At 55.4% G+C, this 56,706-nt stretch carries 56 protein-coding genes and 1 pseudogene (1 of these 57 only partly in view); 18 read left to right on the top strand and 39 right to left on the bottom strand.

All coding sequences use genetic code 11. The annotated features are described in order from the left end of the window. Positions 1–72: 72 nt before the first annotated feature. The 9 genes from tuf to fkpA all read right to left on the bottom strand — a co-directional run bounded on the left by tuf (position 73) and on the right by fkpA (position 7,404). A complete protein-coding gene (gene tuf / locus JGC47_RS01250) occupies positions 73–1,257 on the bottom strand; it encodes an elongation factor Tu (protein WP_004160596.1) in 1,185 nt (394 codons plus the stop codon). A gap of 72 nt (positions 1,258–1,329) precedes the next feature. Beyond that, the gene (gene fusA, locus JGC47_RS01245) at positions 1,330–3,438 is read right to left on the bottom strand and encodes an elongation factor G (RefSeq protein ID WP_004160597.1); all 2,109 of its coding nucleotides are present in this window, start codon (positions 3,436–3,438) and stop codon (positions 1,330–1,332) included. A gap of 94 nt (positions 3,439–3,532) precedes the next feature. Continuing rightward, complete coding sequence (rpsG, locus tag JGC47_RS01240; protein ID WP_004160604.1) at positions 3,533–4,003, bottom strand: 30S ribosomal protein S7; 471 nt, start codon at positions 4,001–4,003, stop codon at positions 3,533–3,535. Between the two features lie 96 nt (positions 4,004–4,099). After that, positions 4,100–4,474, bottom strand: coding sequence for a 30S ribosomal protein S12 (rpsL, locus tag JGC47_RS01235; RefSeq protein ID WP_003852912.1), 375 nt, complete (start codon positions 4,472–4,474; stop codon positions 4,100–4,102). Between the two features lie 126 nt (positions 4,475–4,600). Then, positions 4,601–4,888 carry a sulfurtransferase complex subunit TusB gene (gene tusB, locus JGC47_RS01230; protein ID WP_004160605.1) on the bottom strand — a complete coding sequence of 96 codons (288 nt, stop codon included), beginning with the start codon at positions 4,886–4,888 and terminating at the stop codon, positions 4,601–4,603. A 7-nt stretch (positions 4,889–4,895) separates the two neighbouring features. Beyond that, entirely contained in the window at positions 4,896–5,255 is a 360-nt protein-coding gene (gene tusC, locus JGC47_RS01225) for a sulfurtransferase complex subunit TusC (protein ID WP_004160606.1), read from the bottom strand. Continuing rightward, a complete protein-coding gene (gene tusD / locus JGC47_RS01220) occupies positions 5,255–5,641 on the bottom strand; it encodes a sulfurtransferase complex subunit TusD (RefSeq protein ID WP_004160608.1) in 387 nt (128 codons plus the stop codon). Before tusD ends, tusC begins: the two co-directional genes overlap by 1 nt. Further along, positions 5,641–6,363: a helix-turn-helix transcriptional regulator gene (locus JGC47_RS01215; protein WP_004160615.1), complete on the bottom strand. Its 723-nt coding sequence runs from the start codon at positions 6,361–6,363 to the stop codon at positions 5,641–5,643. Before JGC47_RS01215 ends, tusD begins: the two co-directional genes overlap by 1 nt. 204 nt (positions 6,364–6,567) lie before the next feature. Continuing rightward, a complete protein-coding gene (fkpA, locus tag JGC47_RS01210; RefSeq protein ID WP_004160616.1) occupies positions 6,568–7,404 on the bottom strand; it encodes an FKBP-type peptidyl-prolyl cis-trans isomerase in 837 nt (278 codons plus the stop codon). A 290-nt stretch (positions 7,405–7,694) separates the two neighbouring features. On the opposite strand from fkpA, the gene JGC47_RS01205 reads away from it, so the two are divergent. Further along, positions 7,695–7,913 (top strand): protein SlyX, encoded by a 219-nt coding sequence (locus tag JGC47_RS01205; RefSeq protein WP_004160618.1) that lies wholly within the window; start codon positions 7,695–7,697, stop codon positions 7,911–7,913. 138 nt (positions 7,914–8,051) lie between these two features. Here the strand turns inward: JGC47_RS01205 and slyD are convergent, their stop codons facing one another. The 4 genes from slyD to kefG form a co-directional block, all read right to left on the bottom strand. Continuing rightward, entirely contained in the window at positions 8,052–8,594 is a 543-nt protein-coding gene (gene slyD / locus JGC47_RS01200; RefSeq protein WP_004160627.1) for a peptidylprolyl isomerase, read from the bottom strand. Positions 8,595–8,732: 138 nt separating this feature from the next. Beyond that, positions 8,733–8,927: a YheV family putative zinc ribbon protein gene (locus tag JGC47_RS01195; RefSeq protein WP_004160629.1), complete on the bottom strand. Its 195-nt coding sequence runs from the start codon at positions 8,925–8,927 to the stop codon at positions 8,733–8,735. Between the two features lie 56 nt (positions 8,928–8,983). Next, positions 8,984–10,789 (bottom strand): glutathione-regulated potassium-efflux system protein KefB, encoded by a 1,806-nt coding sequence (gene kefB / locus JGC47_RS01190; RefSeq protein WP_004160631.1) that lies wholly within the window; start codon positions 10,787–10,789, stop codon positions 8,984–8,986. After that, positions 10,790–11,341 (bottom strand): glutathione-regulated potassium-efflux system ancillary protein KefG, encoded by a 552-nt coding sequence (kefG, locus tag JGC47_RS01185; RefSeq protein ID WP_004160632.1) that lies wholly within the window; start codon positions 11,339–11,341, stop codon positions 10,790–10,792. A gap of 126 nt (positions 11,342–11,467) precedes the next feature. On the opposite strand from kefG, the gene JGC47_RS01180 reads away from it, so the two are divergent. Next, on the top strand, positions 11,468–13,369 hold the full coding sequence (locus JGC47_RS01180) for an ABC transporter ATP-binding protein (RefSeq protein ID WP_004160634.1): 1,902 nt from the start codon (positions 11,468–11,470) through the stop codon (positions 13,367–13,369). Positions 13,370–13,728: 359 nt separating this feature from the next. On the opposite strand, the gene JGC47_RS01175 is transcribed toward JGC47_RS01180, so the two are convergent. The 6 genes from JGC47_RS01175 to JGC47_RS01150 form a co-directional block, all read right to left on the bottom strand. Beyond that, on the bottom strand, positions 13,729–15,477 hold the full coding sequence (locus tag JGC47_RS01175; RefSeq protein WP_004160638.1) for a hypothetical protein: 1,749 nt from the start codon (positions 15,475–15,477) through the stop codon (positions 13,729–13,731). Between the two features lie 588 nt (positions 15,478–16,065). Then, positions 16,066–16,905 (bottom strand): taurine dioxygenase, encoded by an 840-nt coding sequence (gene tauD, locus JGC47_RS01170; protein WP_004160640.1) that lies wholly within the window; start codon positions 16,903–16,905, stop codon positions 16,066–16,068. Next, complete coding sequence (gene tauC, locus JGC47_RS01165; protein WP_004160642.1) at positions 16,902–17,729, bottom strand: taurine ABC transporter permease TauC; 828 nt, start codon at positions 17,727–17,729, stop codon at positions 16,902–16,904. The genes tauD and tauC overlap by 4 nt, the downstream gene beginning before the upstream one ends. Further along, positions 17,726–18,493 (bottom strand): taurine ABC transporter ATP-binding subunit, encoded by a 768-nt coding sequence (gene tauB, locus JGC47_RS01160; RefSeq protein WP_004160644.1) that lies wholly within the window; start codon positions 18,491–18,493, stop codon positions 17,726–17,728. The genes tauC and tauB overlap by 4 nt, the downstream gene beginning before the upstream one ends. 15 nt (positions 18,494–18,508) lie before the next feature. Then, positions 18,509–19,486 carry a taurine ABC transporter substrate-binding protein gene (gene tauA, locus JGC47_RS01155; protein ID WP_004160646.1) on the bottom strand — a complete coding sequence of 326 codons (978 nt, stop codon included), beginning with the start codon at positions 19,484–19,486 and terminating at the stop codon, positions 18,509–18,511. 203 nt (positions 19,487–19,689) lie between these two features. Continuing rightward, positions 19,690–20,292: a LysE family translocator gene (locus JGC47_RS01150; protein WP_004160649.1), complete on the bottom strand. Its 603-nt coding sequence runs from the start codon at positions 20,290–20,292 to the stop codon at positions 19,690–19,692. A 60-nt stretch (positions 20,293–20,352) separates the two neighbouring features. Between JGC47_RS01150 and JGC47_RS01145 the strand changes: the two genes are divergently transcribed. The 3 genes from JGC47_RS01145 to JGC47_RS01135 all read left to right on the top strand — a co-directional run bounded on the left by JGC47_RS01145 (position 20,353) and on the right by JGC47_RS01135 (position 22,547). Further along, positions 20,353–21,351, top strand: coding sequence for a hydrolase (locus JGC47_RS01145; RefSeq protein ID WP_004160656.1), 999 nt, complete (start codon positions 20,353–20,355; stop codon positions 21,349–21,351). Then, positions 21,351–21,569 carry a YheU family protein gene (locus tag JGC47_RS01140; protein ID WP_013036283.1) on the top strand — a complete coding sequence of 73 codons (219 nt, stop codon included), beginning with the start codon at positions 21,351–21,353 and terminating at the stop codon, positions 21,567–21,569. Before JGC47_RS01145 ends, JGC47_RS01140 begins: the two co-directional genes overlap by 1 nt. 108 nt (positions 21,570–21,677) lie before the next feature. Continuing rightward, positions 21,678–22,547: a phosphoribulokinase gene (locus JGC47_RS01135; RefSeq protein WP_004160658.1), complete on the top strand. Its 870-nt coding sequence runs from the start codon at positions 21,678–21,680 to the stop codon at positions 22,545–22,547. A gap of 36 nt (positions 22,548–22,583) precedes the next feature. Here the strand turns inward: JGC47_RS01135 and JGC47_RS01130 are convergent, their stop codons facing one another. Continuing rightward, entirely contained in the window at positions 22,584–22,991 is a 408-nt protein-coding gene (locus JGC47_RS01130) for an OsmC family protein (protein ID WP_004160659.1), read from the bottom strand. Positions 22,992–23,355: 364 nt separating this feature from the next. Between JGC47_RS01130 and crp the strand changes: the two genes are divergently transcribed. Beyond that, on the top strand, positions 23,356–23,988 hold the full coding sequence (gene crp / locus JGC47_RS01125) for a cAMP-activated global transcriptional regulator CRP (protein ID WP_004160660.1): 633 nt from the start codon (positions 23,356–23,358) through the stop codon (positions 23,986–23,988). 60 nt (positions 23,989–24,048) lie between these two features. After that, complete coding sequence (locus JGC47_RS01120) at positions 24,049–26,160, top strand: YccS/YhfK family putative transporter (RefSeq protein ID WP_004160661.1); 2,112 nt, start codon at positions 24,049–24,051, stop codon at positions 26,158–26,160. Positions 26,161–26,168: 8 nt separating this feature from the next. On the opposite strand, the gene argD is transcribed toward JGC47_RS01120, so the two are convergent. From argD to ppiA, 3 genes are all read right to left on the bottom strand, one after another. Then, entirely contained in the window at positions 26,169–27,386 is a 1,218-nt protein-coding gene (argD, locus tag JGC47_RS01115; protein WP_004163439.1) for a bifunctional acetylornithine/succinyldiaminopimelate transaminase, read from the bottom strand. Positions 27,387–27,472: 86 nt separating this feature from the next. After that, positions 27,473–28,051: an aminodeoxychorismate synthase component II gene (locus JGC47_RS01110; RefSeq protein ID WP_004160665.1), complete on the bottom strand. Its 579-nt coding sequence runs from the start codon at positions 28,049–28,051 to the stop codon at positions 27,473–27,475. Between the two features lie 58 nt (positions 28,052–28,109). Continuing rightward, positions 28,110–28,682 carry a peptidylprolyl isomerase A gene (ppiA, locus tag JGC47_RS01105; RefSeq protein ID WP_004160667.1) on the bottom strand — a complete coding sequence of 191 codons (573 nt, stop codon included), beginning with the start codon at positions 28,680–28,682 and terminating at the stop codon, positions 28,110–28,112. 275 nt (positions 28,683–28,957) lie between these two features. Between ppiA and tsgA the strand changes: the two genes are divergently transcribed. After that, on the top strand, positions 28,958–30,142 hold the full coding sequence (gene tsgA, locus JGC47_RS01100; RefSeq protein ID WP_004160676.1) for an MFS transporter TsgA: 1,185 nt from the start codon (positions 28,958–28,960) through the stop codon (positions 30,140–30,142). Between the two features lie 62 nt (positions 30,143–30,204). Here tsgA and JGC47_RS17450 read toward each other — a convergent pair. After that, positions 30,205–31,155: pseudogene (locus JGC47_RS17450) on the bottom strand (amidohydrolase family protein). On the opposite strand from JGC47_RS17450, the gene JGC47_RS01085 reads away from it, so the two are divergent. Both JGC47_RS01085 and JGC47_RS01080 read left to right on the top strand, forming a co-directional pair. Further along, on the top strand, positions 31,036–31,350 hold the full coding sequence (locus JGC47_RS01085) for a hypothetical protein (protein WP_004160682.1): 315 nt from the start codon (positions 31,036–31,038) through the stop codon (positions 31,348–31,350). The pseudogene JGC47_RS17450 and the gene JGC47_RS01085 sit on opposite strands and share 120 nt — an antisense overlap. A gap of 30 nt (positions 31,351–31,380) precedes the next feature. Further along, a complete protein-coding gene (locus JGC47_RS01080) occupies positions 31,381–31,848 on the top strand; it encodes a hypothetical protein (protein WP_004160684.1) in 468 nt (155 codons plus the stop codon). 52 nt (positions 31,849–31,900) lie between these two features. Here the strand turns inward: JGC47_RS01080 and trpS are convergent, their stop codons facing one another. The 12 genes from trpS to pilM all read right to left on the bottom strand — a co-directional run bounded on the left by trpS (position 31,901) and on the right by pilM (position 41,778). Then, a complete protein-coding gene (gene trpS, locus JGC47_RS01075) occupies positions 31,901–32,905 on the bottom strand; it encodes a tryptophan--tRNA ligase (RefSeq protein WP_004160686.1) in 1,005 nt (334 codons plus the stop codon). Further along, positions 32,898–33,599 (bottom strand): phosphoglycolate phosphatase, encoded by a 702-nt coding sequence (locus JGC47_RS01070; protein WP_004160687.1) that lies wholly within the window; start codon positions 33,597–33,599, stop codon positions 32,898–32,900. The genes trpS and JGC47_RS01070 overlap by 8 nt, the downstream gene beginning before the upstream one ends. Continuing rightward, positions 33,583–34,269, bottom strand: coding sequence for a ribulose-phosphate 3-epimerase (gene rpe / locus JGC47_RS01065; protein ID WP_004160688.1), 687 nt, complete (start codon positions 34,267–34,269; stop codon positions 33,583–33,585). The genes JGC47_RS01070 and rpe overlap by 17 nt, the downstream gene beginning before the upstream one ends. 37 nt (positions 34,270–34,306) lie before the next feature. After that, on the bottom strand, positions 34,307–35,128 hold the full coding sequence (dam, locus tag JGC47_RS01060; RefSeq protein ID WP_004160689.1) for an adenine-specific DNA-methyltransferase: 822 nt from the start codon (positions 35,126–35,128) through the stop codon (positions 34,307–34,309). A 119-nt stretch (positions 35,129–35,247) separates the two neighbouring features. After that, positions 35,248–36,204, bottom strand: a complete 957-nt coding sequence (locus JGC47_RS01055; protein ID WP_004160690.1) for an SPOR domain-containing protein — start codon at positions 36,202–36,204, stop codon at positions 35,248–35,250. Between the two features lie 91 nt (positions 36,205–36,295). Beyond that, positions 36,296–37,384: a 3-dehydroquinate synthase gene (aroB, locus tag JGC47_RS01050; RefSeq protein ID WP_004160691.1), complete on the bottom strand. Its 1,089-nt coding sequence runs from the start codon at positions 37,382–37,384 to the stop codon at positions 36,296–36,298. Between the two features lie 53 nt (positions 37,385–37,437). After that, positions 37,438–37,959 carry a shikimate kinase AroK gene (gene aroK, locus JGC47_RS01045; protein ID WP_004160692.1) on the bottom strand — a complete coding sequence of 174 codons (522 nt, stop codon included), beginning with the start codon at positions 37,957–37,959 and terminating at the stop codon, positions 37,438–37,440. A gap of 391 nt (positions 37,960–38,350) precedes the next feature. Then, complete coding sequence (gene hofQ, locus JGC47_RS01040; RefSeq protein WP_004160693.1) at positions 38,351–39,595, bottom strand: DNA uptake porin HofQ; 1,245 nt, start codon at positions 39,593–39,595, stop codon at positions 38,351–38,353. Continuing rightward, the gene (locus JGC47_RS01035; protein ID WP_004160694.1) at positions 39,558–39,920 is read right to left on the bottom strand and encodes a HofP DNA utilization family protein; all 363 of its coding nucleotides are present in this window, start codon (positions 39,918–39,920) and stop codon (positions 39,558–39,560) included. Before JGC47_RS01035 ends, hofQ begins: the two co-directional genes overlap by 38 nt. Next, positions 39,910–40,410, bottom strand: a complete 501-nt coding sequence (locus JGC47_RS01030; protein WP_004160697.1) for a HofO family protein — start codon at positions 40,408–40,410, stop codon at positions 39,910–39,912. The genes JGC47_RS01035 and JGC47_RS01030 overlap by 11 nt, the downstream gene beginning before the upstream one ends. Beyond that, on the bottom strand, positions 40,403–40,951 hold the full coding sequence (locus tag JGC47_RS01025; RefSeq protein WP_004160698.1) for a PilN domain-containing protein: 549 nt from the start codon (positions 40,949–40,951) through the stop codon (positions 40,403–40,405). The genes JGC47_RS01030 and JGC47_RS01025 overlap by 8 nt, the downstream gene beginning before the upstream one ends. Then, positions 40,951–41,778: a type IV pilus biogenesis protein PilM gene (pilM, locus tag JGC47_RS01020; RefSeq protein WP_004160699.1), complete on the bottom strand. Its 828-nt coding sequence runs from the start codon at positions 41,776–41,778 to the stop codon at positions 40,951–40,953. Before pilM ends, JGC47_RS01025 begins: the two co-directional genes overlap by 1 nt. A gap of 115 nt (positions 41,779–41,893) precedes the next feature. On the opposite strand from pilM, the gene mrcA reads away from it, so the two are divergent. Then, complete coding sequence (mrcA, locus tag JGC47_RS01015; RefSeq protein WP_004160700.1) at positions 41,894–44,440, top strand: peptidoglycan glycosyltransferase/peptidoglycan DD-transpeptidase MrcA; 2,547 nt, start codon at positions 41,894–41,896, stop codon at positions 44,438–44,440. Positions 44,441–44,555: 115 nt separating this feature from the next. On the opposite strand, the gene nudE is transcribed toward mrcA, so the two are convergent. Beyond that, the gene (gene nudE, locus JGC47_RS01010) at positions 44,556–45,122 is read right to left on the bottom strand and encodes an ADP compounds hydrolase NudE (protein WP_004160701.1); all 567 of its coding nucleotides are present in this window, start codon (positions 45,120–45,122) and stop codon (positions 44,556–44,558) included. A 434-nt stretch (positions 45,123–45,556) separates the two neighbouring features. On the opposite strand from nudE, the gene JGC47_RS01005 reads away from it, so the two are divergent. The 4 genes from JGC47_RS01005 (at position 45,557) to pckA (ending at position 51,138) form a co-directional block, all read left to right on the top strand. Continuing rightward, complete coding sequence (locus JGC47_RS01005; protein ID WP_004160702.1) at positions 45,557–47,695, top strand: IgaA/UmoB family intracellular growth attenuator; 2,139 nt, start codon at positions 45,557–45,559, stop codon at positions 47,693–47,695. 153 nt (positions 47,696–47,848) lie between these two features. Then, positions 47,849–48,250, top strand: coding sequence for a ribosome-associated heat shock protein Hsp15 (gene hslR / locus JGC47_RS01000; protein WP_004160706.1), 402 nt, complete (start codon positions 47,849–47,851; stop codon positions 48,248–48,250). Positions 48,251–48,272: 22 nt separating this feature from the next. Continuing rightward, positions 48,273–49,151, top strand: a complete 879-nt coding sequence (hslO, locus tag JGC47_RS00995; RefSeq protein ID WP_004160708.1) for an Hsp33 family molecular chaperone HslO — start codon at positions 48,273–48,275, stop codon at positions 49,149–49,151. 367 nt (positions 49,152–49,518) lie between these two features. Then, complete coding sequence (gene pckA / locus JGC47_RS00990; protein WP_004160710.1) at positions 49,519–51,138, top strand: phosphoenolpyruvate carboxykinase (ATP); 1,620 nt, start codon at positions 49,519–49,521, stop codon at positions 51,136–51,138. 45 nt (positions 51,139–51,183) lie between these two features. Here pckA and envZ read toward each other — a convergent pair whose 3' ends face one another. Beyond that, positions 51,184–52,533, bottom strand: coding sequence for a two-component system sensor histidine kinase EnvZ (gene envZ, locus JGC47_RS00985; protein ID WP_004160712.1), 1,350 nt, complete (start codon positions 52,531–52,533; stop codon positions 51,184–51,186). Then, complete coding sequence (gene ompR / locus JGC47_RS00980) at positions 52,530–53,249, bottom strand: osmolarity response regulator transcription factor OmpR (RefSeq protein WP_001157751.1); 720 nt, start codon at positions 53,247–53,249, stop codon at positions 52,530–52,532. The genes envZ and ompR overlap by 4 nt, the downstream gene beginning before the upstream one ends. A gap of 289 nt (positions 53,250–53,538) precedes the next feature. Here ompR and greB point away from each other — a divergent pair, with 289 nt between their 5' ends. The 3 genes from greB to JGC47_RS00965 form a co-directional block, all read left to right on the top strand. Further along, complete coding sequence (greB, locus tag JGC47_RS00975; protein WP_004160716.1) at positions 53,539–54,018, top strand: transcription elongation factor GreB; 480 nt, start codon at positions 53,539–53,541, stop codon at positions 54,016–54,018. 128 nt (positions 54,019–54,146) lie between these two features. Next, on the top strand, positions 54,147–56,480 hold the full coding sequence (locus JGC47_RS00970) for a Tex family protein (protein WP_004160717.1): 2,334 nt from the start codon (positions 54,147–54,149) through the stop codon (positions 56,478–56,480). A 220-nt stretch (positions 56,481–56,700) separates the two neighbouring features. Next, a protein-coding gene (locus JGC47_RS00965) for an alpha-amylase family glycosyl hydrolase (RefSeq protein WP_004160721.1) crosses the window boundary here: on the top strand, positions 56,701–56,706 show its start. It continues 1,683 nt past the right edge of the window; the window shows 6 of its 1,689 coding nt (coding positions 1–6); the start codon lies at positions 56,701–56,703; its stop codon lies beyond the right edge, outside the window.

Below are 56,706 nucleotides of genomic sequence, written 5' to 3'. Positions count from 1 at the left end.
AAAAAAAGAGCGCCGAAGCGCCCTTTTCTGTTTGCTCTGACAGGGATAACCTTGTCAGACAGATATCAGCAATTAAGCGATAACTTTAGCAACAACACCCGCACCAACGGTACGACCACCTTCACGGATGGCGAAACGCAGACCGTCGTCCATCGCGATTGGGTGGATCAGGGTCACAACCATCTGAATGTTGTCGCCTGGCATCACCATCTCAACGCCTTCTGGCAGTTCGATAGTCCCGGTCACGTCAGTAGTACGGAAGTAGAACTGTGGACGGTAGCCTTTGAAGAACGGAGTATGACGGCCGCCTTCGTCTTTAGACAGAATATAAACTTCTGACTCGAACTTGGTGTGTGGCTTGATGGTGCCTGGCTTCGCCAGAACCTGACCACGCTGGATATCTTCGCGCTTGATACCGCGCAGCAGGATACCACAGTTCTCACCCGCACGGCCTTCGTCCAGCAGCTTACGGAACATCTCAACGCCGGTACAGGTTGATTTCACGGTATCTTTGATACCAACGATTTCAACTTCTTCACCCACTTTAACCACACCGCGCTCTACACGACCGGTAACAACAGTACCACGGCCAGAGATAGAGAACACGTCTTCGATTGGCAGCAGGAACGGCTTGTCAATCGCACGCTCTGGTTCCGGGATGTAGTTATCCAGGTGACCAGCCAGTTCGATGATCTTCGCTTCCCACTCTGCTTCACCTTCCAGCGCTTTCAGCGCAGAACCGTGAACGATTGGCGTGTCGTCGCCTGGGAAGTCGTACTGTGACAGCAGGTCACGGACTTCCATCTCAACCAGCTCCAGCAGCTCTTCATCATCAACCATGTCACATTTGTTCAGGAACACGATGATGTATGGCACGCCAACCTGGCGACCCAGCAGGATGTGCTCACGAGTCTGAGGCATTGGGCCGTCAGTCGCAGCAACTACCAGAATCGCGCCGTCCATCTGCGCAGCACCGGTGATCATGTTTTTCACATAGTCGGCGTGGCCAGGGCAGTCAACGTGCGCGTAGTGGCGAGACTCGGTGTCATATTCAACGTGTGAAGTGTTGATGGTGATACCACGCGCTTTTTCTTCCGGTGCGTTATCGATCTGATCGAATGCACGAGCAGCGCCGCCGTAGGTTTTAGCCAGAACGGTGGTGATAGCTGCAGTCAGGGTGGTTTTACCGTGGTCAACGTGGCCGATAGTACCTACGTTGACGTGCGGTTTGGAACGTTCAAATTTTTCTTTAGCCACGGCGATATTCCTTACTTTCTGTGCTCACCCTGTGGGAGGCGAGCACGGGATCAATGGTGTAAACCCGAGAACTTATTTGCCACGGGCTTCGATAACGGCCTGAGCGACGTTGTTCGGCGCTTCAGCGTACTTCAGGAACTCCATAGAGTATGAAGCGCGGCCCTGAGTCTGTGAACGCAGGTCAGTTGCATAACCAAACATTTCAGACAGTGGTACCTGAGCACGAACGGTCTTACCGGTAGAAGTATCTTCCATACCTTCGATCATGCCGCGACGACGGTTAAGGTCACCGATTACGTCACCCATGTAGTCTTCTGGCGTTTCGACTTCAACCTTCATCACCGGCTCAAGGAGCACAGGTTTTGCTTTACCGAACGCAGATTTAAAGGCCAGAGAAGCAGCCAGTTTAAACGCCAGCTCGGAGGAGTCAACATCATGGTATGAACCGTAATGCAGACGAACCTTGATATCAACAACAGGATAACCAGCCAGTGGACCGGACTTCAGCTGCTCCTGAATACCTTTATCAACGGCCGGGATGAATTCTTTAGGAATCGAACCACCCACGATGTCGTTGACGAACTCGTAGCCAGGACCGCCAGCTTCCAGAGGCCCCATATCGATCACCACGTGACCGAACTGACCGCGACCACCCGACTGCTTAGCATGCTTACCTTCAACATCCTTAACGGTCTCACGGATGGTTTCACGGTAGGCTACCTGAGGCTTACCAACGTTGGCTTCAACGTTGAACTCACGTTTCATACGGTCAACCAGGATGTCGAGGTGAAGCTCACCCATACCGGCGATGATAGTCTGACCAGATTCTTCATCAGTCCACACGCGGAATGATGGATCTTCTTTCGCCAGACGGCCAAGAGCCAGACCCATTTTTTCCTGGTCAGCTTTGGTTTTTGGTTCAACCGCAACGGAGATAACCGGCTCAGGGAACTCCATACGCTCCAGAATGATCACGTTGCTCGGGTCACACAGGGTGTCACCGGTAGTTACGTCTTTCAGACCGATAGCTGCAGCGATGTCGCCTGCACGAACTTCTTTGATCTCTTCACGCTTGTTAGCGTGCATCTGAACGATACGGCCCAGACGCTCACGCTGCGATTTAACCGGGTTCATCACGGTGTCACCGGAGTTAACCACCCCAGAGTACACGCGGAAGAAGGTCAGGTTACCAACAAACGGGTCGGTAGCAATTTTGAACGCCAGCGCAGCAAACGGCTCTTTGTCGTCAGAGTGACGCACGGCCGGAGTGTCTTTACCATCGTCCAGGATACCGTTAATCGCGGTAACGTCAGTAGGTGCCGGCAGATATTCAACTACCGCATCCAGCATCGCCTGCACACCTTTGTTCTTAAAGGCAGAACCACAGGTGACCAGGATAACTTCATTGTTCAGAACGCGCTGACGCAGAGCACTTTTGATCTCTTCTTCAGTCAGTTCTTCACCACCCAGGTATTTCTCCATCAGCTCTTCAGAGGCTTCTGCTGCGGATTCAACCAGGTTCTGGTGCCATTCTTCAGCCAGTTCCTGCATATCAGCCGGGATCTCTTCGTATTCGAAGGTCACGCCCTGATCGGCATCGTTCCAGTTGATGGCTTTCATTTTCACCAGGTCAACAACACCGGTGAATTTCTCTTCCGCGCCGATTGCCAACTGAATGGGAACCGGGTTAGCCGCCAGGCGAGATTTGATCTGGCTGACAACTTTCAGGAAGTTAGCACCCATACGGTCCATTTTGTTAACGAACGCGATACGAGGAACTTTGTATTTGTTAGCCTGACGCCATACGGTTTCAGACTGTGGCTGCACGCCACCAACAGCACAGTAAACCATCACTGCGCCATCGAGTACACGCATTGAGCGCTCTACTTCGATGGTGAAGTCAACGTGTCCTGGGGTGTCGATAATGTTGACGCGGTGCGGCTCGAACTGCTTAGCCATACCAGACCAGAAAGCGGTAGTCGCTGCGGAGGTAATGGTGATGCCACGCTCCTGCTCCTGCGCCATCCAGTCCATGGTGGCTGCGCCATCATGCACTTCACCGATTTTGTGGTTTACACCGGTGTAGAACAGAATACGTTCGGTAGTTGTCGTCTTACCGGCGTCGATGTGTGCGCTGATACCAATGTTACGGTAGCGCGTTATGGGTGTTGTACGAGCCATTTGATTCCTCTGATTCTCGGACGTTCTAAGGCAGTCAAATCCCAGCGGGTTGGCTACTTGAACGCCCGCTGGGTTAATAACAACTACAGAGCTGTTACCAGCGGTAGTGAGCGAACGCCTTGTTGGCTTCGGCCATACGGTGAACGTCTTCACGTTTCTTCACTGCGGTACCTTTGTTTTCCGCAGCATCAGAAAGTTCGTTCGCCAGGCGCAGAGCCATAGATTTATCACCGCGTTTACGAGCAGCTTCAACGATCCAACGCATTGCCAGGGCATTACGACGAACCGGACGGACTTCAACTGGTACCTGATAAGTAGAACCACCAACGCGACGGGATTTCACTTCCACGGTTGGGCGGACGTTGTCCAGGGCTACTTCAAATGCTTCCAGCTCGTTTTTACCCGAACGCTGAGCCAGGGTCTCCAGCGCGTTATAAACGATTGTTTCAGCAGTAGATTTTTTACCATCTACCATCAGGATGTTTACGAATTTGGCCAGCAGCTCTGATCCGAACTTAGGATCTGGCAGAATTTTACGCTGACCAATGACGCGACGACGTGGCATAGGAATACTCCGTTGTTAATTCAGGATTGTCCAAAACTCTATGAGTTTATTATGACATTTAAGTTAAAACGTTTGGCCTTACTTAACGGAGAACCATTAAGCCTTTGGCTTCTTCACGCCGTACTTGGAGCGAGCCTGCTTACGGTCTTTAACACCTGAGCAGTCCAGCGCGCCACGGACGGTGTGGTAACGCACACCTGGCAAGTCTTTTACACGACCGCCACGGATCAGGATCACGGAGTGTTCCTGCAGGTTATGACCTTCACCACCGATGTAGGAGGTGACTTCAAAACCGTTGGTTAAACGAACACGACACACTTTACGCAGTGCGGAGTTCGGTTTTTTAGGGGTAGTCGTGTACACACGAGTACATACACCACGTTTCTGCGGGCAGGCTTCCAGCGCAGGCACGTTGCTTTTTGCAACTTTGCGTACGCGTGGTTTGCGAACCAGCTGGTTAACTGTTGCCATTAAATAGCTCCTGGGATTTAGCTTTTGCTTCGTAAACACGTAATAAATCGCCTCGTAGAATCACGAGGCCGCAGAATTTTAGGGCTGAGCTGAAAAAGAGTCAAGAAATAACCAGGATTACCGTCGTTACCAGGCCATTTGTTGCGGATTTCGCACCGTCAGCTTAACAAAATCAGTATAGCTTACCGCTGCGACCTTGGGCGAAATTTGAGCAATAAGGCCACGCGCTTGCAGATCTTCCCTTAGCGCATACAGATTGATGGGGGCATTCAGCAGCGCCTCAAGTGCCGCGCTGCCTTCCAGTGCGGCAATCACGCCATCCTGCAGCAATAAAACATCATCGTCCGCAGCCAGCAGCCGAAGTATGGCGGGAAAATCACAGCGAAATGGCGAGGTTGTCAGGGTATGCAGCATGGTTTCCTCAGAAAGTGATCACCCGGTCGTAGTCATTCAGCATCTGACGCAGCGCCTGCGGGGCCAGGACTTCGGCTGGCAACACGCGTTGGATGCCGGTGGTAATACCCCGTTCAGCCAGCGCCGCCGCACAAACATAACAGCGTTCGATATCATATAAAGGCAGAACGCCAAAGGTGGCGATGTAGTTGCGCGCCAGGATGCGCTGGGGCTGCTGGCCGCTGGTCAGCTGCAGCACGCCGTCACTGACAAAAAACAGCGCGACCTCATCGCTCAGTGCCGAGGTAGCCAGCACGGCATCCAGACCTTCACGTCCGGCGCTGGAGCCGTGCGGCCCCTGAGTGAAAACAAAAGCGACAGATTTCATCAGAATTGTACCAGTCGATCGCAGCTGAGCGCGGCTTCAGCCAGCGCGCCCAGCCCGGTAAGCGTAAACCCCTGAGCCAGGTTGGCCGAAGCGAGCCCAAGATTCTCCGCTTCCTGCTCATCACTGATGCCACGCCGCAGCGCCGCCGCAACGCATATATTCAGCGCCACACCATGCTGCTGGCGTAACTGCTGCCAGCGCCGGGTCAGGTCGACTTCATCACTGGCGGGGGCATTGAGTTCACTGGCATTCAGTACGCCCTCACGATAGAAGAAAACACTTTCAAGTGTATGCCCCTGCGCCACCAGTTCACTGGCAAACAGCCAGGCGCTGCTGGCATGCTGCGAACCATAAGCGGGACCGGTCACCATCAGGCAAAAACGCATTACTTCTCCTGTCCGTGGAAATCATCATTCTTAAACTGACGAATATAGAGGTATACCGTATGTTTAGAGATGTTCAGGCGGTCAGCAACCTGATTGATCGCATCTTTGATATCAAAAATGCCTTTCTCATACAGGTTTAGCACGATCTGGCGATTCTTGGCGTTGTTGGAAACGTTACGGTCGGTGCTGACCTCTTCAATGGTAAATTCCAGCGTTTGGGTGACCAGGTCCTCTACCGAGGAAGCGAAGTTGACCGCGGAGGCGACTTCCTGGGTCTCCGGCGGCATAAAAGTAGCCATTACCTGGGAAAACGGCACATCGAGGTTCATATTGATGCATAGCAGTCCGATGACCCGTCGATCGCGATTGCGGATAGCAATGGTGACCGATTTCATCAGCACACCGCTCTTCGCCCGGGTAAAGTAGGTTCTTGAAACGTTGCTATCCGTACCGGCCATATCATGCAGCATGCGCAAAGCCAGATCGGTGATCGGCGAGCCTATTTTACGCCCGGTATGTTCGCCATTGGCAATGCGTACCGCAGAACACTTAAGGTCTTCCAGCGAGTGCAGAACGATTTCGCAGTGCGTACCAATCAGCATGGCAAGACCATCGACAACGGCTTCGTAGGATTTGAGGATTTCAAAATCGCCGGGCATGAACGGGCGCTGTTCCAACAGCTCGGACTCCGCGACCTCTCCGGAAAGAAGTGAATTAGACATGAAACGACACCACCCTTTGACAAGAGCCTGTCACAAGGTGCCAGAGCAGACTCGTTGTTATTAAAATGCGCGCTGGTCAGTTTAGCAAATAACGAAAAGGCGTGTATGACCTTTGTTTGGAATTACGGCTTATCGCATAAAAGCAGAATAAACAGAGAGAAAAGCGGGGAACAAAACCGCCACCGACAGGTGGCGGTGGTCAGATTATTTTTTTGCTTTCGCGTCACCAGCAGCGGGTGCAGCCTGCCGGGAGTTAGACTCGTCTTTGGCAGCGGGTTTGATATCCAGCAGCTCCACATCAAATACCAGAGTAGAGTTAACCGGAATGCCCGGCACGCCGTTTTTGCCGTAAGCCAGGTTTGGTGGGATCACCAGCTTGATCTTGCCACCTTTTTTAACGTGCTTAAGACCTTCAGTCCAGCCAGGGATCACACCGTCCAGACGGAATGACAGCGGCTCGCCCCGGGTATAGGAGTTATCGAACTCTTTGCCGTCAATCAGAGTACCTTTGTAGTTAACAACCACAGTATCGCTGTCTTTCGGCACATCACCGCTACCTTCTTTCTCTACCAGATAGAGCAGACCGGTTTCGGTTTTCTTCACGCCTTTCTCTTTGGCGAATTTAGCCGCGTAAGCATCGCCCTTACTGGCGTTGTCCTTAGCGTCTTTTTCCATCTTCGCCTGCGCCGCACCCTTCACGCGCGCTTCGAACGATTGCAGCGTTTGCTCCACTTCCTTGTCGGAAAGCTTGCTTTTACCCGCAAACGCATCCTGAACGCCAGCAATGAGCTGAGATTTATCTAAGGTAATCCCCAGTTTTGCCTGTTCCTTCAAGGAGTTCTCCATGTAGCGCCCCAAAGATGCGCCCAGCGCGTAAGCCGATTGCTGGTTGTCATCTTTAAACGCGGCATTTTTAGGAGCCTGCTGCGCTGCTGCCGCCGACTGTGCCGGAGCGGCGGCTTCTGCAGCCATTGCCAGCGGAGCATTCAGCGCAACGGCCATCGTGGTAGCTAACAATGTGACTTTTAACAGTGATTTCATCCATTTCTCCAAAACCGAAGCGTCTCACCCCGGAAATCGTGTGCAGACCTGCGGCCGGTAATATAAACAGGTGCGAGATGGCAAAACAATCCCGCTATAAACGCTAAGTTAACTTCGGACCGCGACAGGTCCCGAAAGTTTCACCACCATGAATGGTGCCAGCAATCCGCTTTTTCAACCTCTGTCGATAAATCTAAGTCATATCACCTGTTTTCGCCTACATTTTGCCGTTAGAATCAGACAATTCACTCTGTCTGGCGCGTTACGGGCAGCAATAAAAAGGAAATAACATGCAATACACGCAATGGGAACAGCGGCTGGAGGTACTGGAGAGCAAGCTGGCATTTCAGGAGCACACTATTGAGGAATTGAATCTGACGATTGTGCAACATGAACTGGACATGGCCCGGCTGCGCGAACAAATGCGTCTGCTAACCGATAAGTTGAAGGCCGCCGCGCCGTCGATGATCGCTTCCCAGTCGGAAGAGACTCCTCCCCCTCACTATTGACGCCATGTCCGTGCAGGGCCTCGCCTGTGCCGTGCCTTGCTGTTTTCCGCCGCTTTACATCAATGATTGCCAGCCCGTACCGGCAAGCAGAAAAAACAAAGGCCACCCGTAGGTGGCCTGGAACATTTCAGCGCAGCATTAGTGGCTGCAACCGCAACCGCCGGTACCACAACCGCCCTGACCGTGGTCATGGTCGTGGTCGTGGTGATGATCGTTCTCACCGTGAACATGGCCGTGAGACAGCTCTTCTTCGGTGGCTTCACGGATGCCCATCACTTCCACGTTGAAGTTCAGGTTTTGTCCCGCCAGCATGTGGTTACCATCAACCACGACGTGCTCATCTTCCACTTCAGTAATTTCAACCGGCACCGGACCCTGATCGGTTTCTGCCAGGAAGCGCATGCCAACCTGCAGTTCGTCTACGCCCATAAAGACGTCTTTAGGTACGCGTTGAACCAGATTGTCATCGTAAGGGCCGTAAGCATCGTTTGAGGCGATATTCACATCAAATTTGTCGCCGACCACATGATCTTCCAGCGCTTTTTCCAGCCCGGAAATCAGGGAACCATGACCGTGCAGGTAATCGAGCGGTGCACTGACCGGAGATTCATCAACCAACACACCGTCTTCTGTACGCACCTGGTATGCCAGGCTGACCACGAGGTCTTTTGCTACTTTCATGATTACTCCTAACCGTTGAGAGCTTGAGCCATGAATTTATTGGCTGGATTAAACCAGCCTGCGTGCTCTAAGTGGCACGATTGTAGCGAATTTTAACGCATCTGTACGCTACAGCATGAAAAAAGCTGCGCTTAAGCGCTACTCAGGATGAAAAATGCCAATCACCTGCTCATGGCTGCGCACCTGTTCACGCGCCTGTTTATCCGCTTCCCGCATCTGATGACCGCACGTAACGCACTCGACCACATCAATATTATTTTCTCGCCACAGGGCGAGGGTATCTTTTGCCTGGCACTTCGGGCAGACAGCGCCAGCGATAAAACGTTTACGCATAATGGTTCCAGTAACAGCACGGGGCAAGCGCAAAACGCCGCCGCCCGCATGGTGAATTAATCAGCGTCATCCCAGCCGTCAAACTGCCGTTTTTCATGACGCAGTTCGGCCTGGAAGATCTCCTCCAGTTCGCGGCGTGCTTCTTTGACGCGTGAGATTTGCTGGCTGTCGTCATGATTCGGCATCAGCTCACGCAGCATACGCATGTCCAGACGACGGAAATGCTGCTGGGCGCGGAACGCCTGATGGGGATGCATGCCCAGCGACATTAACGTTTTGCGCCCCAGCTCCAGGGCGCTGCTAAAGGTTTCGCGTGAGAACTGGGTTACGCCTGCCTGCAGCAGCTCATGGGCCTCCACGCGGCCGCGGGCGCGCGCCAGAATGTGCAGATGAGGGAAATGTTGCTGGCACAGGTGAACGATCGCCATCGCATCTTCCGGGCCGTTGCAGGTTATCACCAATGACTGGGCGGTTTCTGCCCCCGCTGCGCGTAACAGCTCCAGCTGCGTCGCATCGCCATAGTAAACCTTGTAACCGTATCTGCGCATCAGGCTGACCGCACTGATATCGCGTTCCAGCACCGTAATGCGCCTTTCATTGGCCATCAGCAGGCGGGCCACCACCTGACCAAAACGACCGAAACCGACCACGATCACCTGCGGCTTATCATCTTCGACAAACGGCTTCTCCTGGTTGTCATCCACCTCGTTGAAACGGTGCCTGAGAATTTTATCCACGCCCTGCATCAGTAGCGGCGTGGTCATCATCGACAGCGTGACCGTCACCAGCAGCAGCGGCATCTGGTCGCCGCTAAACAGGTTGGCAGAAGATGCCGCCGAGAACAGCACGAAAGCGAACTCCCCCCCCTGGCTGAGCACGCCGGAAAATTGCAGGCGTTCCGAGCTACGCAAGCCGTAAACACGCGCTAACAGATACAGCACGGCGGTTTTTACCGCCACCAGCAGCAGCACGCCAGTCAGGATCTCAGTCATATGGGTATAGAGCACGCCAAGATTCAGCGCCATACCGACCGAAATGAAGAACAGCCCGAGCAGCAAGCCTTTAAACGGGTCGATGGCGATTTCCAGCTCGTGCCGATATTCGCTTTCCGCCAGCAAAATGCCGGCAATAAAGGTGCCCAGCGCCATCGAAAGGCCGAGGGCGTCCATAAACAGCGCGAAGCCTAAGACCAACAGCAGCGCGGCGGCGGTAAACACCTCGCGCACGCCGGAAGCGGCAATGAAACGAAAAATCGGCCGCAGCAGGTAGCGGCCGCCGACCAGCAACCCGGCGAACGCCAGCACCTTCATGCCCAGTTTCATCCAGTCGGTATGGCCGCTGTCGCTGCCCGCCAGCAGCGGCACCAGCGCCAAAGCCGGGATCACCGCAAGGTCCTGGAACAGCAGCACCGAAAAGCCAAGCTGGCCGGACTCATTACGGTTCATTGCCTTATCACGCATCAGCTGCAGGGCCATCGCCGTCGAGGACATCGCCAGGCCAATCCCGCCAATGGTCGCCGCCTGCCAGGAAAAGTCAGTCAGCCATAAAATCCCGCCCAGCACGGCAGCACTGAGCAGCACCTGGGCGGCACCCACGCCGAAAATCGAGCGCCGCAGCTCCCACAGCTTCGACGGTTTCAACTCCAGGCCGATGATAAACATCAGGAACACCACGCCCATCTCAGAAAAGTGCAGGATCTCCTGCACGTCGCTGATAAAGCCTAAACCCCAGGGGCCGATAGCAATACCCGCCAACAAATAGCCTAAAACTGCCCCTATGCCGAGGCGAGCGGCAATCGGCACCGCAATCACTGCTGCGCAAAGATATAACAAGCCCGCGGTCAGGAGGCTTTGTCCTTCCATTTAAACTCCCCCGTGTGGCAATGGATTCGCCAGCCAGTCGCCATAGGCGCGGGCATAATTTTTCATCGTTTCAGCGCTCTGACGCCGCGCCCAGTAAATGATCATCGGTGTCATCCAGTGCATGCGGCACATCTGCGCCGTTAGCTCAAAAGGCCGCATAATCTCCGACATCGGATAACGGTTCAGCCCTTCCTGATGATAAGCCGCTTCCGGTTCTCCGGTGGTGATCACACTGCGCCAGTATTTTCCTTCCAGCTCATTACCGCCAGGCCCGCTGGCGAAGCCCCGCGACAGCACGCGGTCCAGCCACTCTTTGAGCAAAGCGGGGCAGCTGTAGGTATAAAGTGGATGTTGAAACACAATGATTTGATGTTCACGCAGCAGCTGCTGCTCATGGCGAATATCGATAAAGAAATCCGGATATTGTGCGTACAGATCATGGACCGTCACATGTGGCGAATGCCGCGCCGGCTGTAGCAAAACGCGATTAGCAATCGAATCCTGAGACTCCGGATGAGCATACAACAGCAGGACTTTAGGCGGCTGTGACATTCATTCCCCTCCAAATCGTCGTCATGGCGAGTGATTTCCGCTACCATGCACAACGCACCGGAACACTGGATTCCGTAAAACTGATTGCGATGGCTTAATTTAACATATTCTGAACTGACGGCGCTTATGATTGTATTCTCCTCGTTACAAATTCGTCGCGGTGTCCGCGTCCTGCTGGACAACGCCACGGCGACGATTAACCCCGGCCAGAAAGTCGGTCTGGTGGGTAAAAACGGCTGCGGCAAATCCACCCTGCTGGCGCTGCTTAAGAACGAGATAAGCGCCGATGCGGGCAGCTTCAGCTATCCGGGAAACTGGTCGCTGGCATGGGTCAATCAGGAAACCCCGGCGCTGGACACGCCAGCTATTGAATATGTTATCGATGGCGACCGTGAATTTCGCCAGCTTGAATCTGCATTAGCCGATGCCAATGAGCTTAACGATGGGAATGCCATTGCCACGCTGCATGGCAAACTCGATGCGGTTCAGGCCTGGACCATTCAGTCACGCGCGGCCAGCCTGCTCAACGGGCTGGGCTTCAGCCAGCAACAGCTGCAGCGCCCGGTCAGCGACTTTTCCGGCGGCTGGCGCATGCGTCTGAACCTGGCACAGGCGCTGATCTGCCGATCTGATTTGCTATTGCTCGACGAACCGACCAACCACCTTGACCTGGATGCGGTGATCTGGCTGGAGCGCTGGCTGAAAAGCTACGCCGGCACGCTGATCCTGATTTCGCACGACCGCGACTTCCTCGACCCGGTGGTGGACAAGATTTTACATATCGAGCAGCAGTCCATTTTTGAATACACCGGCAACTACAGCTCATTTGAAATTCAGCGCGCCGCCAAGCTGTCGCAGCAGCAGTCAATGTTCGAGCATCAGCAACAAAAAGTGGCGCATCTGCAAAGTTTTATCGACCGCTTTAAAGCCAAAGCCAGTAAGGCAAAACAGGCGCAGAGCCGGATTAAAATGCTGGAGCGCATGGAGCTGATCGCCCCGGCGCACGTTGATAATCCCTTTACCTTCAGCTTCCGCGAGCCGGAGAGCCTGCCGAACCCGCTGTTGAAGATGGAAAAAGTCAGCGCCGGTTACGGCGAGCGTAAAATCCTCAACTCGATTAAGCTGAACCTGGTTCCGGGGTCACGCATCGGCCTGCTGGGGCGCAACGGTGCCGGTAAATCAACGCTGATTAAGTTACTGGCGGGCGAACTTGCCCCTTTACAGGGTGAAATTGGCCTGGCGAAAGGCATCAAGCTCGGCTACTTCGCGCAGCATCAGCTGGAATTCCTGCGCGCCGACGAGTCGCCGATCCAGCATCTGGTGCGCCTGGCGCCAAAAGTGCTGGAGCAGCAGCTGCGCGATTACCTTGGCGGCTTTGGCTTCCAGGGCGACAAGGTCAGTGAAGAGACACGGCGCTTTTCCGGCGGTGAAAAAGCGCGGCTGGTGCTGGCGCTGGTCGTCTGGCAGCGCCCCAACCTGCTGCTGCTGGATGAGCCAACCAACCACCTTGACCTGGATATGCGCCAGGCGTTAACCGAGGCGCTAATCGACTTCGAAGGTGCGCTGGTGGTGGTTTCTCACGACCGTCACCTGCTGCGTTCCACCACTGACGATCTCTGCCTGGTGCATGATGGCAAAGTCGAACCCTTTGCCGGCGATTTAGAAGATTACCAGCAGTGGCTAAGCGAGCAGCAGCGGCAGAGCGCTGACGGCGACGCGCCGAAGGCGGACAGCACCAACAGCGCCCAGGCACGTAAGGACCAGAAGCGTCGCGAGGCCGAGCTGCGCACTCACACGCAGCCGTTGCGCAAGCAGCTTGAGAAACTGGAAAAACTGATGGAAAAGCATCATGCGCGGCTGGCCGATGCGGAAGGCCAGCTGTCAGACGCCACTCTCTATGAGCAGGCACGTAAAGCCGATCTCACCGCAGCACTGCAGCAGCAGGCGACGGCAAAATCAGCGCTGGAAGAGTGCGAGCTGGCGTGGCTGGAAGCACAAGAGCAGCTGGAAACCATGCTGGCTTCCTGATGCTTAGCCCGAATATCTGAAAGGCAGAACACATGTTGACTGAATACCTAAGGGAGATGTCAATTCTTCCTTTTTAACCCTCTGATTCGCCGAAATGTCTCAAAGGGTGTGAGCTGAACCTTCAGGTATTTCACCGCGTTTCACCCGCCGTCGCCGCAGCTGAATACCCTGTTTAGCGTCAGGCGGTGTTCCGCCAGCGTCTGATTAATCGACGGGCATGCAGCGTCAGAGCAAGGTGGAAAAACAGACGGCGTGGTTCGCCGTCTCTGTTTATAGCGAAAAGTCTCAACGCGCTAAGGGCGGCTGCGGCTTAAGAAACGGAATCCCTCGCCGTTAGGTGCAGGGGGTACTTCAGGGGATTAATCATAGTAAGCCACCTTACGTTCAGCGCCATTGATATTCAGCAAGACGAAACCCGTGGGCGTGGTCTTATCTGCTGGTATTCCCGTTGCCGTTGCCAGCGTTACCAAACCCTTTTCGTTAGCACCTATGCCCGCAACACCATTATGTATGCCGAAGCGCGCCACAGGTTTCAGGCTGCCAATCTGACTCTCGTCACTGACCAGCGACATGTCTGCATCAAACAGCGAGCAGACGCCGGACTCGAAACGCGTCGGCCCGGTGGTGGTAAGATTGAACATCGTTGCACCGCTTTTCGCTTTCAGCTTCACCCATACTGAGGTGCGGCTCGTCCCTTCGCGGCTGTAACGCATCTCCAGAATGGCGGGTTGCCCCCTATGGAAACAGTCTGCCGAAACGGAATCGAGCTTTTGCAAATTAATCCACGTTTTTCCTGCACCGGGCAGATTGACGGGTGAGGTAGCACTGTCTGATGGTGCGGTACTATCTGCTTTACTGATTAATTCAATTTCCCACAGCTGATTGGATTTGGCGAAGTAAAGGCGTCCCAGACGATACCAGTTATCCTTATCGGTATTATTTTCCAGTTTATAACCGCTGAAATAACCGACCTTAAGCGATCCTGTTAAGCTCGTCCCATAATTTTCATCCCTGCGGTGACCATATTCGTAATCGGAAAGCCATCTTCCTGAAGTCTTTGCAAGATCCAAAGTGGAGCCGGACTGAAGGTTAATCTGGCGCATCAGAATGCGGCTATTACTGAGAATAAATGGCTTGTGGCAGTCTTCAATATTTAATGTATCAATCGTCCAGCCTCCGTCTGAGAGATTGCCCGGATTTCGCGTGTGTTCAATCCAGACATTGCGAATAATACCCTGTGTTACCCGAGGCATATAAAGCGTTGCATCCCCATAACCCGACTGGAAATTAGCGTTACATAATTCAATGGCAGTAGAGTGATCCCAGGCTCCCTCTGGTCGGTTTGACCAGCCAACGTCGAGGACGCGGGAAAATGTTTTCAGGGTATAGAATTGCTCAAATTTGCTGTCGAAGGTGTCCTGTAATTTGAATATGGTTCCCCCGCTGTATTGTCCACGGAAGTGGCTGATGTTGACTAACTGGCCGCCCTGACAAATATTTTCCAGGAAGGGCTGCACGTTGGAGCACATTTCGGCAGTGATGGTGCCCACATTATTATTGGTGTCCGCGCTGGCCTGCCCGTCCCAGGTAAGCCCTTTTATCGTCATACGCCGTGCATTTATCTTGAACACGGTATTGGAACTTTGGTCAGAAACAATCGTCGTAGACGGCAAAGATCCTAAGGGAATGCCCACGCCCTCCAGGCCAAAAAAGGGGATCTCGGCACCGCTAAAATCGAGTGGCCTAATCAAAAATCGACCGCACGGAAAGCGCACGGGCAGGCTTTTTATGTTCTGATTGTAGTTCTGAACCCAGCTCAACATGCTGGTAAAAGCGCCAGTGTCGTCGGTTTTGCCATCGCCTTTTGCACCGAAATGAAGCACGTTCAATTCCTGTGGATCAGTCACTGCACGTTTCCAGTAAAAGCCCTCTCCCAGAGCAATCGTGCCGTTGTCATCTTTCAGATCTGTCGTGGCCGGCAAGCCAATAAAGTGTCCGCCACCACGGGGACTGGGTTCGTTGTCATAATAGCTTTTGAGAAAGACAACCTCGCCAGATTTTGACGGTACTGTCATGCGCAGTTCAGCAAATGAATTTAATTCGATCATCGAATACTCCTGAGTACGAAAACCAAAAAAGAATAATGCTTAGCGAATAAAAAGGTTCAGAAGAAACCCGCAGCGTAAATTGCGGCATTCTGCATAAAGAAAAAGGATAAATAATTTCCAACCTCCCCTTCATCATTTCACGTCCATAATGAAATTCCGGTCATCAGCTTTTATATAAAAAGGCTAATACACCATTTACTGATTACCGTTAAATTATTTTAACCACTTAAGGGGATATGACACGTTGGGGAAGTTGTACGTGGAACCACACATATCTGAAACTCAGGCGTTGATATTCCCTGGCCTGCAACACACCAGACAGATCCCATCTGTTCTCCACAAGGCCATCAGTTGTCGCCGAAGGTGAGCCAGGGAAAAACCTCGTCAGGTGATGTCAATGCACCGTGTAATCGGAGGTCAAGAAGGGGATGGGGTTTGGAGTGGTCAACGATGTCTGCACTGGCCAGTTGTCGGCGTTACCGTTGCGATCTTTTTAGCGGGCTGAACAACGACGATGCCACGGCAGACGCGCTTAGGTGAGCATCGCGAGGCTGCGGTGCCGTCGCAGCCCGCTATGAACAGGTTAGTTCAGAAAGGTTTATCGCCGAGGATGGTCGCCCGGTGCATAATACGGCGCTGCGGCAGGTAATCCGCATTCGCGTAATGCTGGGTTACCCGGTTATCCCAGATTGCCACATCATCCTGCCGCCAGCGCCAGCGCACCTGGAAATCGGGTTTAGTGATATGGGCAAAGAGGAAGTTCAGCAGCGCATCGCTCTCCTTCTCCTTCAACCCGACAATGCGCGTGGTAAAGCCCTCATTGACGAATAATGCCTTTTTGCCACTGACCGGGTGGGTGCGCACCACCGGATGCTGCACCGGCGGGTTCTTTGCCACGGCCTGCTGCCAGCGCTGATGCTCCTCTGCGCTGCTGCGGTATTTGTACTCCTGGAACGATTTTCTGAAGTCATGCTCGGCCTGCAACCCATCAAGCAGCGTCTGTATCGGTGCCGATAAGGCATTCCAGGCAGCAATGCCGCTGGCCCACAGCGTGTCTCCCCCGCTGTCAGGCAGCTGCTTCGCGGTGAGAATGGCACCCGCTGGCGGCGTTTCGATAAAGGTGACATCGGTGTGCCAGTTGTCGTTATCCGGCGGATTATCATCGTTGGTATCCAGCACGATAATCTCTTCCACGTCGGGCGCGTGAGGATAAAGCGGATGGATATGCAGATCGCCAAAACGTGCCGCCAGCTGGCGCTGCTGATGCGGCGTTAGCGGCTGATCGCGCAGGAACAGTACCTGATGGCGGATTAATGCGTGATAGAGCTGCTCAAACTGCGCATCACTTAGCGGGCGGCTCAGGTTGATCTCACTGACCAGAGCGCCGATATGCGGCCCCAGCGCCTGAATGCTGATTCGTTCGTTCATTGTTGTTCTCCATGCCAGGGGGTTAAGCGGCGCTGTAAGGCGCGCAGCCCCAGCTCAAGTGCAAAAGCGATTAAGGCAATCGTCGCGATACCGGCCAGTACCACATCAGTCGCCAGAAACTCACCGGCCGACTGCACCATAAAACCCAGTCCACGGGTGGCGGCGATCAGTTCTGCGGCCACCAGCGTCGACCAGCCAACGCCCAGGCCAATACGAATTCCGGTGAGGATCTCCGGCAGCGCACCGGGTAGCACCACAAACCACAGCACCTGCCAGCGGCTGGCCCCCAGCGAACGGGCGGCGCGCAGACGTACCTGCCGGGCGCTTTTTACCCCGGCGAGCGCGGACATCGTCACCGGCGCGAAGATAGCCAGGTAAATCAGCAAGATTTTTGAGGTTTCACCAATGCCGAACCAGATAACCATCAGCGGCAGATAAGCCAGCGGCGGCACCGGGCGGTACAGCTCAATCAGCGGGTCGAGAATGCCGCGCAGCGTATCGTTAAGCCCCATTAAGATGCCGATCGGTACGCCAATCACCACGGCGGCCAGCAGGGCAATCACCATGCGCGTCAGGCTGGCGGCGAGATGCTGCCACAAGGTGGCATCCATAAAGCCAATCGGGCTGGCGATGGTCAGCAGCTGGTGCCATACCTGCTGCGGGGCTGGCAGAAACAGCGGGGCTATCAGCTGGAGCCGGGTCACCGCCCACCAAACCGCCAGAAGTATCAGTAAAGTCGCCAGGCTGAGGGTCAGCTGGCGCGACAGCGGCCAGCGCGGCGGCCATTTGCGCCGCGCCGCTTTTTCATTAATCAGTAAACTCATGCGAAGACCTCGCGCTGCCGGAACACCCGGCTGAGGACATATTCACGGCGTTCGATAAATGCCGGATCGGACTTAATCGCCCGGCAGTCTTCTCCGGCCGCATAGCGGCGGCCAAAGTCCAGCGCCAGGCGCTCAACGATGCGCCCCGGCCCCGGCGACAGCAGGATCAGCTCGCTGGCAAGAAATACGGCTTCTTCAATGTCGTGGGTGATCAGCAGGATCTGTTTGCCGCTGTCACGCCACAGCCGCAGCAGCAGTTCCTGCATCTGTTCGCGGGTAAACGCGTCCAGCGCGCCAAAGGGTTCATCCAGCAGCAGCAGGCGCGGATCTGCCGCCAGCGCTCTGGCAATGCCCACGCGCTGGCGCATGCCGCCGGAAAGCTGCCAGATAAAATGGTGCTCAGTCCCCTGCAGCCCGGCTTTTTTCAGCATGCGTTGCGCCACAGCACGGCGCTCGCTTTTCTCTACCCCGGCCAGTTGCAGGCCAAAAGCGACATTATCCAGCACGTTGCGCCACGGCAGCAGCCCCTCATGCTGGAAGACCACGCCGCGATCGGCACCCGGCCCGCTAACCGGTTGCCCGTCCAGCGTAATACTGCCGCCGTCAGCGGGGATAAATCCGGCAATGAGATTGAGCAGCGTGGTTTTGCCGCAGCCAGACGGGCCGAGTACCACCACCAGCTCGTCGCTGTCGATCGTCAGGTTAATATCCTGTAAAACCAGCCTTTCCCCATAGCTGGCGCGAAGATGAGAGACAGTCAGCATTTGCGGCGCTCCTGCTTACTGTGCCAAAGGTTTGACGAAACGGTCAGTGACAAAACTGCGGTAGTCGCTGGCTATCTGCGGTACTTTCCCTTGCTCTTTCAGGAATTTAGCCGTGTCGATTATCGCCTGATTAACCGGGCCGTTCAGCTGTTCAACCTGTTGCCTTGCACCGAAATAGGTATTTCCCTGCACCAGTGCGGGCACCTGTGCCACAGGCACGCCGCTCAGGCGCGACAGCTTGCCGAGATATTCATCCTGCTTCAGCCACTGCTGCGGATTATCGAGATAGTTTTTTTGCGCGGCCAGCGCGCTGCGGGCGAAAGCGGTCACCACGTCAGGATGTTGTTCGGCAAAATCCTTGCGCACCACCCAGACATCCAGCGTTGGCGCGCCCCATTTGGCCAGCTGGGATGAGTCGGTCAGCACCTTCCCCTGTTTTTCAAGTTGATTAACGGCCGGCGCCCAGACGTAAGCACCGTCAATATCGCCGCGCTGCCAGGCGGCGGTAATGGCCGGTGGTTGCAGGTTGACGATCTGCACCTGTTCGGGCCTGATGCCCCAGTGTTTGAGGGCTGCCAGCAGGCTGTAATGGGTGGTGGAGATAAAGGGGACGGCGATACGTTTGCCGATCAGGTCTTGCGGATGGTTAATCTCTTTTTTCACCACCAGCGCCTCAGAATTACCGAGCTGTGAGGCCAGCAGGAAGACTTCAATCGGTACCTGCTGGCTGGCGGCAACGGCCAGCGGGCTGGAGCCGATATTGCCAATCTGTACATCGCCGGAAGCCAGCGCGCGCACCACGCCTGAGCCGCTATCGAATTTGCGCCAGTCGACCTTAGCACCACTCTCTTTAGCCAAGGTGCCATCGGCCTGCGCGACTTTCGCCGGCTCTGCCGATGTCTGATAGGCAATGGTGACCTCCACCGCCTGTACGCTGAGTGCCGTCAGCGACAGTGCCGCCGCCAGAATGGAAACCGAAAATTTACCCGCCATAGCACGTTCCGCTCGATGGTTATTGCTGTATGACTCCTTTGTAACCGGGCGTATCTGTCCTGATAAAGTAATTAAAAATTATTATTTATAACAAAAGGTGCTTAGCACTTTTCACGCATTCTATTGCCGGAATAGAGCCATAAGCGGCGTTAAGCCTGATTTACGCTTCAGGTCGACGGTTAGCACCCATTCCCGCCGGGCCTTCAGCGCCAAATCAGCAGGACGCAGGCTGCGGTCACTAAACCCATCAATACGTTAAACAACGTCCAGGCGCGGCGACTGCGCAAAATGCGGCCAATCAGCGTACCAAATCCCAACCAGATAACGCCGGACAGCGCATTGACCAGCGCCATAGCAATACTGATAGCCACCACCGAGGTACGATAAGCTTCACCCGCCAGGCTAAAGCTGGCAACGGCTCCCAGCGCCATCAGCCACGCCTTAGGATTGATAAGCTGAAGCAGGCCGCCCTGCCAGAACGGCATCCGCGCGGCCGGAGTCTTGTCGGTATCCAGCTTTTCATAGTCGGCGCTGCCAATTTTCCACGCCAGCCACAGCAGATAAACGCTACCCGCCACTTTGAAAAAAAGATGCAGGGAGGGATAAAGCAGTATCAGTCCGCCGACGCCAAACGCCACCATCAGCAGCATAGCCTGCATACCGATCATGATGCCCATCAACAAACTCAGAGAGCGAAAGAAACCAAAATTCGCGCCGGAGGCGGTGAGTAACATATTATTAGGACCGGGCGTAATGGCAGCAACCCAGAGAAAGCCTGACATGGATAAAAACTGACTCAGTTCCATAGAACGGGTGCTCCTCACCCCCCGGAAAAATAAACAACCTGATGAAGCTAACAGCGCGCTATGGATCCGACAAGCTCTGACCACATGATTTTTGATCGCCTGGCTGAAAACCCGTTTCGCCCAATGGCAGGGGCCAGCAACGCGCATCTGCAAACCATTCTGCCGCGCCTGGTGCGCCGCCGGGTGACGCTGAAAGCGCACTGGCAGCGACTGACGCTACCGGACGGTGATTTTGTCGACCTGGCCTGGAGCGAAAACCCGGCCCGGGCGCGCAATAAGCCGCGCGTGGTGCTGTTCCACGGCCTGGAAGGCAGCTTTCACAGCCCCTATGCGCACGGCCTGTTGCAGGCGTTGAAAGCGCGTGGCTGGCTGGGCGTGGTGATGCACTTTCGCGGCTGTAGCGGCGTACCCAACCGCCTGAACCGCATCTATCACTCTGGCGAAACCGGTGATGCCAGCTACTTTTTACAGTGGCTGCGCGCTGAATGGGGCCGGGTGCCGACCGCCGCCGTGGGTTTCTCGCTGGGCGGGAATATGCTGGCCTGCCTGCTGGGCAAGCAGGGGGATCACTGCCTGCTCGACGCCGCGGTGGCAGTTTCTGCACCGCTGATGCTGGAACCCTGTAGCCGGCGGCTGGAACAGGGCTTTTTCCGTGTTTATCAGCGTTATCTGCTTAACCTGCTGAAACTGCATGCCTGGCCGGGCACGCTGCCCGTCGACCTGGCGCAGCTCGAATCCATTGGCCGGCTGCGTGATTTTGATAATGCGATTACCGCCCGCGCTCATGGCTTTATTGATGCCAGCGACTATTACCGCCGCAGCAGCGCCATGCCGCTGCTGCCCGGCGTGCGTAAGCCGCTGCTGATCATTCACGCGCAGGATGACCCTTTTATGACCGCTGATGTGATCCCCGATCCTGCCCTGCTGCCGTCAAACGTTGAATATCAGCTGACGCAGCATGGCGGGCACGTTGGTTTTGTAGGCGGAACGCTGCGCAGCCCACAAATGTGGCTGGAGCAACGCATTCCGCAATGGCTTACCACCTGGCTGGACAACTGATGATTATTCCCTGGAAAGAGCTCGATTCGGCAACACTTGATAACCTGATTGAATCCTTTGTGCTGCGCGAAGGCACCGATTATGGCGAGCATGAGCGATCGCTGGAACAGAAAGTCGCCGATGTTCGCCGTCAGCTGAGCTGCGGCGAGGTGGTGCTGGTGTGGTCTGAACTGCACGAGTCGGTCAACATTATGCCGCGCGGCCAGTTTCGCGGCTAACCCCGTCCGCCAGGTTATATCAGCTTCATCGCTGCCGTATTGATGACATGTGTCGACAAAGCATGTTACCAATGCAGGGCCACCCGTTTTTTAAGGAAGTAGTACGCTATGTCGACTCAACATCCGGTTATCGCCGTTACCGGCTCCAGCGGGGCAGGAACCACGACCACCAGCCTGGCATTCAGGAAGATCTTCCAGCAGCTGGGCCTGCATGCAGCAGAAATAGAAGGAGACAGCTTCCACCGCTTTACCCGCCCGGAGATGGATATGGCGATCCGCAAAGCGCGCGATATGGGTAAACACGTCAGCTATTTTGGCCCGGAAGCGAATGATTTCGCACTGCTGGAGCGTACATTCAGCGAATATGGTCGCAGCGGTAAAGGAAAGTCGCGTAAGTATTTGCATACCTACGATGAAGCCGTGCCCTGGAACCAGGTGCCCGGCACCTTTACGCCGTGGCAGCCGCTGGCAGAACCGACCGATGTGCTGTTTTATGAAGGGTTGCACGGCGGCGTTGTCACCCCGCTGCATAACGTGGCGGAAAACGTGGATCTGCTGGTTGGCGTGGTGCCCATCGTCAACCTTGAGTGGATCCAAAAACTGGTGCGCGATACCAGCGAACGCGGCCATTCGCGCGAAGCAGTGATGGACTCCGTGGTGCGTTCAATGGAGGACTACATCAACTTTATTACTCCGCAGTTTTCACGCACCCATATCAACTTCCAGCGCGTCCCGACGGTGGACACCTCCAACCCGTTTGCCGCCCGTGGCATCCCCTCTCTGGATGAGAGTTTCGTGGTTGTCCACTTTCAGGGGCTGGAAGATATCGATTTCCCTTACCTGCTGTCCATGCTGCAGGGTTCGTTTATCTCACATATCAAAACCCTGGTGGTGCCGGGAGGAAAAATGGGGCTGGCGATGGAGCTGATCATGGGGCCGCTGGTTAAGCGGTTGATTGAAGGAAAGAAAATCGGCTGAAGTTCTTTCCTTTTACGGCTAAGAGGATGGGCGGGATCAGGTCAGTTCGATCACTTCATAACTGTGGCTCATCTCCACCCCCTTGCCCAGCATAATCGCCACCGAGCAGTATTTTTCCGCAGAGAGATCGACCGCACGCGCTACCGCGTTATCCGCCAGCGCTTTGCCGCTGACAACAAAATGCAGGTTAATGCGGGTGAAGATACGCGGTGCCTCTTCGCGGCGTTCTGAGGTCAGCTTCACTTCGCAGTCAGCCACGCTATGGCGGCCCTTTTGCAAAATTGACACCACGTCAATGGCGCTGCAGCCGCCGGCGGCCATCAGCACCATTTCCATTGGGCTTGGCGCTTTATCGCCCGAATTACCATCCATCAGCACCTGATGACCAGATGAGGATTCTCCCAAAAACGTCATCCCTTCGACCCACTTAACCCGTGCCTGCATAACAACATCCTCCAATTCATTTAGTTACAGCAGAGTACGCCGCCGTGATTAAAACGGCAACGCTCTCTTTTTCTGACTATGCTGAAGCGAGACAACAGAAGACAGCCATCCCAAGCTGTGCTACAAACGAGGCTGTAAATTTCACCGGCATCATGATGTTGGTGATAACGAAACGACAGCATACGGCCTGCCCCGGAGCGGCCCGTTCCTTCCCTGTCGGAACGCTTGACTATAACAAAGCCTGGCAGGGATTCAGCCCCCGTATATCCCAATCAATTTACGCGCGGCAGCAAGGGGATCGTGAAACTTGCTGCGGGGTAAACCGGATGTATTCAGGTACGACGACAACAGAGGATAACAGCGAATGGTTCTCGGCAAACCGCAAACAGACCCTACTCTCGAATGGTTCCTGTCCCATTGCCATATTCACAAATATCCATCCAAAAGCACGCTGATACATCAGGGTGAGAAGGCGGAAACCCTTTACTACATCGTCAAAGGTTCAGTAGCGGTATTGATCAAGGATGAGGAAGGCAAAGAGATGATCCTCTCTTATCTCAACCAGGGTGATTTTATCGGCGAGCTGGGCCTCTTCGAAGAGGGCCAGGAACGCAGTGCCTGGGTACGTGCCAAAGCAGCCTGTGAAGTAGCTGAAATCTCTTACAAAAAATTCCGGCAGCTGATCCAGGTCAACCCTGACATCCTGATGCGCCTGTCTTCGCAGATGGCGCGTCGCCTGCAGGTCACCTCGGAAAAAGTGGGTAATTTAGCTTTCCTTGATGTGACCGGACGCATTGCCCAGACGCTGCTGAATCTGGCAAAACAGCCCGATGCAATGACGCACCCGGACGGGATGCAGATCAAAATAACGCGTCAGGAGATCGGCCAGATTGTCGGCTGCTCGCGCGAGACGGTCGGTCGTATTCTGAAAATGCTGGAAGATCAAAACCTGATCTCCGCACACGGTAAAACCATCGTCGTTTACGGCACGCGTTAATCGCCCCTGAACCCACGGCGCGCCAGCCTCTGTCGCGCCTTTTTCTATCTGGTGCGGCGGATGTGGCGCAGAATCATTTATCAACCTGAAGTGAACTACGCGCTGCGGCAAACACTGGTGTTGTGTTTGCCGGTTGCACTGGGCTGGCTGCTGGGAGACTTACAGAAAGGTCTGCTGTTCTCACTGGTTCCCGCCTGCTGTAACAATGCCGGGCTGGATACGCCGCACAAACACTTCTTTGAACGCCTGATGCTGGGCGGAGGCCTGTTCGCCGGCAGCAGTTTTATTATCCAGTATGCCGGCGCTCAGGGGGTTCCGCTGCCGCTGATCCTGCTGCTGATGGCGATGTTGCTGGGGATCACCGGCGAGATCGGCCCGCTGCATGCCCGCCTGATGCCTGCCTCGCTGATTGCCGCCATATTCACCCTGAGCCTCGCTGGCAAAGTACCGATGTGGCAACCTCCGTTACTGTATATCCTTGGCACCATCTGGTACGGGGTATTTAACTGGTTCTGGTTCTGGCTGTGGAAAGAGCAGCCGATGCGCGAAACGCTTAGCCTGCTGTACCGCGAGCTGGCCGACTATTGCGAGGCAAAGTATCGCCATTTAAACCAGCTAAACGACCCCTCATCCGCTATGCCGCCGCTGTTTGCTCGCCAGCAAAAGGCCGTCGATCTTATCACTACCTGTTACCAGCAAATTCATATGCTGGCAGCCAATCGCAACCAGCATTACCAGCCTTTGACGCGCGCTTTCCAGGTGGCGCTTGACCTGCAGGAGCACATCGCCGTCAGTCTGCATCAGCCGGAAGACGTGCAAAAACTGGTGCGTCAGAGCCACGCCGAGGCGGTGATCCGCTGGAATGCGCAGCGCATCGCCGCACGTCTGCGCGAGCTGGCTGACGATATTTTGTATCACCGCTTCCCCAGACGTTTTGAGATGGAACTGCCGCTGGAAGCGCTGGAGAAGATCGTGCGTCAGCATCCGGATAATCCGGTGGGTAATTTTTGCTACTACCATTTCAGCCGTATTGCGCGCGTGCTGCGCACTCAACGCCCGCTTTATCGCCGCGATTTGATGGCTGACCGTCAGCGCCACCTGCCGCTGCTGCCGGCGCTGAAAAGCTACCTTTCGCTTAAGTCTACCGCCTTGCGCACCGCCGCACGCTATGCGGTGATGTTGACCTTCGCCAGTACGCTGGCGCTGTTTCTGGCTATGCCGAAGCCGTACTGGATACTGATGACCATGATGTTTGTCAGCCTGAACGGCTACAGTGCCACCCGGGTCCGCATCCAGCACCGTGCGCTTGGCACCCTGGCCGGGCTGGCGGTTGCCGCACTGGCCCTGCGCCTGCATGCTCCTGAGTCAATGACATTACTGGTGATGCTGGCCATCACCCTGGCCAGTTACCTGATTTTACGCAAGTTCTACGGTTGGGCGACGGTGGGCTTTACCGTAACGGCGGTGTATTCTCTCCAACTTTTGTCGCTAAACGGCGAGAGCTTCTTATTGCCGCGCCTGATCGATACGTTGATGGGCTGCCTGATTGCCCTTGGCGGCAACATCTGGCTGTGGCCACAGTGGCAGAGCGGGTTGCTGCGCCAGAACGCGCATGATGCGCTGGAGGCTTATCAGGAGGCGCTGCAGATGTTGTTGGGTAGTGAACAGGATGTCAGCAAGCTGGCAAACCAGCGTATCAAAGTTAATCAGGCGCATAACGCGCTGTATAACTCCCTGAATCAGGCGATGCAGGAGCCTGGCTTCGATTCCCGCTATTTGTCCGATATGAAACTGTGGGTAACCCACAGCCAGCTTATCGTTGAACATATTAACGCCATGACGATTATGGCGCGGGAACACACTATGCTGACCGCCTCGCTGGCGGAGCGCTATCTTCAGTCCTGCGAGATCGCTCTGCAACGTTGCCAGCAGCGGCTGGAATATGACGGGCCGGGTTCAGAAAGCAACGTGCTGGAGGCGCCGGACAATTTCCAGCATGGCCCGGTGACTCTCCTCGAAGGCCACATCGAGCGCATTCTCGACCACCTCAACACCATGCACACCATTTCATCGCTGGCCTGGAGCCAGCGCCCTCACCATGGCCACTGGATGATAAATCGGTTAGGTAAATCGTCCGGGCGGCGACCTCAAACCGGGCCGCCGCCTGGTTAACGCAGCACCTACGCCAGCACCTTCTCGACGGCCGCAGCAAAGCGCTCCATACCTTCGGCAATATCGACAGGCTCAATCAACAGCGATGGCGCGAAGCGCATCACGCCGCTGCCGGCGACCAGCACCATCACCCCTTCGGCCGCCGCCGCGTTAAGGATATCGCGGGCTTTATCAGCGTACTGTGGCTTCAGCGCTGCACCAATCAGCAGCCCTTTACCACGGATATCGCTGAACAGATCCCGCCTGGTATTCAGCGACTGTAGCGCATCAACAAACAGCTGCCGCCGCGCGGCCACGCCGTCAAGCACTTCCGGCGTATTGATAATGTCCAGCGCCGCTTCCGCCACCGCACAGGCCAACGGATTGCCGCCGTAGGTGGTGCCGTGCACGCCCGGGGCCATCACTGAGGCAATAGCGTTGGTGGTCAGCATCGCGCTGACCGGGAAGCCGCCGCCGAGTGCTTTCGCGCTGGTGACAATATCTGGCTGCACGCCGTAGTGCTCGTAGGCAAACAGCTTGCCGCTACGGCCCATGCCGCTCTGTACTTCGTCCATCACCAGCAGCGCATGATGTTCATCACACAGCTGACGCAGCCCCTGCATGAATTCCTCAGTGGCCGGTACCACGCCGCCCTCCCCCTGGATCGGCTCGACGACAATCGCACAGGTATGATCGTCGATGACCGCTTTGACCGCCGCCAGATCGTTAAAGGGCACATGGACAATATCGGCCGGTTTTGGCCCAAAGCCATCGGAGTATTTTGGCTGCCCGCCGACGGAAACGGTAAACAGCGTGCGGCCATGAAACGCATTATGGAAAGCGATAATTTTGCTTTTATACGGGCTGTGGCGCTGTGAAGCGTAGTAACGCGCCAGCTTGAAAGCCGCTTCGTTGGCTTCCGCGCCGGAGTTGGCAAAGAATACGCGCTCGGCGAAAGTGGCATCGATCAGTTTACGCGCCAGGCGCAAGGCTGGCTCATTGGTGAAAACGTTACTGGTGTGCCACAGGGTTTCGCCCTGGGTTTTTAACGCTTCCACCAGCGCCGGATGGCAGTGGCCCAGCGCGGTAACCGCAATCCCACCGGAGAAATCGATATACTCTTTACCCTGCTGGTCCCAGATACGGCTGCCTTTGCCTTTGACCGGCACAAACTGCGCTGGTGCATAAACAGGCAAAATTACCTCGTCAAATGTCGCCCGCGTTACCGCTATTTTTTCCGCCGCCATTCGTTACCTCTCCGTTTAATCTTTTCATTCATATGAAAATATAGTCATAAAATATGCATAAAAAGTCAAAAAAAGGCAAATATTAATCAGCGTTTAAGAAAATTACCCAGCAGCTGATGCCCCTGCTCGCTCAGAATGCTTTCCGGATGGAACTGCACCCCTTCCAGCGCCAGCGTACGGTGACGGAAACCCATAATTTCGTCCGGCTGGCCGTCATCACGCAGCGTCCAGGCGGTCAGTTCAAATTCAGCAGGGAGACTGTCCGCCGCTACGATCAGCGAGTGATAGCGCGTGACCGTCAGCGGATGATTGAGGCCGGCAAATACGCCACCCTCGTTATGCTCAATCGCCGAGGTTTTACCGTGCATCACCCGGCGGGCGCGTTCTACGCGCGCGCCAAATGCCTGGGCAATGGCCTGATGCCCGAGGCAAACACCAAGGATCGGCAGCTGACCGGCAAAATGACGGATGGCGTCAAGCGAGATCCCTGCTTCATTCGGGGTACAGGGACCGGGGGAAATCACCAACTGGTCGGGAGCCAGCCTGTCCATCTCCGCCAGGTTAATCTCGTCGTTACGCCGCACGCACACTTCGGCGCCCAGCTCGGAAAAATACTGGTAGAGGTTCCAGGTGAAGGAGTCGTAGTTATCGATAAGCAGCAGCATGATCGGTCCGTTACGCCCGGGCCAACGGGCGGCCCGGGCAGAGAAGGCAGTCAGCTAATTATGGCAGCACTTTAGCCGACAGAATAACAACCGGCGTCACCGGGACATTCTGGTAAGGACCGAAGGTTTTGGTCTGGACCTGAGCAATTTTATCCGCCACGTCCATGCCTTTTACTACTTTACCGAATACCGCATAGCCAAAATCACGCTGGCCATGATCGAGGAAGGCATTGTCCGCCACGTTGATAAAGAACTGGCTGGTAGCACTGTCCTTCTCAGCGGTGCGCGCCATAGACAGGGTGCCGCGTTTGTTCAGCAAGCCGTTGTCTGCCTCATTTTTGATCGGCGCGCCTGGCTGCTTTTGCTGCATATCGGCAGTGAAACCGCCGCCCTGCAACATAAAGCCGGGGATCACACGATGGAAAACAGTGTTGTTGTAGAAGCCGTTGTTGACGTAATCCACAAAGTTTTTCACCGAGACGGGTGCTTTCTGGTTATTAAGTTCCAGTTCAATATTGCCCGCTGAAGTGGTCAGCAGGACATGCGCGTCCCCCTTAGCGGCAAGAGCGGAGACAGAGATCGAAGACAGTGCGAGAACTGTCGCCACCGCGGTCAAAGTACGTTTCAACATGAAGGAATCCTTACTGAGGGCAACGAATCATTTAATCAACGCTTATTGTAAAGAGGCACTCACCTGTGCGCCAGCGCTTTACCGTTATTTACCAGCGATACGGTGAAAGCAAACGTTATCGCTGTCGGCAAAAAAGTGATTTAGATCACGTTATGAATGGAATCTGAAGTAAAAGATTTCGCTAAAGATTTTAGCAGATCGCTATTGTCGTTAAACTTCCTGAGTCCCCCACAGGCATTCCGCCTGACCAACTTCTTTCTCAACAGGTTTCCACTATGACAAATCGCGATCGCATTGGGCTTACCTGGATCAGCTTCTTCTCCTACGCGTTGACCGGTGCAGTGGTTATCGTTACCGGTATGGTTCTGGAGAATATAGCGGCTTATTTCCAGCTGCCCGTTGCTCAGATGAGCAATACTTTTACCTTTCTCAATGCAGGTATTCTGCTGGCGGTGTTTCTCAACGCCTGGCTGATGGAAATTGTGCCGCTCAAGCGCCAGATAATTTTCGGCTTTGTGCTGATGGTGCTGGCGGTACTCGGCCTGATGAACAGTCACAGCCTCGGCGTATTCTCCCTGTGTATGTTTGTCCTCGGGGTGGTCAGCGGCATTACCATGTCGATCGGTACATTTCTCATTACTCACCTGTATGAGGGACGTCAACGCGGTTCACGTCTGCTGTTTACCGATTCGTTTTTCAGTATGGCCGGCACCCTGTTCCCGATTATCGCCGCCGCTATTCTGGCAAGATCGCTGCCGTGGTACTGGGTATATGCCTGTATCGCAGTTATCTATGTGGCGATTTTCATTCTTGCACTGTGCTTTGAATTCCCCCAGCTGGGCAAAAAAGCCGTCCGGGGTCAGCCGGTGGTGAAAGAGAAATGGGGCCTGGGCGTAGCGCTTCTCGCCGTGGCGGCTTTGTGCTACATCCTCGGCCAGCTGGGCTTTATCGGCTGGGTACCGCAGTACGCGACGAAAAACATGGGCCTGAACATTACCGAGGCCGGTAGCGTGGTGGGGCATTTCTGGACCGCTTATATGGTTGGGATGTGGGCGTTCAGCGCCATTCTGCGTTTCTTCGATCCGCAGCGTATCGTCACCGTGCTGGCGCTGATCTCGACCCTGCTGATGTACTGGTTTATTAGCACCACCGATGCGTCCATGCTGAAGTGGATTATGATGAGCCTGGGCTTCTTCTCCAGCGCCATTTACACCACTATTATTACTCTTGGTTCCCTGCAAACGAAGGTCTCTTCACCGAAACTGGTGAACTTTATCCTGACCTGCGGCACCATCGGCACCATGCTGACCTTTGTGGTCACCGGCCCAATCGTCGATAAAGCCGGCTTCCATGCGGCGCTGGCTACCACCAACGGCCTGTATGCCGTGGTGTTCCTGATGTGCCTGCTGCTGGGCTTCGTCAGCAAGCACAAGCAGCACGGACATATGGATGCGCACTGACTGAAGATGCCATCAAACTAAAGCCGGCGCTGCCGGCTTTTTTATGCGCCACCTCTGCCCTTTTAGCGCCTGAAATCAACCTGCTCGCTGCTGTCCGGATAAATCTGACTGACCGCCGGACGGGTTTCCGCTATCTCCCTCCTGTGACGAATGGAATAACGCACCGGCACCTGGCGGCGTAGGGCACCAAACCCGCTCGCGGCGGGCAGGATCACCGGGTTTGCACGGTTGCCGACCTGAATAGCGTAATCGGTTAGCTGTCAGGTTCTGGCACTGTGGCTGGTGACCAGATTGATCCCGTCATCCGGCTGGTTTTAACCCCTTAGCTGGCAGACATGCAGCACCAGCAACATGCTGGCGGTACCGGGCGGGTAGCAGGGGCCAAACAGGTCGTCATGGCCCAAGCAAAGGTGAATATTCGCTGCCAGCATCTCTTTCACCCGGCTTATGCCACGGCGTTTCGGATAGCGGTCAAAACGCCCCTGCAAATGGATATTCACCAGCGGGCAACCACTTTACGCCATATTCGTAGGTAAACACACCATGCGGGATCGCCCCGATCGCATCAGCCCCCGGCAGTAATCCCAGCTCCAGCAAGGCTTCGCCATCGGGACAGCAGAGAATGCCCTCCTGCGGGATATCCACCCACGAAGCCATCTTCTGTTTCACCTCAGGCATGGCTTTTAACGCGGTCGGCGTTGGGTCGTAAATATCAATATGGCCACGCACATGCTGGATCCCGTTGGCAAACTGCCGCTTCAGCGTCTGCTTCGCGCGCCGATTAACATCGTCACGGGTTAGCAGCACCTTACGTTCTGCCCGGCGTTCAATCCCTTTACACCGCGTCCCCGACCGGTTCCAGGCCGGTCACCGACGGTCTGGGTGGTATCGGGGTGAATAGGAGGCGCAATAAAGAGAGGGATCGCCAGCCCGCTTTCGGTATCCAGTGCGCCGCCCGCAGCACAGACGTGCGGCTGTGGCGTGATATGCGTGATATGCGTGATATGCGTGATATGCGTGATATGCGTGATATGCGTGATATGCGTGATTTTACCTTAATGGATCGCAACCTGCCGAAGCCCTTCACACCCGGGCAAACGGAGCTGATTGATCCATTTAAATTCTGGCTGCACACGCCCCCCTACGTTATAAATACGATGCTCTGTTGTTCCTGGCCTGGATCGCGGGAGCCAATGGCGGATGATTAACATACAGAGCGCATTGATGCTCCTGATCTGATGCAACTCACTGACCGCAAGGAAGAAACCATGAATAAACTGATACTCGCCAGCCTGCTGGTCAGCCAGCCACTGCTGGCTGCAACCCCCGACTATAGCAGCTTGCAGGGCACCTGGCAGATTGAAGCCGTCAAGGTGGTTGACAGCCCGGTGCAGGCAGTGGGGGATGACGATCCGCAGTACATGGGCGCAGAAGTCACCTTTTCAGCTGATAAGATAGTATGGACTAAGGGTACGCCGCAGCGACAGATCGATCCGACTATCGACGATTGTCAGCAGAAGCCCACGTTGACTGCGATTGGAAAAAACGATCCCGAACAGGGATATCAGGTCACAGGAGGGTTTAATGTGCGGTGCGGTCCAGAACCCTGGGGGCCGGGAGCGGTCGTCACGCTGCCACAGAAAGGCAAGATGACGCTGTACTGGTATGACGGGGCTATCCTGTTACTGAAGAAGGTGATGAAATAATTGACAGTAGCCAGCGCGGCGGACCTTGTTGTTGGTCCGCCGGTAAACGCCATTATGGCCGGGCGACGAAGCCGATAGCCTGGTAAACCTTCTTCAGCGTTTCCTGCGCCTGAGCGCGGGCTTTATCCGCCCCTTCCCGCATTACCTGCTCAAGGAAAGCTTCATCGTTACGGTAGCGATGATAGCGCTCCTGCAGTTCCAGCAGCATGCCGGAAACCGCCTCTGCTACTGCGCCTTTCAGGTGGCCATACATCTGACCAGCGAACTGCTGTTCCAGCCCGGAGACCGGGGTTCCGGTCACGCCCGACAGAATATCCAGCAGGTTGGAAACGCCGGGTTTTTCTTTGACATCGTAGCGCACCACCGGTGGCTCATCGCCATCGGTCATCGCTCGTTTGATTTTCTTAACCACCGACTTGGGATCTTCCAGCAGGCCGATAACGTTATTGCGGTTATCATCGGACTTGGACATCTTTTTCGTCGGCTCTAACAGCGACATCACGCGCGCGCCGGATTTTGGAATAAACGGCTCTGGCACTTTAAAGATGTCGCCATACAGCGCGTTAAAGCGTGAAGCCACATCACGGCTCAGTTCAAGATGCTGTTTCTGATCCTCGCCTACCGGCACCTGAGTAGTCTGGTAGAGAAGGATATCTGCCGCCATCAGCACCGGATAGTCAAACAGACCGGCGTTGATATTCTCTTCATAGCGCGTTGATTTGTCTTTGAACTGAGTCATGCGGCTCAGTTCACCGAAATAGGTGTAACAGTTGAGGATCCAGCCAAGCTGGGTATGTTCAGGTACGTGCGACTGAACAAATATGGTGCTTTTCTGTGGGTCGATGCCGCAAGCCAGATAGAGCGCCAGCGTATCCAGGGTTGCCTTACGCAACGCTACCGGATCCTGGCGCACGGTGATGGCGTGCAGATCGACAATGCAGTAAATGCAGTGATAGTCATCCTGCATCTGTACCCACTGACGCAGCGCACCCATATAGTTGCCAATGGTCAGTTCACCTGAAGGCTGTGCGCCGCTAAATACGATGGGTTTACTCATGTTTCCGTCCTGATAATGACAGCCCGAGCGCGGGCAACAAATCGTTAAAATGATCGAGCGTGAGGTCCGGCTGGCTGGTGACGATTGACTCGCCGTAGTTATAGCCGTAAGTCATGCCGATACAGGGACATCCTGCCGCCTGCGCTGCAAGAATATCATTACGTGAATCACCGACAAACACTAACTCGCCCGGCAGCAGGCCCAGCTTGCCCAGCACCAGGAACAGCGGGGCCGGGTGCGGCTTCTTCGCCACGACATCATCGCCAGCGATAATCAGTGAAAAATAGTCTGCAATATCCAGCGATTGTAGCAGCGGTGCAACGAACGGTGTCGGCTTGTTGGTCACCAGGGCCATCGGCACGGAACGCTCATCCAGCGCGGCAAGCGTCTGTTTCACCCCCGGGTACAGCAGGCTGCCGCCGTCCACGCTGTGCGCGTAATGTTTATCCAGCAGCAGGCGGGCATCTCGCAGTAAACCGGCCTGTGGGGCATGGCCCAGCGCCCAGCTCAGGGCGCGCTGGATAAGCATATCAGCGCCGTTGCCAATCCAGCTTGACACGCGCGCTATGCCAGCGGCAGGCAGGTTCAGTTCGGTTAATGCGCCGTCAACGGCGCTGGCCAGCCCTGGTGCGCTGTCTGTCAGCGTGCCGTCAAGATCGAAAGCCAGCGCACGGAAATCAGTGAAATGCCCCATGGCGAGATTTCTCCAGTTCAGTGCGCATGTCATTGATGACCTTCTTATAGTCCGGGTGACCAAAAATCGCTGAACCTGCAACAAACATATTTGCGCCAGCAGCAGCAATCTCACCGATGTTGTCAACCTTCACGCCGCCATCCACTTCCAGTCGAATGTCATAGCCGCTCTGGTCAATCAGCTGACGCACCTGACGCAGCTTATTCAGCGTTCCGGGAATAAACGATTGTCCACCAAAGCCAGGGTTAACCGACATAAGCAGGATCACGTCCAGCTTGTCCATAACATAGTCGAGGATGCTGAGCGGCGTCGCCGGGTTCAATACCAGGCCCGCTTTACAGCCGTGCTCCCTGATTAGCTGCAGCGTGCGGTCAACATGCTCGGAAGCCTCGGGATGAAAAGTGATGTAGCTGGCACCGGCTTTGGCAAAATCAGGCACCAGGCGGTCGACCGGCTTCACCATCAGATGGACGTCGATGGGAGCGGTTACACCGTAATCACGAAGCGCTTTTAACACCATCGGGCCCATGGTGAGATTGGGAACGTAATGATTATCCATCACATCGAAATGCACCACATCGCCGCCTGCGGCCAGTGCTTTGGCGGTATCTTCGCCCAGGCGGGCAAAATCTGCGGAAAGAATTGATGGGGCAATTAAAAACTGTTTCATCCGTTTCTCCCTGGTTATGCCTGCTTTCAGGCTTGAGTCACCGGCCGTTATACAGCGCCAGTAGTTCGTTGACCTTACTACGACTATTGCCACTTCGGCTGATTGACCGACGCACTTTGATTTCCTGCAGCTTTGTCGCCCCCTGATACCACTGACGGGTTAGCGGCGTATCGTGGTTTGAGATCAGCACGGTAATACTGCTCTCCTGTGCCAGCCGGGTAGCCAGTTCGGCAAGGTGCTGCTGCTCGCGCATACTGAAACTGTTGGTATGGTAAGCGGTGAAGTTCGCTGTTGCAGACAGCGGCGCATAAGGGGGGTCGCAGTAAACCACTGACCCCTGGTGCGCTTTGCCTAGCGTAACATCGTAAGATTCACAGACAAAGGTCGCATATTGTGCGCGTTCAGCAAACCAGTACAACTCTTCCTGCGGAAAATAAGGTCTGCGATAGCGGCCAAACGGAACGTTAAACTCACCGCTCAGGTTATAGCGACACAAACCGTTATAGCAGTGGCGATTAAGATATAAAAACAGCAGCGCGCGACGATAAGCGTCGCCGCACTGGTTGAATTCCTGACGCCAGGCATAGTAGACATCGGCATCGTTACTTTCCGGGGTAAAAAGTAAACGTGCGTCGAGGACGAACTCATCGGTACGTTCTTTAACGATGTTGTAAAGATTGATCAAGTCGCTGTTGATATCAGCCAGAATATAACGTGAATATTGCGTGTTGAGGAATACCGATCCGGCACCGACAAACGGTTCGATCAGGCAGTCTCCTTCCGGGAGGTGGCTACGGATATCGTCAAGTAAAGGGTACTTACCACCAGCCCACTTCAAAAAAGCGCGATTTTTTTTCATGCCGTCGTTAATTACTTACTCTTCAGGCTGTGGTTACACCGACAGCATATCTGCGCTTTAAATGCTGCATGCCTGAGGCACACACACTTCAGGAAATGCCGGGTGACCCCGGCAGAATGTTACCTGGCCGCTTCATTTTTAACCTGGCTCACCGGTTTTACCCACGGGTTCTGGGCACGTACCTCGGCCGGTAGGGTGGCGACCGCTCGTTTTGCCTCTGCAGGGGTCGCATACGAACCGCTCACCAGCACATACCACGGCTGGCCATTACGCGTAGTCTGATAGACGTGATACCCGGACAGATTTTGCTTTTTGGCCCAGGCATTCAGGGAACCCGCGTGTGAAGCACTGCTCAGTTGCAGGGTAAAGTTACCAGCCGGTGTACTGCTGCGACGGCTGTCTGCCGGGGTACTTTTGCCCGCGGACGCAGCAGGTTTGCTCTCTTTACCCGCCGGTTTACTCGCTGGGGATTGATGTGCGGTAGCAGTTTTGTGCGGCGACGGCGTGATACGCACGGTCGCATTGCCGGGTACCGGACGCGGTTTTTCGGTCACCGTCGCGACCGTCGCCGCAGCCGTTGGCAGTGAAGAGCCGTCGCCCTGCAGGGCCTGTGCCGCAGCATTGACCTGGCCTTGCCTGTCTTCCAGGGCATTATTCAGGTCGCCCTGCAGTTCAACACGCTGTTGGCCGGAAGGAGCCTGTGCAGGCAGTGCCTGAGTTGGCGTGGAAGATATTGGGGGAGGCGTTACATTCTGCGCTGCACCCGCCGGGCTGTTTTCAGCCGATGCCGACTGACCGCCTATCGATGAGCTACCCGCAAGATCAATATTTTTCTCAACGCTACTGCCAGCAGGCGCTTGCGGCTGTTGTGCCCCCTGGCTGTGGCCATTCACCGGGGATTTCAGCACCGACCCGATACCCAGCACGAGCAGCAACAGAACAAGAATACCAATACCCATCATCATATGCTGACGCGAGACCGCCATTTTTGGCGAAGCAGTCGCTTTACGTGACCGCATCGGGCGGCGGTCGCTGGTGTCAGGTTTTAACTCGTCTTCCGGTTTCAACTCGTCCATTTAACCTCCTCCCATAGAGCGGCAATACCGTCTCAACCCTGTAAACGGCGCATATGTCAGTCTCAGCCGGGATACCGGGCTAAGAAAAGTATTAAGGCTTTTGGCAATCCCGAATCGATGCCAGAACCATATCATGCGCAACACCTTTGCGCACTTCAGCTCTGCCGATCGCCAGCGGAAGGACCAGCCGCAGCTCGCCAGCCTGCACTTTTTTATCGCGCATCATATGTGGCAGATAATCTTCCGCCGCCATGCTCTGCGGACCCTCTACCGGTAATCCGGCACGCCGCAACAGCGCGATAATACGATCGGTATCTTGTGGGCTGAACTGCCCGAGACGCTCGGCGGTACGTGCTGCCATCACCATACCCACAGCCACAGCTTCACCGTGCAACCAGTTACCGTAGCCCATATGCGCTTCGATAGCATGACCGTAAGTATGACCCAGGTTGAGCAAGGCGCGCAGGCCATGTTCGTGCTCGTCGGCCGCTACCACTTCGGCCTTTAATTCACAGCACCGGCGGATGCACCAGGCCAGCGCCGTGCCATCCAGCGCCAGTAATGCATCAAGGTTCTGTTCCAGCCAGTTGAAAAACTCGCCGTCGAGAATAATACCGTACTTAATCACTTCAGCCAGCCCGGATGAAAGCTCGCGCCCGGGCAAAGTGTTGAGGCAATCGAGATCGACGACGACCGCAGCAGGCTGATAAAACGCCCCGATCATATTCTTGCCTAACGGATGATTAACCGCCGTTTTACCGCCGACGGACGAGTCCACCTGCGACAACAGCGTAGTCGGCACCTGAATAAACCGCACTCCGCGCTGATAGCTGGCGGCGGCAAAACCGGTTAAATCACCAATAACACCGCCCCCCAGGGCCACAAGAGTGGTATCACGACCATGAGGCTTCGCCAGCAGGGCACTGAACACCTGGTCCATGACCGCCAGGGTCTTGTACTGCTCACCGTCCGGCAGGATCACCTGGTCGACAACCACGCCCACGTCTTCGAGGCGGGCGCGCAGCGTATCGAGATAGAGGGGAGCCAGAGTCTGGTTGGTTACCAGCATGACCTGTTCGCCCGCTTTAAGCGGCCAAAAAGATGCCGGATCTGAGAACAACCCGGCGGCGATGGTAATCGGGTAACTGCGTTCCCCAAGAGTTACGGTAATCCTCTCCATGACGCTGTATCACCTTTTCTGCTGCACCCACGGGTGGGCGATCGGAGCTTTACTTAGCTCTTTTCCAACATATTGATAATCTGATTAGCCACTACCTTCGCACTTTGATCATCCGTGCGGATAGTCACGTCAGCAATCTCTTCATACAAAGGATTGCGTTCATCGGCTAATGCTTCCAACACTTCTCGCGGTGGGGATTCCACTTGCAATAACGGACGTTTTTTGTCGCGTTGCGTACGCGCCAGTTGCTTTTCGATAGTCGTTTCAAGATAGACCACTACGCCACGGGCGGAGAGACGATTGCGTGTTTCTCGCGACTTGACGGAACCGCCACCTGTCGCCAACACAATGCCCTGCTTTTCAGTGAGTTCATTGATGATTTTTTCTTCGCGATCGCGGAAGCCTTCTTCGCCTTCGACGTCAAAAACCCAGCCCACATCCGCTCCGGTACGTCGCTCAATTTCTTGATCGGAATCGAAAAATTCCATATTGAGTTGTTGAGCTAACTGACGCCCAATAGTGCTTTTGCCGGCACCCATAGGCCCAACCAGAAAGATATTGCGTTTCTCTGCCATTTTTTCGGTATTACTAAGACAATTCGTTAATGATACCCCGCCTTAAAGCAGACAGGACATGAACTGAAACCTCATGAGCGATAGTGCGAGAATCAGACGGAAAATTATCTCAACACTGAAGGTGTTTTGGCAACCGATTAAATTACCTTGCCCATTGCGCACGATAATTTGGCGCGTTTCAGTCCGCTTCATTTATCAGCCGGATGTGGTTGCATCGGCTACGCCGGTTGCGCACGATAAAAAACGGTTAAATAGCATTTGCTGCTGTGGGCACCTGGCCCGTTATTCAAAATCGCTAAACCTTGTAAGCTAATTCCGTCCTTGCGTCAAACCCAACCGTGACCAATTTGGGAAAAAACATGCGCCAACTATCATTTGCCACAAAAAAGTGTCAATCATCACGAACCAGTCTGGGGGTGATGAAGATCACCAGCTCACGTCTTTTTTGCTGGCGAACGTCGTGGCGAAACAGCGAACCCAGCAACGGAATATCGCCCAGCCAGGGAACTCTGGTGCTACCTGTTGCGCTCTGCTGCTGAAATATCCCACCCAGCGCCAGCGTTTGACCGTCTTTGAGCATCACCTGAGTATCAATTTCCTGCTTATCGATGGTCAGTACCTCATTTTCTCCGCTACGCATGTTACGTCCCGGCACATTTTGAGAAATGTGCAGCTTCAGTAAAATCCGTCCGTTAGACTGCACTAGCGGAGTCACTTCCATTGCCAGCATCGCCTCTTTGAACTCCATAGTGGTGGAACCGCTGTTTCCAGTCGATACTTCATAAGGAATTTCAGTGCCTTGCTTGATACTGGCAGTCTGCTGATGTGAGGTAAAAAGACGCGGGCTGGCGATAATATCGGCCTGATGTTCACTTTCAAGGGCGCTCAATTCAAGTTCCAGCAGGCGTCCGTCCAGTTTAGCCAGGGTCAAGCCGGCTACGCCCGCCGGGCGGCCGCTGGCGAGATCCACCCGCAGCTGGCTGGTACGCAGCGCATCAGCCACCTGTGCTTCACCACTCATACCCCAGGTCACGCCAAGCTCACGCAGGCTTTCTTCACTCATGGTGACAATCTGTGCCGCCAGCTCAATTTGCTCCAACGGCACATCCAGCTGGCGCACCCAGTGCTCGGTCTGCGCCAGGGCTTTCTCGGTATCGCGCAGCAAAAGACTGTTGGTACGGCTGTCGAGGGTAATACTGCCACGTGCCGACATTAATCTTGCTCGTTCACTCTGCAAGCTGGTATTGACCGACGCCGCGTCCGCATGGACCAGGGTCAGTATCCGGTCGAAAAGTGGCAACATTTTCTCCTGTTCTTCACGCTGAACTGCAGCTTTCCGCTGCTCCTCCTGCTGCCAGCTAGCGGGAAATACCATCAGCACATTACCCTGTTGCTCCATACTTAGCTTGCCTGTCTTAATCACCAGCTGCAGAGCCTGCCGCCAGGGAACATCTTTCAGCCGCAGCGAGAGATGACCTTCTACGCCGGGCGCTACCACCAGATTAAGCTGCTGATAGTCTGCCAGCGCCTGTAACACCTGAGCCACTGGCGCGTTGTCAAAAGCAAGAGTTAACGGTGGCTGTGCGGCTGCCAATGGGCTAATTAACGCCATCCACAGACAAAGGATCCTGAGCATTATGTCGTCCTTTTAACACCAACCTGTGCGCTGGCTGGCAATCCTGAATTGGGGTGAGAGTGGTGCTGTACGCATCAATGCGGGTTATCCGCCACGGCGTACCGGGCAGCAGGTCGCCGGTTTTACGCCGTAGCGTTTTTCCCCCGGTGGCGGTGAGCCAGGCGTCGTAATAGCCCGATCGTCCAATCACGCCCAGCAGGCGCCAACCGCCATCAGCGCTGGTTAAGGGCTGGCAAAGACGGCTCTGCGGTGGAAAAAACGGGTCACGCGCCCGGCTGTGAAATATCAGTAACGACAGTAACGCGCAGGCAAGTTTAGCTTTCATCCGTCAGCTCCATCACCAGGCGCAGCTGCGCCTGCTCACGCGTCAGGCTGAAAGCGGGCAAAGCCGGTGCAGGCTGAAGCGTAGAGAGATAGTTCAGTAGCCCGGCAAACTGAGTCCATTGCAGGGTGGCAGCCAGTTCTCCGCCTTCAGCAGCCGGGTGCCAGTGCTCCAATTCTGCACCACTGGTATTGAGCAAAACGGGCAGAGAAAAGCGCATGCCGGCAGCTGGCAACAGCTGTTGTTGTAAACAGGCCAGCCGCCGTTGAGAAACGGCCAGTGCCGGTAACGCCGCCAGCAATTGCAGCTGCTGCTGATAGTCCAGGATCTGCTGATGCAGCTGCTGTTCCAGCTGCTGCTGCTGTCGCTGTGCCGGGCGCAGCCAGCTGTACCACAACAGCAGCAGCAGCAGCAGGGTTGCCCCAGCGACGCTGGCCACACGTAACCACCCCGGTTCCAGCCGTAGCCAGGCTGTCAGCCAACGATTACTCATTGGTTTTGACACCAGGCACTGCCAGCCGGGCCAGCATAATGAATTTCATTTCGCCCAATTTGACGCGCTCAATCTGCCCCAACGTGACATCGCTAAACAGCGGGCTGGCGCTTAGCCCCTCACGCAGCTGGTGTAGCGCATTGATACTGCGACCTGCCCCCCGCAACTCCAGATCCAGGTGGGATTTACGCAATGTGTACAGCCAGGCATCCGTAGAGAAATATTGCCCCAGCGTACGGGCAAAATTTAGCCACATGGCCATCTGACGTTGATGAAACTGCCGTTTATCCAGCTGGCGCTGCAAGCGGGTGATGTGCTGCCGGGCGTCCAGCATCTGTGCCTTCAGGTTGACAGCGCCCTTCTGCGCCGCGCTCCACAGCGTCACCGTCGTGGCGCACCGCTGGTTGAGCGCGCGCTGCCACTGCCCGTGGCAAAGCCCGGCTGTCAGCAGTAACAGCACGCCCACCACCACCAGCCGCCAGACGCGCCAGCGTTTTTGCAGCTCTGCCCGCCGCCAGGGCAACAAGTTTACCCACACCATCAGCAGTCCTCCGGTCGCAGCGCCAGGCCGGTTGCGAGGGCAAAAGCCCCATCACAGGCGGGCAACGGCGGCTGATAGCAGCGCAAAGCGGCCAGCGGGGACAGCGCACAAGCCCCTTCTGGCAGAGCTTCCGTCAGCGCGGAGCTGTACCAGATGGTGCTGCTGTTGCTCAGAAAGCGCTGCTGCAGCTGGTGGAAATCCTCTGCTTCGGTATGCGGGCACCAGCCCCAGGGCCGATCGTTTTGCTGCGGTGCGTACCATAACCAGTGATCGCTCAACCGGTGTACCAGCGCCGCTGATGCATCCACGCCAAGTGAACGGGCCAGTGCGAACAGTGCTGCCGGGGTTAACTCCAGCACATCTGGCGTTAAAGAGACCTGCTGCAGACAGCCCAGCCAGCTTTGTAGCGCTTCCTGACGAGCCGCCGTCAGGTACAGTGAACCGTCTGCATCACTGCCCGTGCGGTAGTCTAAGGCCAGCTCCTCGGGAGCTATGGGAAAAAATCGCCGGGCGGCAGCGATAATGTAATGGCTGCGATCCGGCTCACGCAGCGCTGCCGTCGGCCGGGCCAGCTGGCGCTGCATCACCAGCTGTGGCGGGAAGCCCACCCGTAATGAGATCCGCGAGGGCAACTGCTTACGCCAGCGTTGTAATAATGGGACTAAGGCGTCCGGACGTTGCACCAGACCATTTCTTAACGTATCTTGCGGCAACGCATGCTGCCACCAGTGACGCAGCTGCCAGCCGTTGCGACGGCGCTGGATGCCAAGCGCGCAGAGCTGCCCGTTTTGGATATCCAGCCCGACTTGCCATGTCTCAAAAGCCATTGACGCGATCTCCTTATCGTCAGTTAAAAGAACGTATTCAAGGTACTGGCTTGCCTTTATACTACCGCGCGATTGTTTATAAACTGCTCAATCGACTTTAAATGGGAAATTTCAGGTGAAGTTCGTAAAGTTTTTATTGATCCTTGCAGTGTGTTGCATCTTGCTGGGAGCCGCCTCGATTTATGGTCTGTACAAATACATAGAGCCGCAGCTACCTGATGTCGCTACGCTGAAAGATGTGCGTTTGCAAACGCCGATGCAGGTCTACAGCGCCGATAACGAGCTTATCGCGCAGTACGGTGAAAAGCGCCGTATTCCGCTGACTCTGCAAGAAATCCCGCCGCAGATGGTGAAAGCCTTTATCGCCACCGAAGACAGCCGTTTCTACGAACACCACGGCGTCGACCCGATTGGCATTTTCCGTGCTGCCAGTATTGCGCTGACCTCCGGACACGCCTCGCAAGGTGCCAGTACCATTACTCAACAGCTGGCACGTAACTTTTTCCTGAGTCCTGAACGCACACTGATGCGTAAGATCAAAGAAGTTTTTCTTGCCATCCGTATTGAGCAAACGATGAGCAAGGATGATATTCTTGAACTGTATCTGAACAAGATCTACCTCGGCTATCGCGCTTACGGCGTGGGGGCCGCAGCCCAGGTTTACTTCGGCAAAAATGTTGACCAGCTGTCGCTTAGCGAAATCGCCATGATCGCCGGGTTGCCAAAAGCGCCATCGACGTTTAACCCATTGTATTCACACGACCGTGCCGTCGCGCGCCGGAATACGGTGCTGGCACGTATGCTCGACCAGCAATACATTACCCAGGCGCAGTACAACGAAGCTCGTATTACACCGTTGGTCGCCAACTATCACGTGCCTGAAATCGCCTTCTCAGCGCCCTGGCTGACCGAGATGGTGCGCCAGGAGATGATTAAGCGTTACGGTGAAAACGCCTATACCGATGGCTACAAGGTTTACACCACCGTGACGCGCAAACTGCAGCTGGCGGCACAGAGCGCAGTGCAGGCCAATGTGATTAGCTATGATATGCGTCACGGCTATCGCGGGCCGGCTGGCCAGCTGTGGAAACCCGGCGAGCGAGCCTGGGATGAAGCGGAAATTGTGAAGAAGCTGAAAACGCTGCCGGTTTACGGCCCGCTGATCCCGGCCGCGGTCACTACCAGCAACAACGATGAAGCCGATGCGACAATGCGCGATGGCAGCAACGTGACGTTAAATCTTGCCAGCGTGCGCTGGGCGCGCCCGTACAAGTCGGACACCCTGCAAGGTGCCACACCGCGTTCTGTCAGCCAGGTAGTACAGCCCGGCCAGCAGATCTGGCTACGTAAAATCGATAACGACTGGCAGCTGGCACAGGTGCCTGACGTCAATTCCTCGCTGGTTTCGCTCGACCCACATAACGGTGCGGTGCGCGCCCTGGTCGGCGGCTTCGACTTCAACCTGAGCAAATTTAACCGTGCTACGCAGTCGCTGCGTCAGGTCGGTTCGAATATCAAACCGTTTCTGTATACCGCCGCCATGGACCGTGGCCTGACGCTTGCCTCGATCCTCAACGATGTGCCGATTTCCCGTTGGGATGCCGGGGCCGGTGCTGACTGGCGGCCGAAAAACTCTCCAAATACCTATTCTGGCCCCATCCGCCTGCGCCAGGGGCTGGGTGAGTCGAAAAACGTGGTCATGGTGCGCGCTATGCGTGCGATGGGCGTCGACTATGCCGCCGAATATCTGCAACGCTTCGGCTTCCCGGCACAGAATATTGTGCATACCGAATCACTGGCGCTGGGTTCGGCTTCCTTCACGCCATTACAGATGGTGCGCGGCTACTCGGTAATGGCGAACGGCGGCTTCTTAGTCGATCCGTGGTTTATTGCCCGTATCGAAGATGAGATGGGAAATAAGCTGTTCGAGACCCGGCCGAAAGTAGCCTGCCCGGAGTGCAATTTGCCGGTTGTTTACGGAGAAACGCAAAAAGCCGTCGCCCTGAGTGAAGACAGCATTGAAAACGTGGCGGTGTCTCAGGAAGGCAATAACGCGGCGACTCCACAGCCCCAGTTGGCACAGGTACCGGCGCAGCAGAATGGTGCGCAACAGTATGCGCCACACGTTATCAACACGCCGCTGGCTTTCCTGATCAAAAGCGCATTGAACACCAATATTTTCGGTGAACCAGGCTGGATGGGAACCGGCTGGCGTGCCGGGCGTGACCTGAAGCGCAACGATATTGGTGGCAAAACCGGCACCACGAACAGCTCGAAAGATGCCTGGTTCTCCGGTTACGGGCCAGGAGTGACGACATCCGTGTGGATCGGCTTCGACGACCATCGCCGTGACCTGGGACGTACCACGGCATCTGGTGCCATTAAAGATCAGATCTCTGGCTACGAAGGCGGTGCTAAAAGTGCTCAGCCCGCCTGGGATGATTATATGAAGGCAGCGCTGGATGGCGTCCCGCTTCAGCCGCTTACGCCTCCAGAAGGCGTGGTGACGGTCAAAATCGACCGCGGCACCGGAAAGCTGGCCAACGGCGGCGGCAACACGCGTGATGAATACTTTATCAACGGCACCCAGCCAACCGAGTATTCCGTGCATGACGTTGGTACCACGCTGCTGGATAACGGCGAGAGCCACGAGCTGTTCTAGTCACCCGTTAACGGCCCTGCGTTCAGACAAACGCGTAAGGGCCGTCGGGCTAAGCCTGCAACCGCCAACAGGGAACGCCAGGAAATGGCGGTCATAATCTGCCTGAGCAAATCATTCAGTAGGTGAGACGCCCCTGTCTGACCAGCCATTCGCGCACCAGAAACAGCGCGCTGACGCTGCGCGCTTCGCGAAAATCAGGTTCTTCCAGCAGCGCCAGCAGATTGTTTAGCGGCCAGCGCCGTTGCGGCAGTGGCTCCGGCTCATCCCCTTCCAGCTGCTCCGGGTAAAGATCTTCCGCTACCACAATATTCATCTGGCTGGAGAAATAAGACGGCGCCATGGTGAGTTTGCCCAGCGTCTGTAACTGATGCGCACCGAAACCCACCTCTTCTTTCAATTCGCGATTTGCTGCGGCAAAAGGTGTTTCACCGGGATCGATCAGACCTTTTGGAAAGCCCAGCTCATAGTTTTCCAGCCCGACGGCATACTCCTGGATCAGGATTAGGTGGTCGTCTACAATTGGAACAATCATCACCGCCTCACGACCCGAAGAGCGCATACGCTCATACACGCGATGCGCCCCGTTGCTGAACGTCAGGTCGACCGCCTCAATGGTAAACAGTTTTGATCGCGCCACGGTCTCAACATTGAGAATGTCAGGTTTCTTTAATTGTCTGGTCATAATGGCCCCAGCGGAAAGCCGAAAAGTTAACGTCATTCCCTGACAACATCAGGGATGACCGTGTCAGGTCGCGTCACGCAGAGCTGCGGACACAGCATGCTGTCCATTGTGCTGTAGCCTGCGCTCAAATCCAACCATCGCATGAATCATTTTAGTCATTCAGAACAAATCATCGAAAACAGGAGGAAAATGTTTTGTAAAATGTCAACATGTGGATTTATAAATAGGAATACACCGATACTTTGTCAGCTAAATGCTTGGTAACATTTACTCCGGCCATGATATTGATCTATCCTAATTATATGATTCTTCGTGCTATTTTCAACACGCGGTTGATTGCCAATGCTATTGAAGCTAGCCGCGTCAGGCTAAAATATGACCATAGTCTCAGGCGGGAACTATGAAAGGAGCATCATGGCAGAAATGAGGGAAGCATGAGCACAATAGTTATCATATTGGCTGTAATGCTGGCCTGTCTGGTAACGGCAGGTTGTTTCTTTTGGTACGCTATGCGGCACCGTCCGCCGTTGGCGAAACCACTACCATTTGTCAGCCCCCCCCACCGTAAACTGAGCGCAGAAGAGCGTTCGGCGGTTGAATACTACGTCAAACAACAGGCGATCCACAGCCACGCCACGCCACTCAGCGGTGCCAGCAGTCCCCCTGCCCCACTGGTACTGACCGCTCAAAGCAAGAATGTCTATCCTGTCACCCGGGCGATTACCCGCTATGGGCTAACCACGGATGAACCTTATAAATGGCGCTATTATCTTGATACGGTAGAAGTTCATCTTCCGCCGCTTTGGGAGCAGCACATCGCGGAAGAAAACTACGTTGAGCTGATCAGAACGCAAACCATTCCGCTGGTCATTTCGCTAAACGGGCACTCGCTGACTCAATATCCTCTGGAGTCGCCGGCTATGCCATCGCTGGTCCGCGCCCCGGGGCAAAATGCCTCTATCCGTAAGGAAGAAGGGGAAAACGTTGAGCTGCTCAGCGTGCGCAAAGAGAGTATTGAAGAGTATGCACTGAGCCGCCCGGCCGGGATCCGCGAAGCGTTAGTCATCGCAGTCGGGCTGTTGGTGCTGTTTATCAGCCTGATTGCTCCATTGGTTATGATGCCGTGGCTAACACTGCCAGCTATCACCACCATCGTAGTCGGCAGCTGGCTGCTTCATCGCCGCCCGACAGAGAAACATTTGCGTGAAATCCACTGTTTGCGCGGTGCGCCAAAGCGCTGGGGATTATTTGGTGAATCAAATCAAGGCCAGGCCAGTAATATTTCCCTGGGTGCCATCGACTTGAACTACCCCCCGCACTGGCAGAATTACATCGCCCGGGATCTTGGACAAACGACCGAAATCGATATCTATCTTAATCACCAGGTCGTGCGTCATGGGCGTTTCCTGTCACTGCATGACGAGGCGCGTAATTTCCCCGTTCAGCGCTGGCGCAAAAATGTGGTGCTGGCCGCCGCCTCGCTGCTGGTGCTGGTGCTGCTGATGACACTGGTTCCGCTCTGTATGCCGCTCAAATTGAGCATGGCCTGGATAAAAGGTGCCGACAGTCTGGAAGTTACGCAGATTAGCGAATTATCCAAAACCACGCTGCACGTCGGCGACAGACTGACAGTCCACGGCACCGGGATGTGTTCTATTCCCAGCAATTACCAAAGCAACCGGAGTTATGCCTTTATGCCGTTCGACTGCTCAGCCATGTACTGGAATGAAGCCGAGCCGCTGCCATTACCGCAATCGGATGTTATTGATAAGGCCAGCGCACTGCTGGACACCACCAGACTGCAGCTGCACCCCCAAACCAGTACCGATCCGAAACTGAACCCGCACCTGGCAACGGCGATCCAGAAATCGGGCATGATCCTGCTCGATGATTTCTCAGATATCGTGCTGAAAACCCAGCAGCTGTGCAGCCAGGAACAGGATTGCATGCGGCTTAAGAATGCGCTGGTGAACCTCAGTAACGCGAAAGACTGGCAAACGCTGGTACGCAGCGCCAATTCTGGTGAGCTGCATGGCATGAACGTCTTGCTGCGCCCGGTCAGTTCAGAAGCGCTGGAAAATCTGGTCAATACGGCGACGTCATCCTTCTTCTATCGCGAAACGCGCCGGGCAGCAGAGGCGCTCAACAGCCCCCCTCCGGGCGGATTCCTGATTATCAACGATGAAGGCCAACAGCTGGTTGATTACGCGTCTCCGCCAGCGTCCCTGTTTGATCTCAATGCACCACAGCAGTGGCCTGAACTACAGCGGCTGGCAGACATGCTGCTGCAAACGCCGTTTAACGCCAGTGGTATCATTACCAGCATCAGTACCGATGCCAACGGCACGCGCCATATTGCCCTGCACGGAGCGCCAGACGAGATGACGCTATGGCGCTACCTGGGCAGCAGTCTGTTACTGCTGGCTCTTTGCCTGAGCCTGGCCATCAATAGCTGGCTGGCGCTGCATCGCATCCATCGCAATCGCCTACGCCTGATGAAAATCCACCAGTACTATGAAAAGTGTTTTAACCACACCTTAGGCGATATCAAGCCCGCCAGCCCCCGGTTCTGAATAAGCCACATCTGTGCTATTTTTAATGCAGATGGCCTCCGCTCACCTGTCCGAAACCACCTGACTGGCTGGCGCGTGAGTTATCCGCCGCCGGCTGTCTTGATTTATGGCGCATCACCCATACATAGGGTTATTCCCAAAGGAGTTGATGTGATGAAAGAGAAACCCGGTGAAGGGGTGCGGCTTGATAAGTGGCTTTGGGCCGCACGCTTTTACAAAACCCGTGCTGCTGCGCGGGAAATGATTGAAGGCGGCAAGGTGCACTATAACGGCCAACGCAGCAAACCCAGTAAACTGGTGGAAGTGGCTGCCAGCTTAACGCTACGCCAGGGCAACGACCAGCGTACCGTGGTGATTGCGGCCATCAGCGATAAACGTGGCCCTGCGACAGAAGCCCAACTGCTGTACCGCGAGACGGCAGAAAGCATTGAGAAGCGGGAAAAGGTGGCGCTGGCGCGCAAAATGAATGCACTCAGCATGCCCCATCCTGACCGGCGCCCGGACAAGAAAGAGCGTCGTGACCTGATGAAGTTTAAATATTCTGGCGACGAATAACGCCATATCAGAGAGAAACCCTATGTCCCAGCAAGACCAGATGCACCGTTACCTGTTTGAAAACCACGCCGTACGTGGCGAACTGGTCACCGTATCCCAGACATGGAATGAGATCGTTCACGGCCACGATTACCCGCAGCCGGTGCAGCAAATCCTCGGTGAACTGTTGGTCGCCACCAGCCTGTTAACCGCCACGCTGAAATTCGATGGCGATATTACGGTCCAGCTACAGGGGGATGGTCCGCTGAATATGGCGGTGATCAACGGCAATAACCAGCAGGAAATGCGCGGCGTGGCGCGGATGCAGGGTGAAATTGCCGATGGCAGCAGCCTGAAGGAGATGGTGGGTAACGGCTATCTGGTGATCACCATTGCCCCGCAAGAAGGTGAACGCTATCAGGGCGTGGTGGGGCTGGAAGGTGACACGCTTGCAGCCTGCCTTGAGGAATACTTTATGCGCTCAGAACAGCTGCCCACCCGCCTGTTTATCCGTACCGGCGCCACCGAAGGGGGATCGGGTGCGGGCGGTATTCTGCTACAGGTATTGCCGGCTCAGGACGCCAGTCTGGATGATTTTCATCATCTGGCCACGTTAACCGAAACCATTAAAAGCGAAGAGCTGCTTGGCCTGCCGGCCCATGATGTTTTATGGCGTCTTTACCATCAGGAAGAAGTCACGCTGTTTGATCCTCAGGGCGTTAGCTTCAAATGTAGCTGTTCACGTCAGCGCTGTGGCGATGTGCTGCGCACGCTGCCCGCGGAGGAAGTAGATCAGATGTTGCAGGAAGATGGCCATATCGATATGCACTGCGACTACTGCGGCAATAATTATGTGTACGATGCTGTTGATATTGCCGCTATGCGCAATGATTCAGCCGCAGACGATCGGCAAGTCCATTAATTTTCCCGGCCGGGTCAAATATGCCCTTATACGCCCGGCCTCCACTTGGTTCTGGATGAAAAAAAACGCCGGTAAATACAGCCAACTCTGGCGAATTTACCGGCAGTTAAGCCACGTGACCGCGCCATTTATGCCTGATTCGCCCTGCTTAATTAGCGGCACAAATGTAAACGATGACCAGGCCTTTCAGTTAATCACGCGTTGCCTCTCATTTCTTCCGTTTGCCCCTTTCTCTGTAAGCTGACCGATGTATACACTGCGCGCGATCGTAGCAACCCGTGCAGTATCTGTGGGTTAGCGCGACAGGTTATTTGAAGTACCTCTATCATTGATATGCAATACAAAAATCCTAGAAAGGAGCAGTAACATGCGCACTAACGGGCTGACCCCGCAGGAACTCGTCGCTTATGGCATCACTGATACGGTTGAAGTCGTTTATAACCCTGATTATGACATGCTGTTTAAGGAAGAAACTCTGCCCGGTTTAACCGGTTATGAACGCGGCAGGGTCACGGAGTCGGGCGCTGTTGCGGTTGATACCGGCATTTTTACCGGTCGCTCGCCAAAGGATAAATACCTGGTTCGTGACGAAACCACCCGCGACACGCTGTGGTGGAGCGATCAGGGAAAAGGCAAAAATGATAACCAGCCGCTGACACAGGAGACCTGGCAGTCGCTTAAATCACTGGTCACGCGCCAGCTTTCCGGCAAGCGCCTGTTTGTTGTCGATGCCTGGTGCGGCGCGAATCCGGACAGCCGTCTGCGCGTGCGCTTTATTACCGAAGTGGCCTGGCAGGCTCACTTTGTGACAAACATGTTTATCCGCCCGGACGCGGAAAGCCTTGCCGGTTTTGTTCCCGACTTCGTGGTGATCAACGGGGCGAAATGCACCAATCCCGACTGGCAATCACAGGGGCTGCACTCGGAAAACTTTGTCGCCTTTAACCTGACGGAGAAGATGCAGCTGATTGGCGGCACCTGGTACGGTGGCGAGATGAAGAAAGGGCTGTTCGCCATCATGAATTATCTGCTGCCGCTGAAGGGAATCGCTTCTATGCACTGTTCGGCCAACGTCGGTGCCGACGGCGACGTCGCGGTGTTCTTTGGCCTTTCCGGCACCGGTAAAACCACGCTGTCCACCGACCCACAGCGTCAGCTGATCGGCGACGATGAGCACGGCTGGGATGATGATGGCGTGTTTAACTTTGAGGGCGGCTGCTACGCCAAGACCATCAAGCTGTCGCCACAGGCAGAACCCGAGATCTATCAAGCCATCCGGCGCGATGCACTGCTGGAAAACGTGGTGGTACGTAGCGATGGCTCAGTGGATTACGACGACGGGAGTAAGACCGAGAATACCCGCGTTTCCTACCCGATTTATCATATTGATAACATCGTCAAACCGGTGTCCAAAGCGGGTCATGCCAAAAAGGTGATCTTCCTGACCGCCGATGCTTTCGGCGTGCTGCCGCCGGTCTCGCGCCTGACCGCCGATCAAACCCAGTACCACTTCCTGTCTGGTTTTACCGCCAAGCTGGCCGGTACCGAGCGCGGTGTAACCGAACCTACGCCAACCTTTTCCGCCTGCTTCGGTGCCGCATTCCTGACCCTGCACCCAACCCAGTATGCGGAAGTGCTGGTGAAGCGTATGCAGGCAGCCGGAGCAGAAGCCTGGCTGGTCAATACCGGCTGGAACGGCAGTGGAAAACGTATTTCGCTGAAGGATACCCGTGCAATTATTAATGCCATTCTTAGCGGTGAAATTGCCCATGCACAAACCGCCACGCTGCCTGTTTTCAACCTGGAAATGCCGCACTCATTACCAGGCGTAGACAGCACGCTGCTGGACCCGCGTAACAGCTACCCCAGTGAAGCGGCGTGGGAAGAGAAAGCACGCGATCTGGCCCGGCGTTTTATCACCAACTTTGATAAGTTTACCGACACGCCGGCCGGTGAGGCTCTGGTGCAGGCCGGGCCGAAGCTCTGAGGAATAAGACGAAATGCGGGTCAAGCTGGTTGGCTGGCCCGATTGTTATGCCACCGGGCCGGCCGGCAAGCTGGCTGGCGGCAGCGGCAGATAAGCACGAATGCGTAATCCGCCCTTTTCACTTTTGCCAATTTCCAGCGTTCCGTAATGTGCATCGATAATGCGCTGTACAATCGCCAGTCCAAGTCCGGTTCCGCTGGTACTGCGAGCGCTGTCACCACGCACAAATGGCTGGAACAGATGCTGTAACTGATCGGGTTCAATACCTGGCCCGTCATCTTCAACCTGGAACCAAACGCGCTGCAGCTCGCTGCCGGAACTGACCTTGATCCAGCCATTGCCATAACGCGCGGCATTGACCACCATATTCGCAATCGCACGTTTAATCGCCAGCGGATTAATGTCCAGCAGCAGTTCGCCGGGCAGCACCGCATTTTCAATCTCTCGCTCGTAGCCGCTCTCTGCCGCCACGACTTCGCCCAGCACGCCATTCAGGTCAGCACGCTCGAACTGCATTTCCTGTCCGGTGCGCAGATAGTCGATAAACTGCTCGATAATCGCATTGCACTCTTCGATATCTTTATTAATCGACTCTGCCAGATAACCATCCTGCTCCGCCATCATTTCGGTCGCCAGGCGGATGCGCGTCAGCGGGGTACGCAGATCGTGACTGACCCCGGCCATCAGCAGGGTACGGTCATCGGCCAGCTGCTTTACTCCTGCTGCCATCTGGTTAAACGCACGCGTTACTGAACGCACCTCAGAGGCGCCATATTCCCGCAGCGGCGGCGGAATGTTCCCTTTCCCTACCTGCAGTGCCGCATGCTCCAGCTCCACCAGCGGGCGGTTCTGAATACGGATAAACAGCCAGGCCCCGCCTATCGCCAGCAGCATAATCGCCAGCGTGTAGCGGAACAGCGGGGAAAAATCGCCCTGATGGATCTCGGTAAGCGGCACGCGTACCCAGATGTCCGGCGACAGCCAGGTTTTCAGCCACACCACCGGCGAGTTCTTATTCACTTCAACGCGCACATCGGTCGGGCCGCCGAGCTGCTGCCCCATCTGCTGGCTAAGGAATTCATAATGTTGCGCCCAGCGCAGTCCGCTCTCATCCGCCGCCGCATTGGTATACAGCGAAATGCCTAACTCGCGGTAGATCTCACGACGGAATGCCGGTGGCACCTCCAGCTGGGTGCCATCTTCCAGCTGCAGTCGGTCAGTCATCAGCATACGCACTTCGTAGGCCAGTACTTTATTGAACTGCTGCAAACTCGGCAAAATAGCAAAGTTCAGCACCACCAGGTAGGTCGTCACCAGGCTGACAAACAGCAAGGTAACGATCAGCAACAGCGTACGCGCAAATGAACTACGGGGAGAGAAGCGGAGCCGCCTCATGCTTTGCTGCCGTCCGGGACAAAGACATAACCCAAACCCCAGACGGTCTGAATATAGCGGGGGTGAGCAGGATCTTCTTCCACCATGCGGCGCAAGCGGGAGATCTGCACATCAATTGAACGTTCCATCGCACTGTACTCCCGACCGCGCGCCAGATTCATCAGCTTGTCACGCGACAGCGGTTCACGCGGGTGGCTTACCAGCGCTTTCAGCACCGCGAACTCGCCGCTGGTCAGTGGCATCGGCTCATCTTCACGGAACATCTCACGCGTACCGAGGTTCAGTTTGAATTTACCAAAGGCAATCACCGCTTCTTCCTGTGAAGGGGCGCCCGGCAGCTCATTGGCCTGACGGCGCAGCACGGCACGGATGCGGGCCAGCAGCTCACGCGGATTAAACGGTTTAGGGATGTAGTCATCCGCACCGATTTCCAGCCCGACAATGCGGTCAACTTCTTCCCCTTTCGCCGTGACCATAATGATCGGCATTGGGTTGCTCTGGCTGCGCAGACGGCGGCAAATGGACAGGCCATCTTCACCCGGCAGCATCAGGTCCAGCACCATCAGGTGGAAGGATTCGCGCGTCAACAGACGGTCCATCTGCTCCGCGTTTGCCACGCTGCGCACCTGAAAGCCCTGTTCGGTCAGATAACGTTCCAGCAATGCGCGCAGACGCATGTCATCATCGACCACCAGAATTTTGTAATTTTCTTGCATTTCGCTACTCCCAAAGGCGCTATTGCCTGAGTCTGTATTTTCAAAAAAGATGCCTGAATGTAACAGCCAATTAAGGTTTATATTGTAGCCGAAATTGTTACAAAGCATATTAAACAGCAGCTTATCTTTCATCTGACGGCGGTAACCTGCACTGAAGTACTCGTTTTAACAACGTTATTTCTCATGACAAACAAACAGTAACGTGGTGGCATAAATGCGCACGGCGAATTTGCATCCCTGCATCCAACGCAACACAATAGCGGCATAACCACGTTGAAAATGGCTGAAGATGAAAACCAAACTGATCACGCGCGAAGGCTACAATTTGCTCAAGCAGGAACTGGATTTCCTCTGGCGTGAAGAGCGCCCGGAAGTAACCAAAAAGGTGGCCTGGGCGGCCAGCCTCGGTGACCGCAGTGAAAATGCAGACTATCAGTACAACAAAAAGCGGCTGCGTGAGATCGATCGCCGGATACGCTATCTGACCAAGTGTCTTGAGCAGCTGCGCATTGTCGACTACTCACCGCAGCAGGATGGCAAAGTGTTCTTCGGTGCCTGGGTCGAAGTAGAAAATGATGATGGTGACATCAAACGTTTTCGCATCGTCGGCTACGATGAGATTTTTGGCCGTAACGACTATATCTCTATCGACTCGCCGATGGCGCGCGCACTGCTGAAAAAAGAGGTCGGCGATGCCGCCACCGTGTTTACCCCGGCCGGTGAAGCGCTGTGGTACGTCAACGCTATCAGCTATGTGACAGAGTCCTGATTTGGCAAAACAGCCCGCCCCGCTGTCTGCCAAAGCACCGATATTCTGAAAGACAAAGGGCGTCTGGTATTCTGCTGCATCAATCCGTATAACTGGTGCCAATTTCTTAAGCCATAAAGTATCTAACCATGATGAAAAATTCGCTAAGTCGCCTGATTGCAAAAGAATTGCAGGCCCGGGAAGAACAGGTTGAAGCCGCTGTTCGCCTGCTGGACGAAGGAAATACCGTGCCGTTTATCGCACGTTATCGTAAGGAAGTGACCGGTGGGTTAGATGATACCCAGCTGCGCCAGCTTGAGACCCGCCTGAGTTATCTGCGCGAACTGTCCGATCGCCGCCAGTCGATCCTGAAATCGATTGCCGATCAGGGCAAGCTGACCGACGAGCTGGCCGCCGCCATCGATGCCACGCTGAGCAAAACCGAGCTGGATGATCTCTATCTGCCGTACAAACAGAAGCGCCGTACGCGCGGGCAGATTGCCATCGAAGCCGGCCTGCAACCGCTGGCGGAAACGCTGTGGCAGCAGCCGGAGCACCAGCCGGAACAGTTGGCAGCAGAGTATATCAACGCGGATAAAGGCGTTGCCGACAGCAAAGCTGCCCTCGACGGCGCGCGTTATATTCTGATGGAGCGTTTCGCGGAAGATGCGGGCCTGCTGGCCAAAGTGCGCGACTACCTGTGGAAAAACGCGCATCTGGTCTCACGGGTCATTGAAGGGAAAGAAGAGGAAGGGGCAAAATTTCGCGACTACTTCGACCATCACGAAGCCTTGTCGGCCGTGCCTTCTCACCGTGCGCTGGCGATGTTTCGTGGCCGCAACGAAGGCATCTTACAGCTGGCGCTAAATGCCGATCCGCAGTTCGATGAGCCGCCACGGGAGAGTCACGGCGAACAGATTATCAGCGAACACCTCAACCTGCGTCTGAACAATGCCCCGGCGGATAGCTGGCGCAAGGCGGTGGTAAGCTGGACGTGGCGCATCAAGGTGCTGCTGCATCTTGAAACCGAGCTGATGAGCAGCGTGCGCGAGCGGGCGGAAGAAGAAGCGATTAACGTCTTTGCGCGCAACCTGCACGACCTGTTGATGGCGGCGCCGGCCGGGATGCGCGCCACCATGGGCCTCGATCCGGGCCTGCGTACCGGGGTGAAAGTCGCGGTGGTCGATGCAACAGGTAAACTGGTGGCCACTGATACCATCTATCCGCATACCGGCCAGGCGGCAAAAGCCGCTGCGGCCATTGCGGCACTGTGTACTCAACATCAGGTTGAACTGGTCGCCATCGGCAACGGCACCGCCTCACGCGAGACCGAGCGTTTCTACCTTGACGTGCAGCAACAGTTCCCACAGGTGCAGGGGCAAAAGGTGATCGTCAGTGAGGCGGGCGCATCGGTCTATTCCGCTTCCGAGCTGGCCGCGCTGGAGTTCCCTGACCTCGATGTGTCGCTACGTGGCGCGGTGTCCATCGCCCGTCGCTTGCAGGATCCGCTCTCCGAACTGGTGAAGATCGACCCGAAATCGATTGGCGTTGGCCAGTATCAGCATGATGTCAGCCAAAGCCAGCTGGCGAAAAAACTTGATGCGGTGGTGGAAGACTGCGTTAACGGGGTTGGGGTCGATCTCAATACCGCCTCGGTGCCGCTGCTGACCCGCGTGGCGGGCCTGAGCAAGATGATCGCCCAGAACATTGTCAGCTGGCGCGACGAAAATGGCCGTTTCCAGAACCGCCAGCAGCTGCTGAAGGTGGGCCGTCTTGGGCCGAAAGCCTTTGAGCAATGTGCCGGCTTCCTGCGTATCAGCCAGGGCGATAACCCGTTGGATACGTCCACGGTGCATCCGGAAGCCTATCCGGTGGTTGAACGCATTCTGGCCGCTACTGAGCAGGCGCTGGATGAGCTGTTGGGTAACCCCGCGGCGTTACGCGACCTGAAAGCCGTGGATTTCACCGACGAACGCTTCGGCGTGCCGACCGTCAGCGACATTATCAAAGAGCTGGAGAAACCGGGTCGCGATCCGCGCCCCGAGTTTAAAACCGCGCAGTTTGCGGACGGCATCGACACCCTGAACGATCTGCTGCCGGGGATGGTGCTGGAAGGATCGGTGACCAACGTCACCAATTTCGGTGCCTTTGTTGATATCGGCGTGCATCAGGACGGGCTGGTGCATATCTCCTCGCTGGCCGATAAATTTGTCGATGACCCACACAAGGTGGTGAAAGCGGGCGATGTCGTCAAAGTGAAGGTGCTGGAAGTCGACCTGCAACGCAAACGCATTGCCCTGACCATGCGCCTTGACGAACAGCCAGGTGAAACCAACGCCCGTCGAGGCGGTGCGAATAACGCGGCTAAGGAGCGGGGTCCTTCACGCCCGGCCAATGGCGGTAACAAGCGTCCTGCTGCGCGGACGGCGGGTAACAGCGCGATGGGCGACGCGCTGGCAGCCGCCTTCGGCAAGAAGAGCTAATCCCTGCGGGCGGGCCGTCGGCCCGCCCGTTGCGACGGCTGTTGATGTAACAGCCATCGCCCCGTAAATACCCCGACCAGTCAGGTTTTCAGATTGCGTATTTGTTATCAGCATCTACAGTGAGAAATAGCCTGTGAACTTCCCCCCTGCGGCGAGCGCCTGAAAAGTCAGTTGGGTTAACGCCAACGCACCTGCTGCCTGACGCATAACGGGTAAAGTAATGACT

This window comes from Erwinia amylovora (genome assembly GCF_017161565.1).
In the GTDB taxonomy this organism is placed as follows: Bacteria; Pseudomonadota; Gammaproteobacteria; order Enterobacterales; family Enterobacteriaceae; genus Erwinia; species Erwinia amylovora.
The sequence above is the reverse complement of the archived record's forward strand: the minus strand, read 5'-3'. Positions and strand labels throughout refer to the sequence as shown.

Excerpts from the sequence above, each read along its gene's own strand:
- JGC47_RS01030 (WP_004160697.1), bottom strand. The coding sequence starts at position 40,410 with ATGAGTAATCGTTGGCTGACAGCCTGGCTACGGCTGGAACCGGGGTGG.
- JGC47_RS01110 (WP_004160665.1), bottom strand. The coding sequence starts at position 28,051 with ATGCTGCTGCTTATCGATAACTACGACTCCTTCACCTGGAACCTCTAC.
- fkpA (WP_004160616.1), bottom strand. The coding sequence starts at position 7,404 with ATGAAATCACTGTTAAAAGTCACATTGTTAGCTACCACGATGGCCGTT.
- tauC (WP_004160642.1), bottom strand. The coding sequence starts at position 17,729 with ATGAGTTTACTGATTAATGAAAAAGCGGCGCGGCGCAAATGGCCGCCG.
- rpe (WP_004160688.1), bottom strand. The coding sequence starts at position 34,269 with ATGAAACAGTTTTTAATTGCCCCATCAATTCTTTCCGCAGATTTTGCC.
- trpS (WP_004160686.1), bottom strand. The coding sequence starts at position 32,905 with ATGAGTAAACCCATCGTATTTAGCGGCGCACAGCCTTCAGGTGAACTG.
- tauB (WP_004160644.1), bottom strand. The coding sequence starts at position 18,493 with ATGCTGACTGTCTCTCATCTTCGCGCCAGCTATGGGGAAAGGCTGGTT.
- JGC47_RS01135 (WP_004160658.1), top strand. The coding sequence starts at position 21,678 with ATGTCGACTCAACATCCGGTTATCGCCGTTACCGGCTCCAGCGGGGCA.
- JGC47_RS01055 (WP_004160690.1), bottom strand. The coding sequence starts at position 36,204 with ATGGACGAGTTGAAACCGGAAGACGAGTTAAAACCTGACACCAGCGAC.
- JGC47_RS01130 (WP_004160659.1), bottom strand. The coding sequence starts at position 22,991 with ATGCAGGCACGGGTTAAGTGGGTCGAAGGGATGACGTTTTTGGGAGAA.
- aroB (WP_004160691.1), bottom strand. The coding sequence starts at position 37,384 with ATGGAGAGGATTACCGTAACTCTTGGGGAACGCAGTTACCCGATTACC.
- JGC47_RS01025 (WP_004160698.1), bottom strand. The coding sequence starts at position 40,951 with ATGGTGTGGGTAAACTTGTTGCCCTGGCGGCGGGCAGAGCTGCAAAAA.
- JGC47_RS01070 (WP_004160687.1), bottom strand. The coding sequence starts at position 33,599 with ATGGGGCATTTCACTGATTTCCGTGCGCTGGCTTTCGATCTTGACGGC.
- JGC47_RS01005 (WP_004160702.1), top strand. The coding sequence starts at position 45,557 with ATGAGCACAATAGTTATCATATTGGCTGTAATGCTGGCCTGTCTGGTA.
- tusD (WP_004160608.1), bottom strand. The coding sequence starts at position 5,641 with ATGCGTTTTTGCCTGATGGTGACCGGTCCCGCTTATGGTTCGCAGCAT.
- JGC47_RS01150 (WP_004160649.1), bottom strand. The coding sequence starts at position 20,292 with ATGGAACTGAGTCAGTTTTTATCCATGTCAGGCTTTCTCTGGGTTGCT.
- ppiA (WP_004160667.1), bottom strand. The coding sequence starts at position 28,682 with ATGTTGAAACGTACTTTGACCGCGGTGGCGACAGTTCTCGCACTGTCT.
- argD (WP_004163439.1), bottom strand. The coding sequence starts at position 27,386 with ATGGCGGCGGAAAAAATAGCGGTAACGCGGGCGACATTTGACGAGGTA.
- fusA (WP_004160597.1), bottom strand. The coding sequence starts at position 3,438 with ATGGCTCGTACAACACCCATAACGCGCTACCGTAACATTGGTATCAGC.
- JGC47_RS01140 (WP_013036283.1), top strand. The coding sequence starts at position 21,351 with ATGATTATTCCCTGGAAAGAGCTCGATTCGGCAACACTTGATAACCTG.
- JGC47_RS01145 (WP_004160656.1), top strand. The coding sequence starts at position 20,353 with ATGGATCCGACAAGCTCTGACCACATGATTTTTGATCGCCTGGCTGAA.
- tusB (WP_004160605.1), bottom strand. The coding sequence starts at position 4,888 with ATGCTGCATACCCTGACAACCTCGCCATTTCGCTGTGATTTTCCCGCC.
- nudE (WP_004160701.1), bottom strand. The coding sequence starts at position 45,122 with ATGACCAGACAATTAAAGAAACCTGACATTCTCAATGTTGAGACCGTG.
- crp (WP_004160660.1), top strand. The coding sequence starts at position 23,356 with ATGGTTCTCGGCAAACCGCAAACAGACCCTACTCTCGAATGGTTCCTG.
- JGC47_RS01215 (WP_004160615.1), bottom strand. The coding sequence starts at position 6,363 with ATGTCTAATTCACTTCTTTCCGGAGAGGTCGCGGAGTCCGAGCTGTTG.
- rpsL (WP_003852912.1), bottom strand. The coding sequence starts at position 4,474 with ATGGCAACAGTTAACCAGCTGGTTCGCAAACCACGCGTACGCAAAGTT.
- hslO (WP_004160708.1), top strand. The coding sequence starts at position 48,273 with ATGTCCCAGCAAGACCAGATGCACCGTTACCTGTTTGAAAACCACGCC.
- JGC47_RS01120 (WP_004160661.1), top strand. The coding sequence starts at position 24,049 with ATGTGGCGCAGAATCATTTATCAACCTGAAGTGAACTACGCGCTGCGG.
- JGC47_RS01195 (WP_004160629.1), bottom strand. The coding sequence starts at position 8,927 with ATGCGTAAACGTTTTATCGCTGGCGCTGTCTGCCCGAAGTGCCAGGCA.
- tsgA (WP_004160676.1), top strand. The coding sequence starts at position 28,958 with ATGACAAATCGCGATCGCATTGGGCTTACCTGGATCAGCTTCTTCTCC.
- JGC47_RS01035 (WP_004160694.1), bottom strand. The coding sequence starts at position 39,920 with ATGAAAGCTAAACTTGCCTGCGCGTTACTGTCGTTACTGATATTTCAC.
- hslR (WP_004160706.1), top strand. The coding sequence starts at position 47,849 with ATGAAAGAGAAACCCGGTGAAGGGGTGCGGCTTGATAAGTGGCTTTGG.
- JGC47_RS01175 (WP_004160638.1), bottom strand. The coding sequence starts at position 15,477 with ATGATCGAATTAAATTCATTTGCTGAACTGCGCATGACAGTACCGTCA.
- kefG (WP_004160632.1), bottom strand. The coding sequence starts at position 11,341 with ATGTCACAGCCGCCTAAAGTCCTGCTGTTGTATGCTCATCCGGAGTCT.
- JGC47_RS01205 (WP_004160618.1), top strand. The coding sequence starts at position 7,695 with ATGCAATACACGCAATGGGAACAGCGGCTGGAGGTACTGGAGAGCAAG.
- kefB (WP_004160631.1), bottom strand. The coding sequence starts at position 10,789 with ATGGAAGGACAAAGCCTCCTGACCGCGGGCTTGTTATATCTTTGCGCA.
- rpsG (WP_004160604.1), bottom strand. The coding sequence starts at position 4,003 with ATGCCACGTCGTCGCGTCATTGGTCAGCGTAAAATTCTGCCAGATCCT.
- JGC47_RS00970 (WP_004160717.1), top strand. The coding sequence starts at position 54,147 with ATGATGAAAAATTCGCTAAGTCGCCTGATTGCAAAAGAATTGCAGGCC.
- greB (WP_004160716.1), top strand. The coding sequence starts at position 53,539 with ATGAAAACCAAACTGATCACGCGCGAAGGCTACAATTTGCTCAAGCAG.
- tusC (WP_004160606.1), bottom strand. The coding sequence starts at position 5,255 with ATGAAATCTGTCGCTTTTGTTTTCACTCAGGGGCCGCACGGCTCCAGC.
- slyD (WP_004160627.1), bottom strand. The coding sequence starts at position 8,594 with ATGAAAGTAGCAAAAGACCTCGTGGTCAGCCTGGCATACCAGGTGCGT.
- pilM (WP_004160699.1), bottom strand. The coding sequence starts at position 41,778 with ATGGCTTTTGAGACATGGCAAGTCGGGCTGGATATCCAAAACGGGCAG.
- pckA (WP_004160710.1), top strand. The coding sequence starts at position 49,519 with ATGCGCACTAACGGGCTGACCCCGCAGGAACTCGTCGCTTATGGCATC.
- JGC47_RS01080 (WP_004160684.1), top strand. The coding sequence starts at position 31,381 with ATGCAACTCACTGACCGCAAGGAAGAAACCATGAATAAACTGATACTC.
- hofQ (WP_004160693.1), bottom strand. The coding sequence starts at position 39,595 with ATGCTCAGGATCCTTTGTCTGTGGATGGCGTTAATTAGCCCATTGGCA.
- tauD (WP_004160640.1), bottom strand. The coding sequence starts at position 16,905 with ATGAACGAACGAATCAGCATTCAGGCGCTGGGGCCGCATATCGGCGCT.
- ompR (WP_001157751.1), bottom strand. The coding sequence starts at position 53,249 with ATGCAAGAAAATTACAAAATTCTGGTGGTCGATGATGACATGCGTCTG.
- aroK (WP_004160692.1), bottom strand. The coding sequence starts at position 37,959 with ATGGCAGAGAAACGCAATATCTTTCTGGTTGGGCCTATGGGTGCCGGC.
- envZ (WP_004160712.1), bottom strand. The coding sequence starts at position 52,533 with ATGAGGCGGCTCCGCTTCTCTCCCCGTAGTTCATTTGCGCGTACGCTG.
- dam (WP_004160689.1), bottom strand. The coding sequence starts at position 35,128 with ATGAAAAAAAATCGCGCTTTTTTGAAGTGGGCTGGTGGTAAGTACCCT.
- JGC47_RS01180 (WP_004160634.1), top strand. The coding sequence starts at position 11,468 with ATGATTGTATTCTCCTCGTTACAAATTCGTCGCGGTGTCCGCGTCCTG.
- tauA (WP_004160646.1), bottom strand. The coding sequence starts at position 19,486 with ATGGCGGGTAAATTTTCGGTTTCCATTCTGGCGGCGGCACTGTCGCTG.